The sequence below is a fragment of the Helcobacillus sp. ACRRO genome, assembly GCF_022347125.1.
GTDB lineage: Bacteria > Actinomycetota > Actinomycetes > Actinomycetales > Dermabacteraceae > Helcobacillus > Helcobacillus massiliensis.
Genome location: NZ_JAKRNG010000011.1, coordinates 1 through 56548, shown reverse-complemented (window position 1 = coordinate 56548; position 56548 = coordinate 1). Strand labels below are relative to the sequence as shown.

The window sequence follows — 56548 nt, the reverse complement described above, 5'->3', positions numbered from 1 at the left end:
ACGGTTCAGCGGAGAATCCCGATTCTGCGCGACACGCCGCACAGCGATGAGGCGGCGCTCATGTCACTCATGTAATTTTCATGGTGGACCCACTGCACTCCCGTGCTTCCCCACGGGTCGTCACTTCGCGATGAGGGAGAGTAAAGAATGAGCGCAATGCGCAAGGCCATGGTGTACCTGGGGTTGGCCGACCAGACCGACGACGACCAGTACTACTACGATGACCTGGACTCCGCGGACCAGCAGCGACCGGCACCGGTGGCGGCCCGCGCGGTTGAGAACGACAAGGAACCCCTCGAGCGGGAGGCTCACGTGACCCCGATCCGTCAGCGCCAGCAGAACATCGTCTCCGTGGCGCCCTCCGCCGCGCCGGACGCCATGCAGCGCATCACCACGATCCACCCGCGCTCGTACAACGACGCCAAGAGCATCGGCGAGTCCTTCCGCGACGGCGTCCCGGTGATCCTGAACCTGTCCGACATGGACGAGGCCGATGCCAAGCGCATGGTCGACTTCTCCGCCGGTCTCGTGTTCGGTCTGCGCGGCTCCATCGAGCGCGTCACCAACAAGGTGTTCCTGCTCTCGCCCGAGTTCATCCAGGTCGATGGTGACGCCAAGGGCGAAGAGAACACGTTCTACAACCAGAGCTGAGGGACGTGACCACACTCCTCGGGCTGCTGTTCCTGGCGGTCTTCGTCTTCCGCACGCTGCTGATCGTCCGCATCGTGCTGGAGATCATTCAGTCGTATTCCCGCGGATTCCGGCCGCACGGCATCGTCCTGATCCTGTTCGAAGTGGTGTACACGGTGACCGACCCGCCGGTGAAGGCGCTGCGCAAGGTGATTCCACCGCTGCGGCTGGGGCAGGTGTCGCTGGACCTGAGCGTGCTGGTGCTGTTCATCGCGTGCATGCTCGCCGAAGGCGCGCTGACCGGCCTGATCACCTCCGCCGCCTGATTCATGGGCCGACGGATTCAGGATTGACCAGATACTCTGTTCCCAAACCGATCTACTAGTCGAATGAGAAGGTGACCCCATGGCTCTGATGCCAGAGGATCTTGAGGAGAAGCGCTTCACCCCGGTTCGCTTCACCGAGGGCTACGACATGGACGAGGTGGACAACTACCTCGACCATGACGTCATTCCGCGTCTGAAGGAGCTCATCGAGGAGAACGAGCGCCTGAAGTCCCAGCTGGATGAGGCGCACAACCGCGTCTCCGAGCTCGAGTCCCGCGCCTCCGCCGCGCCGGCCGTGGACACCGCCTCCGAAACCGTCGTCGAGGAGGAGCAGGACACCGTCGCCGCTCCCGTGGCTGAGGAGCCCACCGAGGACACCGCCGCCGCGATGGCCGGCCCGGCCGCCTCCGGCACTTCCGACGCCGCCGGTCTCATCGCCCTCGCGCAGCGCCTGCACGACGAGCACGTCGCCAACGGCGAGTCCGAGCGCGACCGCCTCATCTCCGAGGCCGAGTCCGAGCACAAGCGCATCATCGATGAGGCGAACGAAACCTCCCGCACCACGCTGGAGAGCCTCGAGACCCAGAAGGCCGAGCTGGAGCAGGAGATCGAGGGTCTGCGCACCTTCGAGCGCGACTACCGCAGCCGCCTGCGCCGCTACCTCGAGAACCAGCTCCAGGATCTCGACACCAGCGAGACCCAGGAGTCGTCGGCCAGCCGAGGCCTGTGACCTCCCCCTCTGAGCAGCGCGGAAGCGCCGGGCAGCCCCAGCGGGCACCCGGCGCTTCGCGTCGTTGGCCGTCGGTTCTGCTCGCCCTGACCATCGGCGCAGCCGCGCTCATCGCGGACCTCGCCTCGAAGGCGTGGGCGGAGCGCACCCTGGCGCTGGGGGAGACCCGGCCGCTGGTGGGTGACCTGCTGCAGCTGCGCCTGATCTACAACAGCGGCGCCGCGTTCTCCCTCGGCTCCTCCGTCACCCCCATCATCACGGTCGTGCAGATCCTGATCTGCGTGGCGGTCCTCGGTTGGGTGCTGGTGAAGCTCGCCGACTGGCGCTGGGCGATCGCGCTCGGTCTGCTGGCCGGTGGGGCGCTCGGCAACATCCATGACCGCCTGCTGCGGGCCCCGAAGCCGCTGTACGGCGAGGTGGTGGACTTCCTCGAACTGCCGCATTGGCCGATCTTCAACATCGCGGACACCGCTGTGGTGACCGCGGCGGTCCTCATCGTGCTGCTGACCCTGTTCGGCGTCACCTCCGACGGCAGCGTGCTGGAGAAGGACGCTGACGGCAGCAGCGGCGCAGCGACCGGTGAGGACAGCGCCCCGTCCGGCTGCACCGCTGACGGTGAGGAGGTGCGATGAGCGAGCACCGCATGGTCATCGTCCCTGACGGGCTGCAGGGCGAACGGGTGGACGTCGGCCTCTCCCGCCTGCTCGGGGTGTCCCGCACCCGCGCCGCATCCCTCGTCACCGACGGCAAGGTCCTCGTGGACGGCCAGGTGCCTGTCCGCTCCGAACGCCTCCTGTCCGGTGCCCGCCTCGACGTGGAGATCCCGGGCCAGCGCACCGAGATCGAGGTCGAGCCGGAGGACGTCCACGGCATGACCATCGTGTTCGAGGACGCGGACATCGTGGTGGTGGACAAGCCCGTCGGCGTCGCCGCTCACCCGTCGATCGGCTGGTCCGGCCCCACGGTGCTGGGCGGCCTGCTCGGCGCGGGAGTGCGGATCGCGACCTCGGGCGCGCAGGAGCGGCGCGGCATCGTCTCGCGGCTCGACGTCGGCACCTCCGGTTTGATGGTGGTCGCCAAGAGCGAGATCGCCTACTCGGTGCTGAAGAACGCGTTCCGCAACCGCCAGGTGGGCAAGACCTACCACGCCGTGTGCCAGGGCCACCCGGACCCGATGCGCGGCACGATCGACGCCCCCATCGGGCGCTCGACCCGCCACGACTACAAGTTCGCCGTGATGGACAGCGGGAAGCCGTCGATCACCCACTACGACGTCGAGGAGATGTTCCCCGGCGCCGCCCTGATGCGGATCCAGCTGGAGACCGGGCGCACCCACCAGATCCGCGTGCACTTCTCCGAGTACGGGCACCCGCTCGTCGGCGACCCCCTCTACGGTGCGGACCCGACAATGGCGAAGGAGCTGGGACTGGTGCGGCAGTGGCTGCACGCGTCGGGGCTCACGTTCGACCATCCGACGGCCGCCAAGCCCGTCACATTCACCACCGAGTTCCCCGACGATCTGGAGACTGCGCTGGCGCGTCTGCGCGGAGAGTGACCTATCCTCGAGGCATGGCTTCTGAGGATTTCGTTCACCTGCACTGTCACACCGACTACTCCCTCCTGGACGGTGCAGCGAAGATCGACAAACTGGTCGCCGCCACCGCCGAGCAGGGCCAGAAGGCCATCGCCATCACCGACCACGGGTACGTGTTCGGTGCCTACGAGTTCTACCGCACCGCCGTCGCTGCGGGCGTGAAGCCGATCGTCGGCGTGGAAGCGTACGTCACCCCCGGTACGTCGCGGCATGACCGCACCCGCCAGACCTGGGGCACGAAGGCGCAGCAGGACGCCGGCGACGACGTCTCCGCCCGCGGCGCCTACACCCACATGACCCTGCTGTCCCGCACCACCGAGGGCATGCACAACCTGTTCCGCCTCGCCTCCTACGCCTCCCTCGACGGCCAGATGGGCAAGTGGCCCCGCATGGACCGCGAAATCCTCGCGAAGTACGCCAGCGGTCTGATCGCCACCTCCGGCTGCCCCTCCGGTGAGGTGCAGACCCGCCTGCGGCTCGGCCAGTTCGATGAGGCGGTCCGTGCCGCCGGCGAATTCCAGGACATGTTCGGCAAGGACTTCTACTTCGTCGAGCTCATGGACCACGGCCTGGACATCGAGCGCCGTGTGCGCACCGAACTGCTGGACGTCGCGAAGAAGATCGGGGCGCCGCTGGTCGCCACCAACGACCTCCACTACGTCCACAAGGAGGACGCCGCGATCCAGGACGCCCTGCTGTGCATCAACTCCGGCTCCACCTTCGACACCCCCGGCCGCTTCAAGTTCGACGGCTCCGGCTACTACCTGAAGTCCGCAGCCGAGATGCGCGACATCTTCCGCGACCTGCCCGAAGCGTGCGACAACACGATGCGCATCGCCGAGATGTGCGACGTCTCCTTCACCACCACCGATGAGGGCGCGAACTTCATGCCGCGCTTCCCCGTGCCGGAGGGCGAGGACGAGCACTCCTGGTTCATCAAGGAAGTGCAGCGCGGCCTGGAGTACCGCTACCCGGCCGGCATCCCGGACGAGGTGCAGGAGCGCGCCGACTACGAAACGTCCGTCATCACCAACATGGGATTTCCCGGCTACTTCCTGGTGGTGTCCGACTTCATCAGATGGGCGAAGGAGCAGGGCATCCGCGTGGGCCCCGGCCGTGGCTCCGGTGCCGGCTCGATGGTCGCCTACGCCATGCGCATCACGGACCTGGACCCGATCCCGCACGGCCTGCTGTTCGAGCGGTTCCTCAACCCGGAGCGCGTCTCCATGCCCGACTTCGACGTGGACTTCGATGACCGCCGCCGCGGCGAAGTGCTCGACTACGTCACGAAGAAGTACGGCGATGACCGCGTGGCGCAGGTGATCACCTACGGCGTGATGAAGACGAAGAACTCACTGAAGGACGGCGCCCGCGTGCTCGGCCTGCCGTACGCGGTGGGGGACCGGCTCACGAAGGCGCTGCCGCCCACCGTGATGGGCAAGGACATCTCCATCAAGGGCATCTTCGACCCGTCCGACAAGCGCTACGGGGAGGCGGAGGAGTACCGCCGCCTGCACGCGGAGGACCCGGACACGAAGCGGGTCACGGAGCTCGCCGGCGGACTGGAGGGCCTGACCCGCGGCTGGGGCGTGCACGCCTGCGCGGTCATCATGTCCAGCCACACGCTCACCGACATCATCCCGATGATGCGGCGCCCCGCGGACGGCCAGATCATCACCCAGTTCGACTACCCGACGTGCGAGACCCTCGGCCTGCTGAAGATGGACTTCCTGGGGCTGAGGAACCTGACGGTGATCTCCGATGCGCTGGAGAACATCGAAGCGAACGGCAAGCAGGGCCCCGATTTCGAGACCCTCGGGTTCGAGGACCCGGAGACGTACCGGCTGCTGCAGCGCGGTGACACCCTCGGCGTGTTCCAGCTGGATGGCGCGGGCATGCGGTCCCTGCTGCGGCAGATGAAGCCGGACAAGTTCGGCGATATCTCGGCTGTGTCGGCGCTGTACCGCCCGGGCCCGATGGGCATGAACAGCCACACGAACTATGCCCTGCGCAAGAACGGGATGCAGGAGATCACCCCGATCCACCCGGAGCTGGCGGAGCCGCTGCAGGAGATCCTCGGCGAGACCTACGGCGTCATCGTGTACCAGGAGCAGGTGATGCAGACCGCGCAGAAGGTCGCGGGCTACTCCCTGGGACAGGCGGACATCCTCCGCCGCGCGATGGGCAAGAAGAAGAAGGAAGAGCTGGACAAGCAGATGGTGGGCTTCCGCCAGGGCATGCTCGACCACGGCTATTCCGAGCAGGCGTTCCAGGCGCTGTGGGATGTTCTGCTCCCGTTCGCGGACTACGCGTTCAACAAGTCGCACTCCGCGGCCTATGGTGTGGTGTCGTACTGGACGGCGTACCTGAAGGCGAACTTCCCCACGGAGTACATGGCGGCGCTGCTGACCTCCACGCAGGAGAACCGCGACCGCCTTGGCCTCTACCTGGGCGACTGCCGCCACCGCGGCATCACGGTGCTGCCGCCGGATGTGAACGAGTCCGGTATGTTCTTCCGCGCTGTCGGGGAGGACATCCGCTTCGGACTGTCCGCGGTCCGCAATGTGGGCGCGAACGTGGTGGAGGCGATCATCCAGGCGAGGGAGGAGAAGGGCGCGTTCACCTCCTTCAGCGACTTCCTCGACAAGGTGCCGCTGGTGGTGTGCAACAAGCGCACCATCGAGTCGCTCATCAAGGGCGGCGCGTTCGATTCGATGGGCCATAACCGCCGCTCCCTCGCCCTCATCCACGAGGACGCGGTCGATGGTGTGGTCGATGTGAAGCGCAAGGAGCAGCAGGGACAGTACGACCTGTTCGGCGAAGGCATGTTCGGTGAGGGGGAGGCGTTCGGCTCCGCCGCCACGATGCAGGTGCCGGACCTGCCGGAGTGGGACCGGAAGCAGAAGCTCGGCTTCGAGCGCGTGATGCTGGGCCTGTACGTGTCGGACCATCCGCTGCACGGCCTGGAGCACGTGCTGGCGCAGAACTCCTCGCACACGATCTCGCAGCTGGCGGAGGTGGAGAACACCGAGGCGCTCGGGATCGTGAACCTGTCGGGCCTGGTCACCGGTATTCAGCGCAAGACCACGAAGAAGGGCGACACGTGGGCGATCGTCACGATGGAGGACCTGGAGGGCTCCATCGACTGCCTGCTGTTCCCGAACACGTACCAGCAGGTCGCCACGGAGCTCGCGGAGGACATCGTGGTGTCCATGAAGGGCCGCGTGGACAACTCCAAGGGCAGTGCGGAGATGCGCGTCATGGAGATGACGCTGCTGGACACGTCGTCGGCCTCGGCGGATGGTCCGCTGGTGATCTCGATCCCGGATGCCCGCATGAACGAGCGGACGGCGGAGCAGCTGCGGGAGATCCTGGAGGACAATCCGGGCTCCAGCGAGGTGCGGCTGAAGCTGATGGAGCCGGGCCGCTCCACGCTCATGCGCCTGGATCGGCGGCTGAGCGTGCAGGCGTCACCCGCGCTGTACGCGTCGCTGAAGACTCTGCTGGGCGCGTCCTGCCTCGGCTGAGGACCGGCGGCTGCCGGCAGCCCGACGGGTGCCGGCGCGGCTCAGGCCAGGCGGCTCGCCCCGTCGGCCGCCCCTGACAGGCGGTCGTGCAGATCCAGCACCACGGCCGCGGCGCCGCTGACGGCCGGGCCCGAGGCGTCGAGGCGCTGCACGGCGCAGGTGCCGGCGCGGGCGGCGTCGTAGCCGCTGATCCACTCCTCCCGCGCGGACTGCTCGGCCGCGCTGGTGGTGGGGTAGTCGGCGGTGTCGCTGAGTGCGGTGACCCCGCACCGCCACGGCTTCGCGGTGAGGCGCGCCCGGTAAGTTGCGTGACGTGCGCACAGGCGCGCGTACAGCGGGTCCGCTTCCAGGTCCTGCATCACCTGCTGCATCTGGGCGGAGTCGGCGGCGGCGTCCAGACCGGAGATCGCGACGCGCAGCCCGGCCGCTGTCTCATAGGTGATGACGCTGCAGACCGGGTGGCGCAGCGCCCACGAGGCGATGAGGTCGACGCGCCGCTTCCTCTCCGCTCGGTGCTCCTCCTGCTTCTGCCGCCACGCGCCGCGACCGAACAGGGGCTGCTTCGCAGGCGGGGCGGGCGGCAGGTCGATGTCGACGAACGCGATCGTGTCGGTGGTGAGGATCAGGGACCCGTACCGGTTGCGGGTGATGACCGCGAGGAGCGCGTCGGCGCTGTCCCGCAGCTCCTGCAGGACCTCTTCGCGGGCGGGCTGTGCGTCGTAGTAGGAGCCCTCGTCGGTGCGCAGCGCGGCGCCGCCGGCGCTCAGGGAACCGCCCTGCCCCTCATCCTGGCGCCGCGGAAGGCCGTGGATGCGCACCCGCTCGGCGAGGCGCGCGAGGCGCTCGCGGGCGTGGGCGCGGGCGGCGTCCTCACTGGTGGGGGAGTGGCCCCACTGCGCGAGGTGGACGGGACCGGTGGGGGAGTCCACGCGCTCGGCGGCGCGGGCCCAGAAGCGTGCGGGTTCCTGCATGAGGACAGGGTACCGGCGGGCGGCGGGGAACTGCGGATGGTTCAGCGGCGCGGGCGGGCGCGAGATTACGATGGTCCGCATGGCTCTTCTCCACACCCTCGATCTGCGGGGCACCGATCTGTCCCGCTCCCAGCTGCAGCGCACCCTTCCACGCCCCGAGGTGGATGTGCATCGCGCGCTCGAGAAGGTGCAGAGCATCATTGACGATGTGCAGGAGCGCGGCGCCGAGGCGATCCTCGAGTACGGCGAACAGTTCGACGGGGTCCGCCCGCCCCAGCTGCGGGTCCCCGATTCCGTCCGCCGCGCCGCCCTGGACGGCCTCGACCCGCAGATCCGCGCCGCCCTCGAGGTCGCGATCGAGCGGGTCCGCGCCGTCGATGAGGCGCAGCTGCGCGACACCGACCTCGTGGAGGTCATCCCCGGTGGGCGGGTGGCGCAGCGCTGGGTGCCGGTGGAGCGCGTCGGCCTGTACGTCCCCGGCGGACGTGCCGTCCTGCCCAGCTCCGTGGTGATGAACGCCGTGCCCGCGCAGGTCGCCGGCGTCAGCGAGCTGGTGGTCGCCTCTCCGCCGCAGAAGGAGGCCGACGGGTACCCGCATCCCACGATCCTCGCCGCCTGCGAACTGCTCGGCATCACCGAGGTGTACGCCGCGGGCGGCGCTCAGGCGATCGCGATGTTCGCGTTCGGCGACGGCGTCGGCCTGGAACCCGTGGACCTCGTCACCGGTCCGGGCAACGTGTTCGTGGCGGCGGCGAAGCGCGCCGTGCGCGGCTATGTCGGCATCGACGCCGAGGCCGGCCCCACGGAGATCGGCATCGTCGCTGATGCGTCCGCGAAGGCCCGCTCCGTGGCGGCGGATCTGATCTCGCAGGCGGAGCACGACCCGATGGCCGCGAGCGTCCTCATCACCGACAGCCCTGACCTGATCGACTCCGTCCGCGCCGAACTGGACCGCCAGGTCCCGCAGGCGCGGCACGCGGAGCGGATCACCGAGGCGCTCCGCGGCCCGCAGTCCGCCGCGGTGCTCGTCGATGACATCGATGCTGCAGTCGCAGTGGCGAACGCCTACGGCGCGGAGCACTTGGAGATCCACACGGAGCGGGCGCGGGAGGCGGCGTCCCGCATCACGAACGCGGGCGCTGTGTTCGTCGGCGAATACTCACCGGTGTCCCTCGGCGATTACGCGGCGGGCTCGAACCATGTGCTGCCCACGGGCGGCTCCTCCCGCTTCTCCAGCGGGCTGGGGGTGCACACGTTCCTGCGCGCCATCCACGAGATCACCTACACCCGGGAGGCGCTGGCCGCGTCGCGCGAGGCCGCGGAGACGCTCGCTCAGGCGGAGGATCTGCCGGCGCACGGCCGCGCCATCGCGATCCGCTTCGAGGACTGAGCAGCACCTCGCAGCGGCGCTCAGAGCCGTTCAGCGGCTGAAGCGTTCGATGCCGTCCACGAACGTGGACAGCGGCCGCACCGCCAGCAGGCGCTCCGCCGCTTCCCGCGCCGCTGATTCGACCATGAGGCCGTCGGGACCCGTCGGCACCGGCGCGAACGGGTCGTCCTCCAGCAGCACCAGGTCCGCGAGACCTCCCACTTGGAGGCGCTGAACACCGTCCACGGATGCGGCGAGAGCCTCCAGGGGCTGCAGCTGCTGGGCGGGGAACCAGCCGGGGCGCTCATCGGAGGAGCGGTGCACCGCGGCCGCCATCGCCATCCACGGCGCGATCGGCGCCACCGGAGCATCGGAGCCGAACGCGAGCGGCACCCCTGCCTCGAGCAGGTCGCGCAGCCGGTAGGCGCAGTCCGCCCAGTCGCCCCATGTCTGCATGGTGGCGTCGCGGTCATCCAGCAGATGCACCGGCTGCACGGACGCGGTCACACCGAGGCGGGCCATGCGTGCAACGTCCTGGTCGGTCAGCATCTGTGCGTGTTCGATGCGGGCGGGGATCCCCGCCTGCTGGATCGCGTCGAGGGCGATGTCGGCGGCGGCGTCGCCGATGGCGTGGACGGCGGCGTGCAGGCCGAGGCCGCGGGCACGGCCCAGCAGGTCGTGCAGGTCGTGCAGCGGCACCGCGAGGACACCGCGGCCGTCCCCGTCGGGGGCGCCGTAGGCGTGGCGGCACAGGGCCGATTTGGAGCCGAGGGCGCCGTCCACGATCACCTTCAGCGGACCCATGGTCACCAGCGGGCTGTGGGCGTCGGCGGCGGTGATGGGGGTCCCCGTCGGCCCGGGAACGGATTCCAGGGTGGAGGCGTAGGTGGCGGTGCGGACCCGCAGGCGCGGCGCGCGGCGCGCCCACAGCTCCCAGTTCGCCGCCCACTCCATGTCGACGAGGCCGACGATGCCGCGCTCCAGCGCCTCCGTCTGCATATCCGCGACGCCGCCTTCGAGCCGGTCGGCGATGCCGGGCAGGTCGTCGAGGTGCTCCAGCGCCGTGAACCATTCGTCCTCGCCGACCACACCGCCCTCGGTGGGCAGGCCGAGGCCCGTCAGGGCGGCGGTGTTCATGAGGGCGTGGTGGGCGTCGGACCCGATGAGGACGATCGCGGTAGCGGGGGCCAGGGCGTCCAGTTCGGTGAGGACGCGGCGGGTGAAGGCATCGCCGTGCGGGTCGTCGTCGAAGTCGACGAGGCGGTGGCCGAAGCCGACAAGCGCATCGCCGCTGTGCACCGCGCTGCCGGCGAGCTGAGCGCGGCGGGCAGCGAGCGCCCGGCGGGCGAGGCCGAGCAGATCATCCAGGCTGGTGGCGCCGGAGGTGTCGAGGCGGGAGCGGCCCTGCGCTGTCTGCCCCACATGCACGTGCTGATCCCACAGGCCCGGGATCGCGAACGCCCCCGCCGCATCCACCACCTGTTCACCGCTCGTGCGGCTGAGCCGCTCAGCGATCTCGGTGATCCGGCCGTCGACGATGCGGACGTCCACCGGCGCGGCGGAGCGCGAGTAGGCGGGGGAGGGGCCGACGGGGTCGATCAGTCGGACGGTGCGCAGCAGCATCAGCAGCGGCCGCCGGGACTCAGCGGGTGCGGACCGCGCGGGCGATGGCGCGCCAGCCCAGCAGCAGCGCCGCATTCACCAGGACCGACACGATCACGAAGCTCGTCGCGGTGCCGTCGCCGATGAGGGAGCGGATCACCATTGCGGTCGCGATCTCCACCGCCAGGATCAGCACACCGTGCGGCCACAGGCGGAACGCCGCGGCCTGCACAGCGCTCGCCTCGGCCGCGGCGGGACGGGCCGCGACCGTGCGCCAGCTCTGCGTCACAGCGTGGCCCAGCAGCAGGCCCACCAGGAACGGTGCCCCCACCCGGAACAGGGTGCCGGCGCTGAGCGCCTCACCGTGGGAGAGGATCCCGGCGATGGTGAACGCGATGACGCAGACGATGTCGATCACAACAGCGGTGGCGAAGGTCTTCTTCATGCCCCCACGGTAGCGCCGCGGCTCCCCGGGAGGGAGCGCGCACGCCCGGTGGACGCCGCCCTCGCGCTTCAGCTCACACCCATAGACTTGGCCCATGGCCTTCCACCCCCCTCTGCGCGACGATCTGCGCGGCGACGCCCCCTACGGCGCGCCCCAGATCGATGTCCCTCACCTGATGAACGTGAACGAGAACCCGTTCCCGCCGTCCCCGGAGTTCATCGCGCATCTGCAGGAGGCCGTCGGCCGCGCCGCCACCGGCCTCAACCGCTACCCGGACCGCGAGTTCCTCGACCTGCGCGCCCGCCTCGGCGCCTACCTCGCCGCGGACGCCGATCTGCCCGCCCCGATCCCCGCGGAGCAGATGTGGGTCGCAAACGGCTCCAACGAGATCATGCAGCAGGTCTTCACCGCGTTCGGCGGCCCGGGCCGCCGCGCCCTCGCGTTCGCGCCGCACTATTCGATGTACCCCGAGTACGCCCGCAACACACTCACCGAGTTCGTCACCGAGGAGCGCGGGAGCGCCCCCGGCTTCGAGCTCACCGACCAGATGGTGCTGGCCGGCATCGAGCGGCACGACCCCACGATCGTGCTGCTGACCAGCCCCAACAACCCCACCGGCACCGCGCTCAGCCTCGACCTCGTGCGCACGGCCGCCCGCACCCTGGAGGAGCGCGGAGCGATCCTCGTGGTCGACGAAGCGTACGCGGAGTTCCGCCACGCCGGCGTCCCCTCCGCCCTCAGCGTCCTGGACGAGCACCCGAACCTGATCGTGTCGCGCACAATGGCGAAGGCGTTCGCGCTCGCGGGAGCACGAGTCGGCTACATGGCGGCGCCGCGGCCCCTCGTCGACGCGGTCCGCGTGGTCCGCCTCCCGTACCACCTGTCCGCCATTGCGCAGGCGGTGGCGCACGCCGCCCTCGACTTCACCGATGAGCTCCTCGGCTCCGTCGCGTTCCTCCGGCAGCAGCGCGATGAGCTCGCCGCATTCCTCACCGGCCGCGGCCATGACGTCGCCCAGTCCGATTCCAACTTCATCCTCTTCGGCACCTTCGCGGACCGGCGCGCCGTCTTCGAGGCGCTGCTGCAGCGCGGCGTCCTGATCCGCGAGGTCGGGCCCGACGGGTGGCTGCGCGTCTCCGTCGGCTCCGCAGAGGACAACCAGGCCTTCCGCACCGCACTTGAGGAGATCGATCCCGCATGACCAGCACCGATGACCCCGCGCAGAACCCCAGTCAGCGCGCGCCCCGCACGGCGTCCCTGACGCGCACCACCCGCGAATCCAGCGTTGAGGTGGAGCTCAACCTCGACGGCACCGGCCAGGTCTCCATCGACACCTCCGTGCCGTTCTACGACCACATGCTGACCGCGCTCGGCACCCACAGCTCCTTCGACCTCACCGTCAAGGCGCACGGCGACACCCACATCGACGTCCACCACACCGTGGAGGACACCGCCATCGTGCTCGGGGACGCGTTCCGCGAAGCCCTCGGCGACAAGAAGGGCGTCACCCGCTTCGCCGACGCCTTCGTCCCCCTCGACGAGGCCCTCGCCCACGCCGTGGTGGACCTCTCGGGCCGCCCCTACTGCGTGCACACCGGGGAGCCCGCCGGCCAGGAGTACCACCTGATCGGCGGCCACTTCACCGGCTCCATGACCCGCCATGTGTTCGAATCCTTCGCCCTGCACGCCGGCATCTGCCTGCACATGCGCCTCCTCGCCGGCCGCGACCCTCACCACATCGTGGAAGCGCAGTTCAAGGCGCTGGCGCGGGCGCTGCGCGGCGCCACCGAGTACGATCCGAGGATGACCGATGTCATCCCATCCACCAAGGGAGCACTCTGATGACGCAGTCCCCGCAGGGACCCGATGACAAGGACCGTGTGGACGCGGAGTTCGCCGCGATGATGGAGGGACTGGACTTCGACACGTCCTCCCTCGACGACCCCCTCACCGCCGCCGGCGGACCCGCTGCGGACTCCTCGCAGGCCCAGGACCCGTCGGCCCCCGCCCCCATCGCCATCGTCGCCACCCCGGTCGCGACCGCGAAGGCCCTCGCCGGGGTGATCCGCCTCGCGATGGCCGCGAAGGAGGACCCGTGCGCGCTGCCGACGGGGTCCGCCACCATCGATGCCGACTCCGGTGCCCTCGCCGTCGGCCCCCTCACCGAGGCCGACGCGCACCGCCTCGCCGGCCTCGTCTCCATCGGCCTGCAGCGGCAGGGCGTGGTGCTGTTCTGGCGGCAGGGCGACCGCATGACCGCCACCCGCTACCGCTCCGGTGAGCGGATGGACGACGTCCCTCCCGCGTTCGTGCTCGGCGCCCTCGATTCCCGCGTGGAGGACCTGCTGCTCGGAGCGGAGTCCGTCGCCGAAGCGGAGAACGTGTACGACCCGGCGGAGCTGTCCCGCACCGAGGCCGTGAAGTGGATCGCGACCGGCAGGAAGAGGAAGCGGTGAGCCCCGCCCCCAGCGTCGTGGTCCTCGACCACGGATCCGGCAACGTCCGCTCTGCTGTGCGCGCCCTCGAACACGCCGGCGCCGCCGTGGAGCTGACTGCGGACCCCGTCGCCGCGCTCGAGGCCGACGGGCTCGTGGTCCCCGGCGTCGGCGCATTCGATGCCACGATGCGGCAGCTGCGCGCCGTGGGTGCGCCCCGCATCATCGGGCGCCGCCTCGCCGGTGGCCGCCCCGTCCTCGGCATCTGCGTGGGCCTGCAGGTCATGTTCGATGCCGGCAGCGAGCACGGCATCGAGGCCGACGGGCTCGGCGAATGGCCCGGGCGGGTGGAACGGCTGCAGTCCGCGACCGTCCCCCACATGGGCTGGAACACGATCGACGCCCCCGCCGGAACGCGTCTGTTCGCCGGTGTGGAGGACGAACGGTTCTACTTCGTCCACTCCTACGGTGTGCGCCGCTGGGAGTTCCAGCAGATCAGCGACGCGATGACCCCGCCGCAGGTGACGTGGGCCGAGCACGAGGGCGATCGGTTCATCGCCGCCGTGGAGAACGGCGCACTCTGCGCCACCCAGTTCCACCCGGAGAAGTCCGGGCAGGCCGGCATTCGGGTGCTGCGCAACTGGCTCAGCACTCTGCCGCAGCGAGAAGGCGCCCGCCCCGGTACCGCTGAAGCAGGAGGCGGTGCCGCATGATCCTCGCATTCATCATGCTGTTCGTCGGCGCGATCCTGCTCGGCGGCGCCTGGTCCTTCGCCAAGCAGCGCCACCCGTGGTGGTCCGTCGCCGTGCTCGCCCTCGCCGGTCTGCTGTGCATCGGCGTCTCACTCTTCCGCATCTACCAGTAGCCGCCCCCGCGGCTCCCACGTAAGGAGACCTTCGTGTCCGATTCCCTGATCCTCCTTCCCGCTGTTGACGTCGCCGGAGGGCAGGCCGTCCGCCTCGTCCGCGGTGAAGCCGGCACCGAAACGGTCTACGGCGCCCCCGTCGACGCCGCCCTCTCTTTCCAGCGCCAGGGCGCATCCTGGCTGCACCTCGTGGACCTCGACGCCGCATTCGGCCGCGGCTCCAACGCAGAACTGCTGGAGAAGGTCGTCTCCGAGGTGGACATGAACGTGGAGATGTCCGGCGGCATCCGCGACGACGCCACCCTTGAGCGCGCCCTCGCCACCGGCTGCCGCCGCATCAACCTCGGCACCGCGGCCCTGGAGAACCCCGAGTGGACGGCCGAGGTCATCAAGGAGTACGGCGACCGCGTCGCCGTGGGCCTCGATGTGCGCGGCACCACCCTCGCCGCCCGCGGCTGGACCCGCGAGGGCGGCGAGCTGTTCGAGACCATCGAGCGCCTCAACGAAGCCGGCTGCGCGCGCTATGTGGTCACCGATGTCGCCACCGACGGCATGCTCAGCGGCCCGAACCTCGACCTCATGCGCCGGGTGTGCGAACGGACCGATGCCGCCGTCATCGCCTCCGGCGGCGTCTCCAGTCTCGACGACCTGAAGGCGCTGCGCGACCTCGTGGAGATCGGTGTGGAGGGCGCGATCGTCGGCAAGGCGCTGTACGCGCAGAACTTCACCCTGGAGCAGGCGATCGAGGTGGCCGGCGATCAGCACTGAGCAGCCCCGCCGCGACCAGCCTGACTCATCGGCGCTGCCGGAGCAGGCGGACCAGGTGCGCCGCACGCTGCCCGCCCACTTCACCCAGAAGTCGCATCTGACCGACACCGCTGGCGTGCCGTGGAAGGGGCGCGACTACACCGTCTCCCCGTTCCCCACGGACACGGGCGGCCAGGATCCCCGCATCGCCGCTGCGCTCGCCGCCGTCGACGCGGGGGAGGACCCCCACCATGAGGCGCTCGTGGCGGCGCTGCGCGGGCAGCGGGTGATGGTGCCGATCACCGCGATCGCCACCGACACCGAGGTCACGGCCGACGGGCTCGTCGCCGACAACGCCTCCGACATGGCCGTGGTGAAGATCCAGGCCGGCACTGACATCGCCCTGCCGATCTTCACCGGCACCGAGCAGCTCACCGCGTGGCGCCCGGAGGCGCGGCCCGTGCCGATGGTGATCGAGCAGGCGGCGCAGGCCGCAGTCGCCGAAGGCTGCACCATGCTGATCGTGGACATGGGACGGCCCCGCCCCGTGGTCCTGACCCGCTCTGCACTGTGGGCGCTCGGTCAGGACCGTCCCTGGACCCCGCCGCACGCCGACGACGCTGTGATCAGCGAGATGCGCGGCGCACTGCTGGGAACGGTCCCGCATCTGCGGGATGTGCACCTGCGTCCGCATCCCGAGCGCGAAGTGGACGTGGTGCTGGTGCTGGAGCCGGGGCTGCGCCGCGAGGACCTGCAGGCGATCCTCGGCGGCATCCAGCAGATCCTGGCGTCTTCGCAGCTGATCGCCGAAAGGGTGACCTCGCTGAAGCTGACCGTGACAGGCTGAGGGGTATGAACCTCAGCGCATACAAGGCGGTCCTCGCCCAGCCGAAAGCAGCATCGATCTTCCTGCTGGGGTTCCTGGCGCGCTTCCCGTTCTCCACCACGGGCCTGCTGCTGACCCTGCACTGTGTGCTGACCCTGCACGTGTCGTTCACGCAGGCGGGTCTGCTGGTCACCGCCGCCACCCTCGGTGCCGCGATCTCGGCGCCGTGGCGCGGCCGCCTCCTCGACAAGCAGGGCCTGCGCCGCACTCTGGTGCCGCCGATCATCGTCAACGGCATCGTGTGGATGACCGTGCCGTGGCTGCCGTACGCCGGGGTGCTGCCGCTGGTGTTCCTCGGCGGCCTGTTCTCCATCCCCGTGTTCTCCATCGTCCGCACCTCCCTCGCCGTGATCGTGCCGGCGAGGATGCGGCGCACCGCGTTCGCCCTCGACTCCGTGTTCACCGAGTTCGTGTTCATGACGGGGCCGGCGCTCGCCACCGTCCTGGTGTACTCCGCGGGGTCGCGCCCCACGATGATCCTCGTGGGGGTGCTGATCGTGGCGGCCGGGCTCGGGCTGATGGTGGTGGACCCGCCGCTGCGCACCGACCAGATCATGCTGCCCACGCACCTGTCGGAGCCGCTGGAGACCGCGGAGGCGGCCGCGGCCGCCCACACCGGCGAGTACAACGAACGCCGCGTCTTCGAGGACACGCAGACCGGCGCGATCCCCGTGGTGGGGGACCCGGCGCAGGAGCAGGCGAAGAGCGCGGCCCGCACCGCCCTGCTCAGCTGGGGCGGCATCTCGATCCTGGTGTCCACCGCGGTCGGCTCCATGCTGCTGGTGGCGACCGATGTGGCGTTCGTGGCGCTGCTGCGGGAGATCGGGCAGGAGGGCATGGTGGGCCCGATGGTGTCGATCATGTGCGCCGGCTCCGCGATCGGCGGCATCGTCTACGGCGCGATGAGGACCGACGTGGGCGCCCTGTGGATCCTGCTGCTGATGGGCCTGCTGATCCTGCCGCTGGCGCTCACGCACACCCTGATCCTGCTCATCGTGTTCGCGTTCCTCGCGGGCACCACGATCGCGCCGCTGCTGTCCGCCACGGGTGAGGCGATCGCGCAGAAGGTGCCGGAGGAGGGGCGTTCGGAGGCGATGGGCTGGCACGGCTCATCGCTGACGATCGGCGCCGCGATGGGCGGCCCGATCTTCGGCAGTGTGATCGATGTCTGGGGCGCGAACTGGGGCTTCGGTGCGGCCGGCCTGGTCGCGATCGGCATCGCGGGCGCGGGCCTGATCGCAACGCGCATCCGACGGGTTCGTGTACGGCGCCGGCTCGCCGCGACCGTGCCCGGGCTCAGCTGAACGGGCAGGTCAGCGGACGGGGCCGGTGAACTTCTCGCCCGGCCCCTGGCCCATTTCGTCGGGCACCGGCAGCGCCTCCTGGAACGCCAGCTGCAGGGAGCGCAGACCGTCCCGCAGAGAGCGGGCGTGCTCGTTGCCGAGGTCCGGGGCGCTCGCGGTGATGAGGGCGGCGAGGGCGTTGATGACCTTGCGGGCCTCGTCGAGGTCCTTGTACTGGCCGGTCTCCTCATCCTCCGCCAGGCCCACCTTGATCGCGGCGGCGCTCATCAGGTGGACGGCGGTGGTGGTGATCAGTTCGACTGCGGAGACGTCGGCGATGTCGCGGGTGAAGCCGGAGGCGTCATCGGCGTGCCGGTGGGATGCGCCGTCGGCGCCGGGCTGAGGGGCGCTGCCTGCGCCGGTGTGGTCGGTGCTCATGCGCCCCAGTCTAGGTCGGCGGCACCCGTCGGCCCGCCCGCTGAGCCGGCCGCGCGGCGGTGTGCATCACAGGGTGCTTCAGTTCCTGACGGTTGCTGGTAGAGTTGTCCATCGGAGCACACCTGTTCCCACCAAGTGGAGGCCTACTCCCACCTGGGCGATCGTCACCCGTTTCGGCGGCACAGATCGTCGGGTCAGCGCCCACGGCGCATCGCGAGTCGATGTGCCGTGCGATTCTGAGGCCTCTGCATGAGCAGGGGCCTTTTGCTGTGTGCTCACACCAGAATCGATTGTGAGGAGCAGTCATCAGCGAACAGCGCATCAACGGGCAGATCCGAGTTCCCAAGGTCCTTCTCGTGGGTCCGAACGGCGAGCAGGTCGGTGAAGTCCGCATTGAGGACGCCCTGCGGCTCGCCGCCGAGGCAGACCTCGACCTGGTCGAGGTGGCACCCGGCGCACGCCCGCCGGTCGCCCGCCTCATGGACTACGGCAAGTTCAAGTACGAAGCGAATCTGAAGGCCCGGGAATCCCGGCGGAACCAGGTCAACACCCAGCTGAAGGAAATTCGGATGGGTCTGAAGATCGATACGCATGACTACGAGACCAAGAAGCGCAACGTCGAGAAGTTCCTGTCCGCCGGTGACAAGGTCAAGGTCATGATCCGCTTCCGCGGCCGTGAGCAGTCCCGACCGGAGATGGGCTTCAAGCTGCTGCAGCGGATGGCTGAGGACGTCTCTGAGCTCGGGTTCGTGGAGACGCGCCCCCGCCAGGACGGCCGCACCATGGTGATGGTGATCGGTCCTCACAAGAAGAAGGCTCAGGCACGTGCCGAAGCCCGCAAGCGCAAGAGCGATGCGGAGAAGGCAGCTGCGAAGTCGAACGCCGAGTGACCTCGGCGAGCAACTGAAGGAGAAAAGGCACAATGCCGAAGAACAAGACTCATTCCGGTGCCAAGAAGCGCATCCGCATCACCGGCAAGGGCAAGCTGCAGCGCCAGCGCGCGAACGCCTACCACAAGGCTGAGCACAAGAGCTCGGCCCGCAAGCGCCGCCTCGCCGGCGTGGCCGATGTGGCCAAGGCCGACGTGAAGACCCTCAAGCGCATGCTCGGCCGCTGATCCGGCGCATCGCTCTCAATCTGAACTTCTAAGGAGAACAAAGTGGCACGCGTCAAAAGGTCCGTGAACGCCAAGAAGAAGCGCCGTGAGATCCTCGAAGAGGCCTCCGGCTACCGCGGTCAGCGCTCGCGCCTGTACCGCAAGGCCAAGGAGCAGGTCCTTCACTCGAAGACCTACTCCTTCCAGCACCGTCGCAAGCGCAAGGGCGACTTCCGCCGCCTCTGGATCCAGCGCATCAACGCCGGCGCCCGCGCCAACGGCATGACCTACAACCGCTTCATCCAGGGCCTGAACCTGGCCGGCATCGAGGTCGACCGCCGCATGCTCGCCGAGCTCGCCGTCAACGAGCCCGCTGCCTTCGCCGCCATCGTCGAATCCGCGAAGAACGCCCTGCCCGAGGACGTCAACGCACCCGCAGCCTGATTGCTGCCGCCGATGAGCACCCCAGAACGCCCGGACAGGGCACCAGTGACGTCGACTCGCTCCGATCGAGTCCGCCTGGTCGCCTCACTGTCCGGGCGTTCTGCACGCTCCAAGCACGGACAGTTCCGGGTGGAGGGCCCCCAGGCCGTCCGCTCCCTGCTCGAGGCGCGCGGTGACTGGGCAACCGCCCTGTTCCTCACCGAGGCCGCCCGCACCGACCACCCCGACTTCGTGCGCCTCGCCGCCGAGATCGGCCTGCCCATCACCCCCGTCACCGCCGAAGTGATCACCGCGATGGTCCGCGACCAGGGCCAGCAGTCCGTGGTCAGCCCCCAGGGCGTCATCGCCACCGCCCGCATCGTCGAGACCCCGTGGCTGGAGCTGCTCGAGCGGGCCGCCGGCAGCGGGGGAGAGGCCGACGGATCCCCGGTGACCATCGTCGCCGCCGACCGTCTGCAGGACCCCGGGAATGCCGGTACACTGCTGCGCACAGCCGACGCCTCCGGAGCCGCCGCCGTGTTCTTCGGTGACGGATCCGTGGACCCGTACGCCCCGAAGACCGTCCGCTCCACCGCCGGCAGCCTCTTCCACGTTCCGTTCGCGCGCCGCGTGCCCCTCGCGGACCTGCTCACCGAATGCACCCGTCGGCGCATCACCACCGCCGCCACCAGCGGCTACGCCCACACCAGCCTGTTCAGCACCGACCTGCCCGTCCGCATCGCCTGGCTGATGGGCAACGAAGCGCGCGGCCTCGGCGAGGACCTGCTGCAGCGCGCCGACCTCTCGATCGCGATTCCCCTCTCCGGCCGCGCGGAATCGCTCAACCTCGCCACCGCGGCCGCTCTCTGCCTCTTCGAATCAGCACGCAGACGCTGACTCCGTCGGCCCGTCGGCCACCACCCGGCCGTACCGACACCCACCCCGGTCCCCACAACAGCATTTGGAGGGCTCGATCCCATGCCGGCCATCGGCGCACTGTTCCTTCTCATCGTCATGGTCACCACCGCGGTCGGCCTCGCCGCCACCGGCGCGATCGCCGACACCGCCGCGCTCGGCGTCACCACCGGCCTCATCAAAGGCGGCATGTACCTCGCCATCACCGCCGCGTTCGGCTACGGCTTCACTCTGACGCTGCTGTACCCCGGGGAGGGGCGCACCCGCCGCGCCAAGAAGGGCGACAAGCCGTTCCCGCTCACTGCGGACCAGAACCGCCTGCGCACCGGTGCGCTCCTGGCGAGCCTCGCCACCATCGTCCTCATGGCCGGCACCCTCCTGCTGCGCTACATCGACGCCGCCGGCACCGACTTCTCCCGCCTCGCGTTCTTCGCCTCCAGCACTGACGTCGGCGAGATCAGCGTCAACGGGATCGTCCTGATGGCGATCGCCGCGCTGCTCTTCGCGCTCGGTCGCCGACAGTTCTGGATGGGCTGGGCGATGGCCGCGCTCGTCGCCGCGATCGTCGCGCTCGGCTTCCTCGGCCACGCCGGCGCCTCCATCGACCACAACAACGCCGTCAACGCGATGCTGCTGCACCTGCTCGGCATGGCGCTGTGGCTCGGCCCCCTGCTGGTCCTGGTCCACCTCGCTGCTCGCCGCACTGACGCGGCGGTGATCCGCACCGTGCTGGCGCGGTTCTCCCCGTGGGCCGTGTTCGCCATCGCCTGCCTCGCGTTCTCCGGCCTCGTCAACGGCCTCATCCGCCTGTCCAGCATCAGCGACCTGGTCACCACCGGGTACGGTCTGCTGGTGCTCGCGAAGACGATCGGCCTGGTTGCGATTGCGCTCGCCGGTGCCTCGCAGCGCAGGAAGCTCGTAGCCGATGCCCCGTTCCGCCGCCTCGCGATCGTTGAGATCGCCGTGGCCGCCGCCATCATCGGTCTGTCGATCGCGCTGGGCCGCTCCCAGCCGCCGGTGCCGCAGTTCATCTCCCGCGACAGCGCCGAACTGAAGGTCCTCTCGCTGGTCGGCTTCGAACCGCCCACCGCCCCGTTCGACGTCCCCACCCTGTTCACCCAGTGGCACATCGACTGGCTCGCCCTCGGCTTCTCCCTCACCATCGCCGCGCTGTACATCGCCGGTGTGGTGCGGCTGAAGCGGCGCGGCGATGCCTGGGTGTGGCACCGCACGGCGTTCTTCCTCGCCGGCAGCGCCCTCTTCATCTGGGTGATGAGCGGCGGTCCCGGCACCTACGGCCGCGTCCAGTTCGACGGCCACATGGTGCAGCACATGGCGCTGATGATCATCGTGCCGCCGCTGTGGGTGCTCGGCGCCCCCGTCACGCTGATGTCCCGCGCCGTCACCCCGAGGAGGGACGGGTCCCGCGGCATGCGCGAATGGGTGCTGGCGATCCTCCACTCCAAGTACGGGGACGTGGTGTCCTCCGCGCCCGTGGCCGGGTTCATCTTCGCCGGGTCCCTCGTCGCGTTCTACTTCACGCCCCTGTTCACCTGGGCGATGTTCACGCACGCCGGGCACGCGTTCATGACGATCCACTTCCTGCTGTCCGGGTACCTGTTCGCCTGGGTGATCATCGGTGTGGACCCCTCGCGCCGCCCCATCAACCCGATCCTCAAGCTGGTCACCCTGCTGGTGACGCTGAGCTTCCACGCGTTCTTCGGCCTTGCCGTCATCTCCGCCTCCTGGATCATCGGGGGCGACTGGTACCACGCGCTCGGCATGGCCGATGCCGAGCAGCTGATGTTCTGGCAGAAGCGCGGCGGCTCCATCATGTGGGGCGTGTCCGAAGTGCCGACCCTGCTGTACGCGATCGTGATGACGTGGCAGTGGACCCGCGCGGAGGACCGCACCGCCCGCCAGTACGACCGCAAGGCCGAGCGCGACCAGGGCGCAGAGCTGGAGGCGTACAACGAGTACCTGCGGACGCTGCGGGAGCAGAGCCGCAGCTGATGGCCCGCCCTGGTGCGGCGGTGCTCAGCGGCCGCTGCGGTCAGCGGTGCGGCGGTGCTCAGCAGCCGCTGCGGTCGGCGCTGCGGCGGTAGATCATCGCGAGGATCGCGCCAGAGATGTTGTGCCAGATCGAGAACACCGCGGCTGGAAGTGCGGCGGCCGGGTTCATGTACTGCGCAGCGAGCGTGGCCGCGAGACCCGAGTTCTGCATGCCGACCTCAACGGAGGTGGTGCGGGACGCAGCCTCGCTCTGCTGGGCGAGCTTGGCGGTGCCGTAGCCGAGGAGGTACCCGGCGGCGTTGTGCAGCACCACGGCGGCGAACACGATGAGGCCGGCGCTGACTACGGTGTCGGCGCTGCCCGCCACGACCGCGACCACCACGAGGGAGATTCCGGCGACGGAGATCCACGGCAGGGCCGGCAGAATGCGGTCCACCAGGCGCGGCGCCAACAGGCGGATGAGCAGGCCGCCCACCACCGGAACGAGCACCATCTTCACGATGCTCATGGCCATGGCTGCGGCGTCGACAGGCATGTACGTGCCGGCGAGCCACACGGTGAGCAGCGGGGTGAACAGGGGCGCGAGCAGGGTGGAGATCGAGGTCATCGTCACCGACAGCGCCGTGTCCGCCTTCGCGAGGTAGGAGATGACGTTGGAGCTGGTGCCGCCGGGGGCGCAGCCCACGAGGATGACACCGGCGGCGAGCTCCGGCGGCAGCTGCAGCAACAGGGCCACACCAAGGCCCACCAGCGGCATGATCACGAACTGTGCGAGCACACCGATGAGCACCGGCAAGGGGCGACGCGCCACCAGGGCGAAGTCGGGCAGGGTGAGGGTGAGGCCCATGCCGAACATGATGACGCCGAGGAAGACGGACACCCATGGCGCGAGCGCGAGTCCCACGGGCGGGGCGACGAAGCCGAGGAGGGCGGCGGCGATGATGATCGCGGGGAACACGGTGACGGCGATGCGGGCGGAGCGGTCCTCGCGGGCGCGGGCGGCCGCCGTGGCGCTCCGGGACGCGGGGGAGCCGGGGTCGGTGGGGCCGACGGGGTCGGGATGCGCCGTGGTGCCGCCGGTGGGGCCGACGGAGCGGTCATTGTTCGGGATGGGGTTCGTGGACATGGAGGGAGACTACGTCCCGTGCCCACCATGTGAACGGCGTGTCCGAAGCATGGAAAGCGCGGGCTCCGTCGGCCGACACGGCACGCAGGATGGCCGAACGGACAGGCCATCCGAGTCTTCAGCGGCGACGACCAAATCCGTAGCGTGAATGGTGCGGCCGCAGCCACAACACTTTTCACAAGAAGGATTCTGACGCCATGAATGCAGTCATCCCCGCACCCCTGACCGCCTCACTGTCCGCGCTGTCCGCATCGGTGGACCGTGCGCTCGTCCGCTACGACGCCTGGTACCTCGTGTTCGTCGCCGTGATCCTCGCGCTCGGCGCCACCCTCCTGGCCGGCATGGCCGTGTGGTGCGTCGTCAACCAGAAGGGCACCTTCACCGGCTCATGGCAGTGGGAGAGCGGTGTCAAAGTCAAGATGGAGTGCGCGTGAGCCGGGAATCGGCCCGCTCCCTCTGAGCACCTGACGCTGACGGGTCCTGTCCGAGCACGAGTGACGTCAGGACCCGTCGGCCCCCCTCCTCCCGACCACCGTTCCCGAACCCGCAGGGCGCATCATGACTCTTCGCATCACTGACCTCACCTTCGGCTACACCCCCGTCACCGAAGCGCTTCACGTTCCCTCCCTGCGCGTGGACGCCGGTGAGATCTGCGGACTGATCGGCCCCAACGGCTCAGGGAAGTCCACCCTGGTGAACCTCATCGGCGATGCCCTCGCGCCCCGCACAGGCGCCATCACCGTCAACGGCGCCGACCACGCCTCCAGCGCAGGCCGCGACGACCTCATCGTCCTGTCCAGCAACGAGATCCTCCCGGAGTTCCTCCGCGGCCTCGAGTACATCGAACTGCTCCACCGCATGCACCGCATTCCACTCGACGAGAAGCGTATGGACGCCCTGTTCGAGCGCTACGCCATGGCGGGGCGCCAGCGTGACCTCGTGGAGGACTACTCCCACGGGATGCGCAAGAAGCTGCAGCTCATCGGTGCCCTCATGCTGCAGCGCCCTCTCACCCTCATCGACGAGACCCTCAATGGCGTGGACCTCGACTCCCTGTTCCATGCACGCGAGGACCTCCGCGCCCTCGCCGACGCCGGCAGCGCGATCCTTCTGGTCAGTCATGACTTCCCCCTGCTGGAATCGAGCGCTGAGCGGCTCGTGCTGCTGCGCTCCGGCTTCCTGGAACTGGACCGGCCCATGCCGGATGTGCGCCGCGAGTTTGGCAGCGTGGAAGCACTCGCCCGCACCGCCGTGCTCGCAGCTGATCAGGACGAGCAGCGGGAAGGGGCAGCAGATGCACCCCTCAGCCGCTGAACGCCCCGCCGGACCGGCACTGCGGATCCGCCTGGTGCTGCTGCTCGCCCAGTTCTACGCCCGCTTCATGGTGCGCCGCGTCGTCGCGACTGGGCTGATGGCGAACCCGTCGGCCCGTTGGGGGACGATCCTCACGGGCCTTGCCCTCGTCGCTGTCATGACGGTGGGCGCGTCCCTGTTCCTTCGGCAGATGGCGGGGGCCGACGGGTTCCTGCCCCTCCTGATGGACCTCACCAGCATTTCCATCATCCTGTGGGTCATCATCGCCTTCGCCGTGGTGAAGCTCCTGTTCTCCCGCAGTGCCGGTGTGCTCCGGACGTCTGCGCAGTTGCCGGTGACGGCGAAGGAGCGCGCTGCCGCGCTCATGGTGGTCGAAGCAGGCTTCGTCGCCGCGATCGTCACTGCGGTAACGTTCTCCGGCACCGCCCCCGCCCTCGTCCTGTTCGGGCTCGACGCGGTGGGGCGCGTCCTCACCGGCGTGGTCCTGCCCGCCGCGCTCACCTACCTACTGCTCAACAGTCTGTTCTGCGCGGGCGAGCGGGCTCTGACGGCTCTGGGCTTCGGCCGGCTGAGGGTCCTCATCCTGCTGGTTGTGGTGCTCGGCATGTCGGCCCTGTACTACACCACGGTTCTGCGTCAGACAGTTGCCGTGGCGAACGCGTACACAACTGGGGAGCGCGTGATCGTGGCTCCCGCTGCACTGTCGGCGCTGGCTGATGCGGCGGGATACCCGCTCGCTATCCTCGCCGGCGCGGCGGGGTGCGCGCTGCTGGCCGCACTGTGCCTGGTGCTGTCACCGCGCACCAGGGTGCCGTCCGGCCGGTTCGTTCCGGTGCCCCTCGGCTCGTTCGAGAACGCGTCCGCGGCGCGCATCTTCGCCGCCGCCACGGTCCGCTCGGTGGAGGGACAGCTCGCGATCCTGCTCGGCCTCGCCGCTGGCGCCGCCCTTGCGGTCTCCGGTGCCCCGCCTCTGCTCGGCATGGGCGCGGTGGTCCTGCAGGGCGTCTACGCCTACGAGGGCACTCGGCGCGCCGCGCCGCTCGTGCTGCGCACCCGTTCCCCGCTGAGGCACGCCGCCGTGCTCCTCGGCAGCCAGGTTCTGGTACTGGCGGTGGCGGCGCTGCCGCTGCTGGTGCTCAGCATCGTCATCGGGCAGAGCCTGCAGACCACGGCCCTCGCAGCGGCCGGCCTGGTCAGCGGCACTGTCGTCACCGTTCTCGTCGGGGTGATGGTTCCCCCGGAGAAGGAGAACCCGTTCTCCGTCCTCGTCGGCTTCTCGGTGGTGCTCGTTGTCGGCGTCGGCTCCGTCCTCATGCTCGGCATTGTCCAGGCACCACCGGCTCTCACAGCTTCCCTGATCGTCATCGCCCTGCCGATCCTCTTCTTCACCACCGCTGCGGGTATCCGCATTATCACGGAAAGGACACGTCATGAAGAAGGCACTCCACATCACCAGCCTGCTGTTCGCCGCGGGAATCCTCACCGCGATCATCACGACCGGGGCGCTCCTGTTCGCCATGTTCTCCACCACGGGTGACCAGCAGAGAACCGAAGCCCTCTTCGGCGGGGTCGTATTCGAAACCCATCCCGGTGCAGCCGGCGGCGTGGAAGCCACGATGGGGATCGAGAACCCGTTCGTGATCCTCGGTGTGTTCGCGGTGTGCCTGCTGTTCTGCGTTCTCTTCGATCGGATCGTGCGGGCCCTCGACCGACGCCGGCGATACCTCCTGCAGCAGCAGAGCAGTGACGCACACGGCCGCGCGGACGGCACCGATGCGACGGCACCGCACCCGGATTCGGTGCATGCGCCCCGCTCCACGGCCCCGGGCCGTCCCGTGGATGCCGGTCGCGCACCATCCACCGGCAGCGCCCGGGCATGACCGCCGCCGTGCGCGCCGCGGCGCGCACCGCCGGGGCTGTTCTGCGGCATGCCCTTGCAGCGGGGGCGCCGCTGGCGCTTCTCCTGGTCGCGGCCGGACTCTGGTGGGCTGCGACGGGCGATGTGGGGGTCCTGCGCGCGGTCGGTTCTGTGGCGCAGCTGTTCGCTTTCGCGGTGGCGGCACCGTTCGCTCTGCACGAGGCGGCGCATGCGGCCGCGCTGGCGTGGGGGCGTTCGCCGGACGCACTCCAAGTTGAGGCTCGCCTGCTGCGAGTGTCGGTGCGGCCGACGGGACCGCTCACTGCGGGCAGGGCCCTGGTGACGGCCTGTGCCGGTCCGTGCGCGACGGCCGCTGGGGGAGTGGTGCTGATCGTCGCCGGGGCACCCGGGGTTATTGGGGTCCTGTGGCTGGCGCACCTGCTGATGCTGGTGCCGCCGTTCGGTGATGGTGCCTCAGCTGTGACGGCGGTGCGGGTGGCCAGTCGTGCGCGTCGGGCGGTTCAGGCGCCGTAGCGCGATGAGTCGGGGTTCGCGAGCGAGGGCGTCACCAGGCCCAGTTCAACCGCGCGCACGAGCAGCTGGAGGCGGTCCCGCACCCCGAGCCGGTCATAGGCGCGCGCCAGGTACTGCTTCACCGCACCTTCGGACAAAAACAGGTCAGCGGCGATCTCCCTATTGTTGAGCCCCCGCGCCAGCAGGCGGATCACATCCATCTCGCGGTCGGTGAGCCGCGGTGCCGTGCCAGGCTGCGGCGCGGGCGGGGCCGACGGGAACTGGACGGCGTGATGAGCCAGCAGCTCCACCACGCTGGGTGCCAGCACCATCGTGTCGTCCATGACAGAGGTGACGGCGTCCACGATGAACTCGGGTGAGGAGTCCTTCGCCAGGTAGCCGGAGGCGCCGGCCCGCAGCGCCGGCAGCACCCAGTCCATGTCCACGAACGTGGTGATGGCGACGCAACGAATACCGAGCTCCCTGGAGATGACGCTGATCGCGTCGATCCCATTCATCACCGGCATGTCCAGGTCGATCAGCGCCACATCGGGAGTGTGCTCGCGGCACAGGTCGATCGCCTCGGCCCCGTCGGCTCCCGAGGCGACAGTGCGCACCTCCTCGGAGGCGTCCAGAAGGTCCCCCAGGGCGCGGCGCATCAGCGGCTGATCGTCCGCAACAACAGCTCGGATCATGGCTCCAACCCTACCGGCGGGCCGGACATCGGCGGAGGGGGCCGACGGGGCCCGCCGCAAATATAGCCGAACGGCCATCCGCCTCGCTGGCCGAACGGGCATTCCTCACCGGGTCCGCTCTGACTACCGTGATCGCATGACCCATATGATCACTTCTCTCGCCCTTGCTGTCAGTGCTGTCGCATCCCCCACCCTGCCGGCAGCTCCGTCGACCAGCATTCCTGCCGCTGCAGCCGTCGGCGCGGCCGCCCGTCATGTGCCCACGGGACCCGTGACCGACGCCTTCTGCACGCTCCTGCCGGAGAAGTACCGCCGCTACTGCTGACGCGTGCTAGCGTCGAGCGCATGACCGAGGGGGCAGGGTTCACGGGGAGACGCGCCGGAGCGCTGATGCGCGTTGGGGTCCTCATCTTCTCCGTGTTCCTGGTCATCGACCACCTTGTGGGGCTCGGCCCGATCGGCCGCGCCGACATCATCGGCGTGCTCGGCCTCATCCTCATTGCAGCGGGCTTCTGCCTCGCTGCGTGGGGCCGCAGCACCGTTGGTCTGGCGTCCCTCCTGGTCGGCGCTGCGATCCTGCTGCTGACCACCAACCGGCTTCTGCTGGTGGTGTATCTGCTGGGCGTCGGCATCGTGATCCTCGCGGTCCGAGCGCCGTGGCGCGTCCTCGCTGTCGGCATGGGATGCATCGCCGCCGGAGTCGCTGCGGTCGCGATGGGGAACCCTGCTGACGTCCGCTCAGCGGTCCTCGCCGCGTCCCTGCTCGTCCTTGCGCCCGCCGCCCTGATCGCCGTGCTGATCTCCATGGTGCGCGCGCGGGTCATGGCAGCGGAGAGGACTCAGCGCGACCACCAGCAGCGTGTACAGGATGCTCGGGATGCGGAGCGTCGCGCGATCGCTCGCGACATGCACGACACCGTTGCTCATCAGATGACCGCGGCGTCCCTTGTATCGGGCTCTCGCCTCAAGTCCCAGGATCCGGAGCAGCTGCGCGAGGCGCTGCGAGAGGTGAACGAGCGGTCCCGTGCGGCGCTCGCGGAACTGCGAGTCATGCTGGCCGCGCTGCGCGACCCTCTGGATGATCCGGTGAGGTTCAACCCGCCGCAGCGGGCTGCGCGCACCGCCAGCACGGCGGATGCTCTCGAATCCCACACCTCCTGGCTCGGCACCCTCGGTCACCGAGTCGAGGTGCACGGCCGTCCGGTCGCCTTCGGGCCGCTCTTGGACTCTGCGGAGACAGCCTGCTCCCTATTCCTGCAGGAGGCGCTGACGAATGCCGGCAAGTACGCCGCCACCTCGGAGCCGATCGTCGTGGAGTTCATCGACGGCGGCGGCTTCATCAGAATCGTCGTCACGTCGGCGATGCCTGTGCGGAGCCGACGGGTCGATGAGTCCCTCAGCTCCGGGTACGGTCTGGTGGCGATCCGGCAGCGCGTCCACACGCTCGGTGGCCGTGCGGCGGCCGGTGCGCAGAACGATCACTGGGTGATGAGCATGAGCCTGCCGACCCACCTGTCCCGGATCGACGCCTCCTGATCAGCCTCGATCGAGGCACTGGCGGCGCTGCTCCTCAGACGCCGGCGGCGCGGGCGACGGCATCCGCGATCAGCAGGTCTCCCATCGCGGAACCGAGGTTCTGCACCACCACGAGCCCATCCGGTCGGCCCTTCTGCAGCCACTCGCCCGTGTATGCGGTTGCCTGCGGGTAGTCCGTTCCGAGCTTCATTGCGCGCAGCGTCTCGAACTGCTCGGGGTCGTCGGCGGCGAGGCTCGCCCGCTGTGCGACGGCACGGCCCGCCACCGATGCGTAGTCGAGCGGCAGCAGGGTGGCGTCAGCCTGGATCTCTGCGGGGTCGAGCTCGGAGCCTCGCAGCCCGATCGGGAGGCCGGAGACGATCACGCCGGCGTCGCGCACCGCGGCGGCACGGTCGGTGGTGGTGCGGATCTCGAGGTCGGGGACGTGCTCGGTCGCCCACTGTTCGAATTCGGTGAGGGCTTCGGTCCGACGGGCCCACAGTGTGAGCGGGCCCCGGGCCGTGCGGCCCTGTTCGCGGTCGCGGGCAGCGAGTGCGTCGATGACGCGGGCGTGGGAGCGTGCCTGCACACCGGCGCCGATGAACGTGATGGGGCGGTCGTCGAGCGCGAGGGTGGCGCCGGTGACGGCTGCGGTGCGCAGTGCGGTCAGCTCACCCGCGTCCATGGTGCAGCGGTTCGCGCCGGTGGCGCCGTCGGAGAGCACCATGATGCCGCCGGTCATCGGCCGTCCCTGGGGCGGGTTGGAGGGGGTGATCGTCACCCATTTGATGCCGAGCAGGCCGCGCTCGGGCCAGGACGCCGGCATGGCGTTGGCGAACCCGTCGGCGGTGTCGCCGCCGACATCGTGCGTGACCTGGGTCTTCGGCACAACGGAGCCCTCACCGTTCGCCAGCGCGATCAGCGCCTCGCGCATCAGATCGATCGATTCGGCGGGGGAGGGGAGGAGCTCACGGACCTGGGCGTCAGAGAAATGCTGCATGCCTCCACCGTAACGACGACTCCGGTGTCTGAACCGAACTGCCCAGATCTGGTCGGTTCGCCTGCGTTGGACTCTGGAAGCCCGTAATGTGCCAAGTGCCCCCTGACAAGCGAGCGAAAGCTGAGCCCAGTGATCGAGCAGGCAGAAGACACCCGATCCGGTCGAATCCTGAACTACGACCACGCATCGATCACTCGAGACGCGGTCAGAGAAGAAATCCGAGACTGGCGACTTGCAACGTTCTCGGTAGCATTGCCGATTCCCGACGGGTGGTGCCAACGCGACGAGGAAGGGGGAGACCTCTTCGTTGATCTGTCATACGGAGACAGTGGGTGGATCTCCGAACGCTACCGCGGCTTGGGAAAGGTCGACCTCTACGACCTGGAGCATGAAGTCTCCGAGGCCGAAGCAACCAGCATGGCGCCAGCCGGAACCAAGGGAGCACTCAGTGCGTACATGCAGGCCTTCCCCTCTAGTCCGGAAAACCGTTTCGGCGCGCTGATGGGTGGGGCTGTGCACCAGCCGCCAACCATTCCTTACGAAACTCCGGCCGTTGAACGAGAAGCCCAGTCCTCCTGCTTCACCCTCTACCCGGACCCAGCCGTTTCGGGCTATGCGTTTGATCTGAAGGACGGCGGGAGAATCCAGCTGCGCGCTGCGGAACTTCTCCAATATCGGGAAGCCGAAGCAATTCCGGATCGTCGCATCGTGCACCGGGTCCTCGTGCTCCACGTAGTTGTGGAGCACTGCTCGTCCGCGAGTCTGCAGTCGATTTCGCAGGGCTTGCGCCGTCCCCGGGCCTACGTCGACGTCAACAGGCCCGACGGAATGAAGCCGTTGACCCCGTCGTACCCGAACTCCCTCCACCCCTTGGAGCACTTCTTCGCACTCGTCCAGAACGACCTCGTTGACCATGCCGTCAACCACCAGTCGTTGCGCACCCTGAAGATGAGCCGTGGTGGCTATCTCGAATTGACAAGGTCTGAGTCCCCAGGCCGCGTTGAGGGCGGGACGAGCGCCGAGGCCGTGCCACGCCGAACGAAGCTGGCGACACCTGAGCGGAGCTGCCTGGCCATTCCGGGTTCTGATGTCCCGCCGCCACCGTTCGATCTGCACTTCGATGACGAACGATGCGAATGGTCCGACGCCGAGAAATGGGGGTGGGTGCTGGCGGGCGGACTTGATGAGTTCGCCGAAGTTCTCCCCGCCGGCGCCGACTCCACAGGCGAAGCCGGAACGATCGGGGACTTTCACAGCTGGACGGTGTGGGTCGAAGAAGGCGGAACAGCGTTTGTTCGCCACGACACGAGGGGCACTGTGAAGAAGCTCCACAAGGGGATCGACAAAGCGTACCGAACCGTCGGCGAGACCGTGTTCCTTGTCCTGGCTCAGACCCGGATGGTGGATCTGCTCGTGCTCAATATGCGGGCGTACAGCGCGCTCCAACGGTTTGCGGAAGACCTCGCCGAGATCGACTCGACCGTGTCCGCTGAGGTGGACCCCGGTCCCAGTGGTGCCGAGCATGGCAAAGACGATGAGTCGCGATGGGAGCGGGCGCAGGCGGACCGTCTGCAGAAGCAGATGGACCGGCTGGAGCGCATCGAAGCGGACTTCGTTCTCTTCCGAGACAGGCTGTGGTTCAACTCGATTCCCCGACGCCGAGTCGATACCCAGATCTTCCTCAAGCTGCGAGACCTGATGGGGGTTGATCGCGCCTATGACGACTTCACCGATGAGCTCGAGCTTCGCCACCAGGTGTATTCCACCCAGCACGCTTCCCAACAGATGAAAGATGCGCGCAGGAGAGAGGAAGCACGCCGCCGGTCTGAGGAGAACCGCCAGGCCGAGGCGGAAATCCGTGCAGGGCGCAGTGAACTGTTGAACATCATCATCGGTGTCGTCGGTACAGCCCTTGCGGCTCCAGCTTTTGTGGAGGCGTTCGCTGGTGAACGGTGGGGAGAAGACGAGACCATGGGGTGGTGGGCCGTCGGTGTCACCATCGGGTTGGCTGCCATTGTGGGGCTTGCAGTGTTCTGTCTGGCGCGTTGGCGGCGTCGTCGTCGTGAAGAGAAGGGGCGGCAACAACTCTGCGGCGATGCCAGCGTCAGCAGTACGACACGGAGAAGTGACCCGTTGCCGTGATCTGGCTCTGTCGCCCAATCGCCCCACCCCACCCTTCACCTCAGGTGTTCAGCCCGGTGCGGCCCTTCAGCTTCGCGATGATCGCGCCCACGAGCACGATCGCCATCAGGCCCCACGTGACCAGCACGATCGGTCCGGGCACGAGGGAGGCGAAGGACCCGTAGGCGGCGGTGCCGATCGTGCCTGCGGCGACCAGCCCGCCGACTCCGCGCAGCAGTGTGCGGCGGGTGGGGGTGCGGGAGCCGACGGGTGCTGCCGCGCGTCGATGCGAGGCGGGGGAGCCCGGCCGAGTCCCGGCGGAAGGGAATGACGAGCATCGTATATCGATGCGCAACGGCGTTGCGAACTGGGTCACAGGATGAGTGTCGGGCCGAGCGCCGCGGCCCAGGGCCTTCGTTCCCTGGTGCAGGCCAGTGCCGAGGAATACAGTGGCGGTATGCCCGCCGGCCCCGTCGGCGGGAAGGCTGCGGCGGTGCCGGGCACGGCCTCGTCGCTGCGGCGCAGAGCCGCGCCGCGATGGAGAGGAGACAGCTGTGACCGCCCTGACCCGCGAGAACCTTCAGACCCGCACTCGCCGCGTGGGGGTGTCCTCCACAGCCGGCACGGCCCGTCCGATCCGCATCGTCCACTTGGGCGCCGGTGCGTTCTTCCGCGCCCATGTCGCCTGGGCCACCGACCACGCCGACCCGGAGGGCGAATGGGGCATCGCCGCGTTCACGGGCCGCTCCGCGAAGCAGGCGAACATCCTCACCGACCAGGACGGCCTGTTCACCCTGCTGATCCGCGGCGACCAGGGGGACGACGCGGAGATCATCTCGTCGGTCTCCGCCGCGCATGACGGCGCCGACATCGACGCCCTCACCCGCCTGCTCGCCGACCCGCAGGTGGCGGTGGTGACGGTGACGATCACCCGCGACGGCTACCCCCTCACTGCCGACGACGCTCTGGACACCGAGGACGCCCGGGTGGTGGCGGACCTGACGGCGCTGGCCGACGGATCCGCAGCGCCCGCCGGGCCGCTGGCGCGCCTCGTGCTGGGCCTGCAGGCCCGCATGGACGCCGTTGCGGGCCCGATCGCGGTGGTGCCGTGCGATTCGATCACGAACAGCGGCCCCGTCACGCGCGAGGCGGTCCTCACCTATGCGCGCGCCCGCTCCGGCGAGCTCGCCGACTGGATCAGCCAGAACGTGTCTTTCTGCTCCACCTCGGTGGATCGCACCACCCCGCCGGCCACCGATGAGGACGCACAGGAGGTGCAGGCGGTGACGGGTCTGCGCGACGCCGTGCCGGCGGTGTGCGAACCGTTCTTCTCCTGGATCATCGAAGGGGACTTCCCGGCGGGCCGGCCCGCGTGGGAGAAGGCCGGGGCGGTGTTCACCGATGACCTCGAGCCGTTCGAGCGCAGGCGCGAATGGCTGCACGACGGCGCCGGCATCCTGATGGCGAACCTCGGTCAGCAGCTCGGCTGCGAGTCCCCGGCGGACGCGATGGCCGATGACTTCGTGCACCGCGCGATTAAGCAGTGGTGGAACGAGGCGGAGCGGCACCTGCCGGCGAGTGTGGATGCGCAGGCGTACCGGCATGCGCTCGCGGACAGGTTCGAGAACAGCCGCATCGACCCGGCGCTCGCGGACATGGCGGTGGACTCCCTGCAGAAGCTGAAGGACCGGATCGTGCCGGTGGCGCTGCTGGAGCTGCGCGCCGGCCGGCTCCCGGAGGGGGCACTGACGGCGATCGCCGCGTGGGTGGAGCGCTGGCTGACGGGCTCGGCGGACCCGGATGCCCAGTCCGACCGCATTGAGCGGGCCCTCGCCGGGGTGGATGGGCAGTTCACCTCGGATGTGGACTGGGAGACCGATGCGGAATCAGCGGCGGAGAAGGTGCGGGTGCTTCTGCAGCTGCTGTCGCCGGAGCTGGCGGCGAACCGTCGCGTGGTCGATCATGTGCGCGCTGAGGTGGCGTCCGAACTGAACGGGTGAGCGGGACCCGTCGGCCGCCCGTCAGGACGCGACGGGCAGTTCGATGGTGTCGACGTCCACGTCGAGCATCCACGCGAGCGTGGTGGGCGGCAGCATGCCCTGCAGCACCTGCTGCAGGTGGGCGTTGATCAGCCACCGGGGGAACGTGCGGGCGGAGGAGGCGATGAGCAGGTCCGTCAGCGGGAGGCCCTTCTTCTCCGCGCGTGCGGAGCGTTTGCCGCGGTCGGCTTCGGTGCGGTCCGCTTCGGACTGCAGGCGGAACAGGTCACTGGTGCTCATGGCGAGGTTGCGGCGCACCCGCTTCGGGGTGCGGATCCGCAGCTGCTCGAGGCGGGCGCCGAGCGCCCGCGTGGGCACGCCCCAACGGCGGAGGATGCGGCAGAGAGCGGCGCGGGAGATGCTGTTCCAATCGATGGAGCGCAGTTCGTTCTCCGGCATCAGCAGCTCATCCGCCACGGAGATGACGTCCTGGTCGGTGGGGTTGTCGCGGCCCACGGCGGCCATGGCGAGGTGCATGGCGATGTCCACGTTGGACTGGGTCCAGTCGGCGCTGGTGGGGATGGCGATGATGATGCGGCCCTCCACATCGAGGTGGTGGGGGCGCATGAGTTCGCGGGCGCGGATCACGTCCACGCCGATCTGACCGAGGCGGTTGTCGAGCGCTTCGAGGAACTGAGGGCCCAGGCCCACGCGCAGTTCGTGCGGAGTGCGCGGCAGCGGCGGCGTGGGGTGGATGGTGCCGGACTGGGTGTAGGCATGGCGCAGCTGGTCGAGGAAGACCTCGTCGTCCTCGAACCGGGGCAGCTTCGTGTTCTGCGGGTTCGGCTGGCCGCGCCATTCGCGGCGGTCGGACCTGTCACCGGTGACGAGGTGGCGGAGGTCCGCGCCGAGGAAGTCGGCGATGCGCACCAGCTCCGAGGAGGTGAAGGCGCGCTTGTCGTTCACCGAGCGGGACAGAGCATCCGGTGTCATGTCCACGGAGGCGGCGGTGACCTTCTGCGTCACCTGGGCGGCGCGAATGGCGTCACGGACCCTGCTGCCGATCGTTCCGCCGTGTTCTGTGGTGCGCCCAGAGCTGCTCATGGTCCCAGCATACGAAGCGCAGGTGACGGGCAGGTGAACTCCGATGCTGGTCAGGGCACGGATGTGACCAACCGGATGTGGGATCGTTCACGCACTGACACACGGGCGTGCATCAGAGTTCGCCGCACTCGCCGCCGGCACAGACCCGGCCGCGTGACGCCTCCCGGTCAGGACCCGGCAGTGAGCTCCCGCAGCTGGTTCGCGAACCGGTCCTGGAACTCGCCGGCCCGCGCGTAGGACGTCTGCGTTCCGGCGCGCGTCACCGAATCCGCGGCGTACAGGGTCGCGGTGCGGATCGAGGTTTCGATGTCCCCGGTCTGCACCCACGTGTGGCTGAAGCAGCCGATGAACGCATCGCCCGCACCGGTGGTGTCATGCGCCGCGACCTGCACGCCCTCGATGTGCTCTTCGTGCTCCCCGGTCACCCACAGGGCGCCCTTCGCGCTGAGGGTGACGATGACATGGGTGATGCCCTGCCGCACCAGCACCCGCGCCGCCTTGCGGATGTCGGTCATGTCCTCCACCGGCATGCCCGTCAGCAGCTCCAGCTCCGTCTCGTTCGGGACGAAGAACTGCACCGCCCGGATCCGATCCAGCTCCAGACCGGGGGACGCCGGCGCGGGGTTCAGCAGCACGGGGATGCCGAGCTCCTCACCGAGCGCGATCGCGGCGTACACGGTCTCCAGGGGGATCTCCAGCTGCAGCACGATCAGGTCGCAGCGGGCGATGTCCGCCCGTGCCCGTTCCACATCCGCTGGGGTCAGGTGCGCGTTCGCACCCTTGACGATGATGATCGAGTTGTTCGAATCGGGGTCCACGAAGATCGGTGCCACGCCGCTGGTGGCGTCGGTGCGCAGAACGTGCGTGGTGTCGATGCCGTGGTCGGCGAAGTTCTGCACCGTCGTGTCGGCGAACACGTCGTTGCCTACTCGGGTCACCATGACCACGTCGGATCCGAGGCGGGACGCAGCGATCGCCTGGTTGGCTCCCTTGCCGCCGCATCCGAGGGCGAAGTCGGGCGCCTCCACGGTCTCGCCCTGAGCGGGCATGCGGGAGATGTACGAGATGAGGTCCACCATGTTGGACCCGATGACGGCGATGGCCATGTCAGGACTCCTTGCTGAGGCAGTCGGCGGGGGAGGATTCGAGGCCGGTGCGCACCCGAAACGTGCGGGTCTCACCGGCGCGCAGGCGGATGAGGGTGCCGGCCCGGTCAGCGGCGAGGAACCCTTCGGGGCGGGAGGTTCCCGGCAGTACGAACGCGGCCACCTTCTGGTCCGGGTTGTGGAGGATCCACCGGGTGGCGGTGGGGAACTCGGAGGAGGCGAAGGCGGTGACGAACTGGCCGCCGTTCGGTGCGTCCATCCGGAAGATGAGGTCCTCCCCGTAATGGGGGAGGTCATCGGCGAAGAACACGATCTCCGGGTCGTAGTCCTCCGCGCCCTGCAGGCTCTGCGGGTCCCGTCGGCCGCCCCGCAGCTCCTCGTTGACCTGCTCCCACGCGGGCGTGGGGGTGACGTGCGCGGGCACCGTGTCGCGCAGGCGGAATGCATCGTCCGGAATGGACTGCGTGAAGCGGGCGCCGGGGGAGAACGCGTAGTTCATGTGGCACATGTACTGCAGCGGCATATCGGCGTAGGCGGACAGGTTCGTCACCGTCATCGCGATGTCGAACGTGCTCGCGTCCGCGGTGAGGGTGACCGACGGGGCCGCGAGGTAGTGGTGACCAAAGCCCTTCACGTACTCGCCGTATGAGCGGACGGTCAGCTGGTCCCCGTCGGCCACCAGTTCGGCGGTGTCCAGCGCCATGCAGGCGAACTCGCCGTGCAGCGGGTGGGTGTCCTCCGGGGCGGGGCAGCCCGCGGCGAGCAGTCCCGCATGGAACGCGAAGCAGCCGTAGGTGTCCTCGATGCTGGCGGCGGGGCGCGGCTGGTCGAACATGTTGTCCATGCGGAGGCTGACGCCGTCGAACTCGGCGTCCCAGATGATCTGCCCCATGAACGGCAGCACTTCCACGTGGCCGCGGGAGCTGCGGATCGTGAGGGACTGGATGCCGGTGGGGTAGGTGCGGGCGGTGACCTCGAAGCCGTCGGAGGTGCAGACCACCTGCGGGTCGCTGCGGAACAGGTGGCGCGGCAGGGGGATGGTGAGCGCCATGTCAGAACGCCTCCTCGGTGAGGGATGCGTCCTTCGCGTGGCGGGAGGTGCGGTACTGGGCGATGAAGTAGGTGAGCATCACGGCGAAGCAGACCGCGTTGATGATGAAGCTGAACTGCATGGAGCCGCTCAGGTCCGAGATCAGCCCCTGGACGGCGGGGATGACGGCGCCGCCGATGATCGACATGACGATGATGGCGCCGCCGGTCTCGGTGTAGCGCTTGTCGGTGATCGTGTCGAGGTTGCGGGCGTAGATGGTGGCCCAGCCGGGGCCGAGCAGCGCGGAGGCGACAACGGCGGCGTACACCGCGGTGAAGTTCGGGACCAGCACCACGTACATGACCACGAGGACGCCGAGGGCGCTGTAGATCATCACCACGAGGTCCTCGTTCATGCGGGAGATGAGGAGGTTCGCGATGATCTTGCCGATGAAGAACGCGATGAATGCGGCGATGAGGTAGTTCGCGGCGGTCTTCTCGTTCAGTGTGGTGTCCATGTTGAGGGCGAGGCGGATGGTGAAGGACCACAGGGCGGTCTGCACACCGACGTAGAAGAACTGGGCGATCACGCCGAACACGAACATGCGGTTCTTCAGCAGGTAGGTGAGGGTTTCGCCGACGGGTGCGTGCGCCTTCGCCGCATCCTCATGCTGTGGCTTGCACTTCGGGTACTGGGTGATGGCGATGAGCGCCACGAGGATCACCAGCGCCACGATGATGAGGCGGTACGGGTCGAGGGTGCGGCCGAGCGCGGTCTCGATGATCTGCTGCTTGGTGGCCTCGTCGGGTGCGGCTTCGATGCGGCGGTGGAGGGCGTCGCCGTCGTCGAACACGAGGAACTTGCCGAGGAGTGCGCCGCCGAGGAAGCCGACGGCGGTGAAGGTCTGCGACACGTTCAGCCGCAGGGTGGCGCGGCGCCTCGATCCGATGAGGGAGGAGTAGGTGTTCGCAGAGGTCTCCAGGAAGGACAGGCCGATGGCGATCGCGAACAGGGACGCCAGGAACACGGTGTACGTGCCGACCGTGGAGGCGGGGAAGAACAGCAGGCAGCCGGCGATGTACACGCTCAGGCCGATGAGCAGACCTGCCTTGTAGGAGAAGCGTCGGATGATGCGGGAGGCGGGGATGGCAATGACGAAGTAGCCGCCGTAGAACGCGGACTGCACGAACGCCGAGGCGAAGTCCGAGAGGGTGAAGACCGCTTTGAACTGGGTGATGAGGATGTCGTTCATGGACGCGGCCATGCCCCACATGGGGAAGCAGATGGACAGCAGGATGAACTGGAACATCGGGGTGCGGTCCAGGTAGCCGTTCTTCAGCTGCAGGCTGCGGTCTTTGATCAGCCCCCACGTGGTGTTGGGGGTGCCGCGGTCCTGGTCGGCGGCGGGTGCTGTGGTGGACATCGTCGTCTGCCTTCACTGTTGGGGAGTGCGGCTGCGGCGGGGGTCCGTCGTGCTCGTGCCACTCCGTCGTGGGTGAGGGCCACCACGGTAGAGACACGGGCGGCGGTTCCCAACCGCTGGGCGGCACATTTGTGCCGATCGGTCTCGGCGCGGGCTGTCGGTGATGCCCACCGGTGTCAGGTGTCGAGGAGGGTGCGCGCGGTCTCCACGTCGGTCACGAGGTGGGTGGCGTAGCGGCCGAGCAGCGCCGCCCGGGTGATGGCGGCCTGGCTCTGCCCGCCGGCCACGAGGATCCGAGTTTCGATCTGCCGCAGGGCGGGCAGGGTGAGGCCGGAGGTGAGCTGGCTGCGCATGGGGTCGTGGATGGACCCGTCGGCGGTGAGGTCGCGGCCGAGGAGTGAGCCGACGGGTCCCTCTCCACCGGCGGCGCCGTCGCCGTCTCCGGTCTCGCCGGGGCCGTCGACGCCGAGGACGGCGATCCGCACGGCCCGCTGCTCAGCGAGCACGCCCCGAAGCTCCGGCTCCTGCTCGGCGGCGACCTTCGCCTCAAAGCTGGGGTAGATGAGCGGGCCGGGCGGGCAGGTGACCGGGTAGCCGAGCTGCCGTTGCACGTGGGTGAGGACCGATTCGGGCGGGCAGCAGTGCTCGCGTCCCTGCAGGCTGACCGTGGTGACGCCGGTGAGGCCGTGATGCCGGACGGCGCGGGCCGCTGCTTCGGTTTCGGGTGACCACCAGATGCCGAGGCTGTCCCCGGGGCGGACCTCACCGGTGAGGAGGTGTGCGGCGCCGCGGCCGAGGGAGAGGGCGAGGTCGGTGGGGCCGCGGCCGACGGGGACCACGAGCCGAACATCGCTCAGGCCATAGGTCTGGGTCAGGGCGTGGATCAGGGCTGTGTCGGTTTCGCGGGGGTCTGTGATGACCGTGCGGACGAAGCCCTTGTGCCGCGCGGTACTGAGCAGTTTGGACACGGTGGCGCGATTGACGAACAGGCGCTTGGCCACCTGTTCCTGGGTGGCGCCGGCGTAGTACAGCTTCGCGGCATCCAGGGCGAGCAGGTCGCGGCGCGACAGGCCGTGCGGACGCGCGGGGCTGCTGCTCACGGCTGCTCCTTCCTGCTCGGGGTGCCGGGCCCCACAACTCTACGGCGGGGTGTTCAGCGGGCGGCGGCCGCGCTCGCGGTTGCCCCGCGCGGGTGACCTGTGTCTCAATGGAGGATCCCGTGTCGTCTCCGTGAGGATCCCGCCGTGCAGCTGCTCGACATCGCCGTCATCGTTCTGTACCTCCTTGCCACCGCCTGGCTCGGCCTGAAGCTGTCCGGCAAGCAGACGGGTGTGCGCGACTACTTCCTCGGCAGCCGTGACCTGCCGTGGTGGGCTGTGTGCCTGTCTGTGGTGGCGACGGAGACGAGCGCCCTGACGGTCATCGGCATCCCGGTGATGAGCTACCTCGGGAACATCTCCTACCTGCAGCTGGGGCTCGGCTACATCCTCGGGCGCGTCATTGTGGCGTTCCTGCTGCTGCCGCGCTACTACGACGGTGAGATGGTCACCGCCTACGCCTACCTCGGCAAACGGTTCGGTGAGTCCACGCAGGCCACCGCGGGGATCACGTTCATGGTGACCCGTCTGCTGGCCGACGGGGTCCGCGTCCTCGCCGCGGCGATCCCGCTGAAGGTGATCCTCGACGGGCTGGGAGTGCACGCCAGCTATTTCGTGATCATCGTGGTGCTGGCTCTGGTCACGATCCTGTACACGTTCATCGGCGGCATCCGGGCCGTGGTCTGGGTGGATGTGGCGCAGATGCTGCTGTACGTGGTGGGCGGCATCATCGCACTGGTGGTGGTGACGTCGGCGATCGGCGGCTCGTGGCTGACGGACGCGATCGCCGAGGGCAAGACCCAGCTGCTGGTGCTGGAGGGGAGCCCGATCTCCGGTGCGGATTCGCTGATCCCGTCGCTGATCGGCGGCACCGTGTTCGCGATGGCGTCCCACGGCTCGGACCAGCTGGTGGTGCAGCGGCTGCTGGCGTGCCGGACGAAGGCGGAGGCACAGAAGGCGCTGATCGCATCGGGCGTGGTCGTGGTGGTGCAGTTCGCGGTGTTCCTCGCCGTGGGCCTCGCCCTGTGGGGCTACTACCAGCAGAAGTCGCCGGCCGAGCTGGGGCTGACCCGGGATGACGAGATCTTCCCGCACTTCATCATCGAGGGACTGCCGGCGGGGCTGTCGGGTCTGCTGCTGGCAGGAATCCTGGCGGCGGCGATGTCGACTCTGTCGTCGTCCCTGTCGGCGCTGTCGTCCTCGACGGTGACGGATGTGGTGGCCCGGTTCCGGCGGGATCCGCTGACGGAGGAGCAGGGCCTGCGTGTGGGCCGGTGGGCCACGATCGCGTGGGGTGTCGCGTTCATCCTCCCGGCCACGGTGTTCACCTCGGACGAGGGCAGCATCGTGATCCTCGCGCTCGGCATCGCAGGGATTACGTACGGAGGCCTGCTGGGCGCGTTCATCTTCGGGATCGTGAACAAGCGTGCCCGCGCGGCCGACGCGAACATCGCGTTCGCCGTCGCGGTCGCAGTGAACGCGTTCTTCTTCGTGATGGAGAAGTACGTTGTGGGCGACGTGTGGGTAGCGTGGCAGTGGTACCCGCTGCTGGGCGTGCTCGTCACCTTCGCCGTGGGCGGGCTGCTGTCGCTACGGCGTTCGGCGCCAAGGGCGGCGCGGGGGTGACGACGGGTTCGATGATGCTCTGTCATACACCTTGTCGGCGAGAAGAAAATTGTGGGCGGTTCGCTGCATGGCCCGCTGGTGCGCCATGGTGCCGAGAGCGAAGCGGCGAGCAGCGGAGAGGATCTTCTGATCCTTCAGCAGTCGCTCGAGGTGGTGCGCTGAGTTCACGGTGATCGGGATCGCTGAGTAGGACGCATATTCTGCTGTGCGCGCCCGGCGCAGCCGACGGGGCAGCTCACCGCCGGTGGCGGCGATGTTGAGTGTTGTTTCCAGCCGCCCGGGGGAGCTCCGCCACTCGGTGATGAAGATTCCCTCCACTTTTCCGGTTGTGATGGTCGCGATTCGGCGATAGTCGGGTCGAGACCATGCCATGCAGGTCATCAGCCACCGGTCCGCTTCGAGCAGGCGAGGCTCGGGGACAACGTTTCGGAGATAGATGCTGAGCAACTTGATGACAGTTTCAGCGAATTCCGTTCGTTCCAGTGCAGCGAGCTTCTTCTGGTTGCGGGCGAGCAGAGCATCCGTGCGAAGTGCTGCTCCTGGGCCGAGTGGTGCGTCTGGTGCCCAGGTGGAGTAGGTGCCTTTGATCCATCCGGGCAGGGGGATGGAGAGCGTGTCTTCTCCGATCGATTCGATGATGGAGGGCATGGACATCAGCGCAACGTTGCGCAGAGTATTCCCGGAGGCTTCGTAGTGGGAGATGAGCAGCCGTTCCACCTCGTCGAGGTGGGCTCGGTCAATCGGAGTGAAACGGATCGATTGGATCTGCTGAGGCCATCGCCGTGCATGGTGGGTGTATCGGGTGGCGGCATTGAACGACTGCCCTACGTACATGTCTCCGTTGGTGAAGGTGAGCACGTAGATGCCGCAGGTCGGCAGGTCAGCGGGCCAGCGCGATGCCAACGAGAAGGGGATGCTCGTATCGAATTCGGTCCACTGCAGTCCGGTGACGAGCTCCCTCAGATTCTTCGGGGGGTGCGACATGGGGTGCGCCCTGAGCTCATACTGCTTCGGAGTCGAAGAAGTCTTCGTCGATCCTGAACAGGGTGTATTCGTGCGCTTTCTGGACGGCGACCTCGTAGTCCAGCATGAGGCGGGTGAGCTTGAGCCCGTCGATCAGGATGATGGTGCTGTGGCGGGCCTGCTCGGCGGTTTTCACCGCCTTGGGGAGGAACGTGGAGGTGGTGATGAACACACCTTGGTTAGCGCCTTGTGCCATGAGCGATCCGATGAAGTTGCGCATTTCGACGTCGCCGACCCGGTTGGTGTCGGCGTAGCGCTTCGCTTGGATGTAGATCGATGACAGGCCGAGGGCGTCCTGGCGGATGATGCCGTCGATCCCGCCGTCACCAGACTGACCCATGTGCTGTTTCTCCCCGTGGGCACCGCCGTAACCCATGGCCCAGAGCAGTTCGATGACGGCTTTTTCGAAGAACTCCGGCGATGACTCCTGCAGGCGTTGGCGCAGGATGGTTTCGGTCTGTGCGTTGTACGACCGCTGTGAGGCCGCCATGTGTTCCTCGATACTGGCCTCCGTGGTGGTCTCGGACGAGGGAACAGCAGCGGAGTGCATGCCAGAGGGCTCAGGAGAAGTCGTTTGACGTCGTTCCGCGATCTCCGCCTGGTAGTTCGCCCACTTCGGCCATTCGAGCATGTCCTCTTCGCTGTAGATGGAGAGGTTCCGGCGGTTGACGGACTGTCCGTCTTCGGTGATGCGGTAGTAGCCCCGCTGTGGGCGTTCGAGCAGACCGGCGTATCGGAGACCCGAGCATGCCCAGCCGATGCGGTTGACGTACCGGGGCTGTCCCGATGCGATCGTTTCGGCCCGCGTCTCGGCGTCTAGCCCTCGGAGGTCGGCGACCAGGCGGTGCACGTCGCGGAAAGGGCGAACTTGTCCATCCGCGAGCACTCGAAGAACATCGGGACGGAACTCATCGGTCGTCGGTGTCTTCTCGCTGGTCATCCTTGTCCCCTGATTGAACTGCTGCAGCTGCCGCGTGAACGCGCGGCGGCTCTTGAAGTATAGGTTCAGGCAAGCCCTGTCCTGCCCGGTCCCCGGCGCCAACTTGTTCTGATTGTGGTGCCGGGCCAATAGCCAGCGCAGCGATATGGCTCTTTTCTCTCGGCGAGCCTGCGAGTATGGGCTTTATGACGCAGCAGCCCCGACTAACTCGTTATCCGACTTGTCGGGACGAGTGTGAACCGACGCTCCGTAGCACCCGTCGGCCGCCCACCCGCGGACACAACCCCCGCCCGCACACAGTAGAGCGCCCGGCCCCACCGTGCGGGAGGAACCGGGCGCCCAAACAGCCGTCAGAGCCGGAACATCACTTCTTCTCGATCTTCGGCTTCACATCCTTGTCGTAGATGCCCTGCAGGTTCTTCTGCAGGCCCTCCAGCGACTGCTTCACATCCGCCTTGTCGTTCAGGATCGACGCCACAGCCTTCGCGATCTCCTGATCCGCACCGGGCAGGTACACGCGCGCATAGTCCTGCTTGCGGGTGTGCTCCAGCTGCTTGATCGCCGTCTCGATCTGCGGGGTCTCCTTGATGATCGCGGACATGTCCGAGCTCTTCCGGTTCGGCATGTACCCGGTCGCCGCCGAGAACTGCGCCGTGTTCTCCGGCTCACCCATGAACTTGATGAACTCCGCCGCAGCGAGCTGCTCCTCCGGCTTGATCGCCGCAGGAATGCCCAGGCCGGCGCCGCCCGTCGGGCACACCGGGCCATCAACCGGGCCCGCGGGCAGGAAGCCCACGCCCACATCGAACTTCGCGGCCTCCAGGATGCCCACCAGGGACCCGGTGGAGGCGATCGTCGCCGAACACACCCCACCGGCGAACGAATCCGCCGAATCCGAGGACGCCACCTGCGCCCACTTCTCCTTGTGCACCGAATCCTGCACCCACTGGAACGCCTCCACCGACTTCTCCTCGGTCAGCTTCAGATCCCACTCGTGGGAGTACTCCGCGCCGCGGCCCCACAGCACGTTCTGCAGGGTCCAGCCGGCGTAGCCCGCCAGGTCCGGGTACATGAACGCCGTATCCGCCTCAGTGAGCTTCTTCGACCATTCAGCGAACTCGTCCCACGTCTTCGGGGCGCGGTCCTCCAGGCCGGCGGCCTTGAAGTGGTCACGGTTGTAGTAGAACAGCGGGGTGGAGCGGCCGTACGGCATCGCCCACTGCTTGCCGTCGTACTGGTAGTCCTCCACGAGGGTCTCGCGGTAGTCATCCAGCTGGAAGTCCAGCTGCTTGAGCAGGTTGTCCAGCGGGATGATGTTGCCGTTCATGAAGTAGCGGAACCACCACACGTCGGAGAGCACCACCACGGCGGGCAGACCCGAGTTCGCCGCCTGCGCCGTCTGGAAGCGCTGCGCGATCTCCTCATAGTTCTGGCCGCCGGTCACCAGGTTGACCTCGATGCCGGTCTTGTCCGTGAAGTCCTTGATCAGCTTCGTCTCGATCTCCTTCGCACCGCCCGGGTGGGTGGACCAGAAGTCGATCTTCTTCGCCGGCTTCACGCCCTCGAAGTCCACCTCCTTCGCCTTGTCGTTGGAGGAGTCGCCGCCCACGGTGGGGCCGCCGCAGGCAGCCAGGGCGAACGCGCCGGCGCCGAGGCCGGACAGGGACAGCAGGGTGCGGCGGGACAGGCCCGTGCGCAGAGGTGAGGTCATCGTCAATCTCTTTCGTTTCAGGGTGATGGGTGAGTGATGGATGGAAGGAAGAGTGAAGGTCAGCCGGTGACACTGCCCTGGGTGAGGCCGGAGACGATGTAGCGCTGCAGCATCGCGAAAACCACCAGGATCGGAATGATGATCAGCACCGCGCCGGCCATGAGGATGCCCCAGCCGGACCCGGTGTTGCCCTCGGAGTTGGCCAGCGCAGTCAGGCCGACGGGCAGGGTCATCATGTGCGAATCCGTGACGATGATCAGCGGCCAGATGTAGTCGTTCCATTCGGTCACGATCGTCACCAGCGCCACCGTCGCGATCGAGGGCACCGAGATCGGCACCACCACCCGCCACAGGGACTTCCAGTGGCCTGCGCCGTCCAGGGTCGCGGCCTCCAGGATCGACGGCGGGATCGACAGGAACTGCTGGCGCAGCAAGAACGTTCCGAACGCCGTGCCCAGGCCTGGCACGATGATCCCCCAGTAGGTGTTCACCCCGCCCAGCTGCGCGATCAGCACATAGTTCGGCAGGATCGCCACCTGCGGCGGCACCATCAGCGCCACCAGGATCAGCACGAAGATCACCCGCTTGAACGGGAAGCGCACGAACACCAGGGCGTACGCCGTGAAGATCGCCAGCACGATCTTGATGACGGACCCGATCACCGTCACGATCACGGAGTTCAGGAAGAACCGCGGGATCGGCACCGTGTTCATCGCCGTCCGGTAGTTCGCCAGCGACGGATCCTCCGGCCACACCACCAGGTCCTGCGTGACCAGCTCATGCGGCGACTTGAACGAGGAGATGACCATCCACAGCAGCGGCAGCGCCACCACCAGGGTCGCCATCACCAGAGGGAGGTACCCGCCCACCAGGGTGCCCACGAGGTTCTGCTTCGAGAACGGTCCGGTGTTGCGGTGCCGGTAGCGCTGCGGGGAGCGCCCGCCGACGGGGCCCTGCGAGGCACGGTTCCCCGTGGCGCTGCTGGGGGAGTGGGATGCGGTGGCTGTGCTCATGCGTAGTGCACCTTCTTCTCCACGTAGCGGATCTGGATCACGGTGATCAGCAGCAGGAACACGAACAGGATCACGGCGATAGCGGCGGAGTAGCCGGCGCGGGAGTAGCCGCCGAACGCCTGCAGGTACACCTCGAAGATCATCACGTTCGTGCCGCGGCCCGCCGGGGTCATGATGCGGATGATGTCGAACGCCTGCAGCGAGTTCAGGATCGTGGTGATCAGCAGGAAGAACGTGGTGGGGGACAGCAGCGGAAGCGCGACCGACCAGAAGCGCCGCACCGGGCCCGCACCGTCCAGCTCCGCCGCCTGAAGCACCTCCGTGGGCAGGGACTGCAGGCCGCCCAGGTACACGATCGCGCAGTAGCCGAGGTTCTTCCACACGTACACGATGATCACCATCACGAGCGCCCAGTTCGGGTCGTTCACCCACTGCGGACTCGTCAGCGCCACCTGGCGCAGAACCCAGGCCAGGGCACCGAAGTTCGGGTCGAAGATGAACAGCCACACCAGGCCCACACCCACGCCGGACAGCACGTATGGGGCGAAGATCGCCGTGCGCGCCACGGTGCGTCCCGGCAGCCTCCGGTTCATCGCCACGGCGAACAGCAGACCCAGCACCATCGACCCGCCCACCGTGGCAACGGTGAAGATCAGAGTGATGAGCATGGTGCGGCGCCCGCCCTCACTGGTGAAGAACTCCACGTAGTTGCCGAGCCCGATGAACTCCGCGGTGGTGGAGCCGAGCGTCCAGTCCAGCAGCGAATAGTTCAGGTTCGTCAGCAGCGGCCGGTACGTGAACAGTGCGATGAGGATGAGGTTCGGCGCAGCGAATGCGAGGAACACCCAGAAGTCGCGGCGGGACCGGGCGGAGAAGCGCCGGCGGCGGGCAGGGGCGCCCTCAGCGGCCCCGCGCGCGGCGGGCGTCGAAGCCGGGGCGGCCTGATCGGAGACAGACATGGTCGAGAACCTCGGGGACGAAGAGGAGGGGCTTCCGCGCCGCCCGGGTAGGGCGGTCACGGTCGCATGGGATTCACCGGTTCGCGGTGACTGGCATCATATATAACGCTATCGGCTCAGGTCTGCGCGGGGGTTGTTTCGGGCGTTGACCAGGCTTCATATAACGTTCATTTCAGGAGTGACGCAGATGACTCACATCTCGCCCAGCGGACGCCCGTTGCCACCTGTCACTGCTCATGGTGCCAGCATCCCCGGCACCGACCACATCCTCCAGGACACGTGGGGCAGCACCGGCGGCTGCGCCTGGGTGATCGACGGCGCCACCCGGCGCACCGACTCCGACAACAACGCCGTCGCCGCATGGGTCGCCGACCTCAGCACCCGCATCCGCGACGAGCTCGAGGCGGCGCCCTTCGCCCCGCTCACCACCGTCCTCGAACGCGCCATCGCCTCCGCGGATCGACCCGGCCCGCCCGACGCCCCGCACCCGTCGGGCACCGCCGCCCTCGCCCGGCTCACCGATACGGGCGCGGACGTCCTCGTGCTGTGCGACTCGGGCGTGCTCGTGGGGGAGGAGCTGCTGCGCGATGACCGCCTCGCGAACCTCCGCCGCGACCTCGGCGGCTTCGCCACGATCGACGCTGCGCGCAACGCCGACGGCGGGTTCTGGGTCGCCGGCGGGGAGCCATCGGCCGCGCACCGCGCCGTCACCCGGCACCTGCCCGGGGTGGACCGGGTGATGCTGATGACCGATGGAGTCGCTGACGAGATCGGCCGCCTCATCCCCACCGCCGCTGACGCCTGGGCGCTGCTCGGCCCCGACTCCTCGTCTGACCCCGACCCCACGCCCGATTCCGACCCCGCGTCCGACTCCGGCCTCGGGCCCCGCTCCGGCCTGGTCTCGATCGCGGCGGCGCTGCGCGAGCTCGCCCCGCGCATCATCGACCGCGACGGCCGCTGTGACGACCTCACCGCCGTCATCCTCGCCCGCCCCTCCCAGACTTCAGCAGCATCCCGCACCTGAACGGCGCTCCATACGTGCGGCATTCTGCTGAAGTATGGAAAGAAGAGGGAGGGGCGGGCTATTTCGATTGCGGCGCCCGTCGGCCCAGTGCGACACTGAACCCCATGAACTCCGACCGCACAGCCGACGCCTTCGCCGCAGCCGCCGCCGTCACCTTCCCGCTGTGCCCCGAGGGACCCGTCATCACCCTGCGCCCCGCAGATCTGAAGAGCGATGCCGACGTGGAGCAGATCCTCGACATCGAGATCGCCGACTCCCTCGCCTTCACCGGCGCCGCCGAGAAGCACACCATTGCGCAGCGGCGCGCCCTGCTCCAGTCCAGCCCGATGGCGCACATGCTGCCGGTGGTCGCCGAAATGGAGATGCTCGAGGGCGGCACACAGATCGTGGGCTTCGATACCGTGTTCGCGCCGCGCCTGGACAACACCGACACGATCTTCAGCCACCAGGTCGTGCACCCCGCGATGCGCCGCCAAGGAATCGGCCGCGCCCTCGCCCAGTACGCGCTGGACATCGCCCACGCCACCGGCCGCACGAAGACATCCGTGTTCGCCACCGTTCGCGAAGGCGAGGACATGGACTCGGAAGCGGGTGTGATCCTCGCGCGCCGAGCCGGCCTCAAGCACGTCTCCACCGCCGGAGTGCGCGTCTGCGACCTCCCCATCAGTGAGGACGCCCTCGCCCGCATGCAGGACGCGATCGGGGAGCAGGCCGACGGGTACTCGATCGAGATCGTGCAGGACCCCATCCCCGAGGACCTGCTGGAGGACTGGGGCGCGATGCTCGCCCAGCTCGACATCGACGACCCGGATGAGGACTACGAAGCTGAGGTGCCGACCTACACGCCGGAGCGGATCCGGGCGGCGGAGAAGCGCCGCGCCGATGGCGGCGTCCGTCGGGTCACCGCGATCGCACGGCACATCGAGACGGGCCGCGCCGTCGCCCACACCTATATCGAGTTCTCCGACCACCCGGAGACCACGCTGGCGTGGCAGGAGAACACCCTGGTGATGCCGGAGCATCGCCGGCGGGGGCTTGCTCGCGCGGTGAAGCTCGCCCTGCATCGTGAGCTCGCCAGGATCGCTCCGCACCTGACGCGCATCATCACGTGGAATTCCCACATCAACGACTCGATGATCCACATCAACGAGCAGCTCGGCTACCGGCGCATCGGCAGCGAATACATTTTCCAGGGACCTGTGCCGGAGCGCCTGGACGGCCCGGCGGGGGACAGCCGCGCAGCCTGACGACCGCGCAGTCTGACAGCCGCGGCAGCACCCTGAGGGTCAGCGGACCCTGACGTCCCGGTTCCCGATGGGGTCCTTCAGATCGATCGGGACCACCCCGGTTCTGACCTCGGAGGAAGGGCACGGGTCCCCGGATTCGGCCTGCGGCTCGCCGATGGTCACCACGACCTCGTCGGCGCTCTCCGACACGTGCACCGGCACCCCGACACAGGCGCTCTTAACCGTGTACGGGATGGCGGGGGCCGCCACCGCGAGATCAGTCGAGGCCGGCGGCCCCTCGGTGATGGCCGTCCGCGGGAACCGAAACGTGGTCACCGGAAGGTCCCACAGGTAGGCGGGGTGCTGGGCGTCCGGGTCCACCCTCACCCAGGGGTAGGTCCGGGATGACTCAGCCGGGACTTCGTCCACCGGGATGATGAGCGACGGATCAGCGATCTGCGCCTCATCCGCGTCCAGCTGGAGGTCGTTCTCGATCGTCCCCACTTTCGGGGCGCCCTGTGCCCGCGTGCGTTTCCTCTCTTCCAGGTCGGCGAGCTCCTCCTGTACCTGGCGATCGTGTGCCGCCTTCTCCGCCTCCCGGGCCTGCTCCTTCTGCATGTGTTCGACCGACCATACCCCGCCGGCAATGCTGGCGAGCAGGATGACCACGCCGGTCATGCGATAGAGCTCCACAGCGGCGGGGTTCAGCTTCATCTTCCTGCCCTCGGCGAAGTGCCACGCCTCTTGGTAGTAGAGCGCCGTGCGCGGCGCAATGACCAGGAAGAGACCCACGGCTACGCCGAAGATGCACGCGATCAGCGGGAAGGCGTCAACCGAACTGGAACTGGTGGCTGTGTTCATGCCGTCACAGTATCTACGGGACAGATCGGGCGAAAGGGGCCGAATTCCCCGCACTGCCCATGTCGCTGCCGGCGGCCGGACCCTTGTGATACGGGCACTGGACCTCGAGAACGAACTGGAGCTCGCCGAAGCAGGCCAGCTTATCGCCGCGCCGCCTGACGAAGAGGGCCCGCACTGCATCAGCAGCGCGGGCCCTCATCTCTTCCAGCAGGCAGAGCATCACCGCGGGGCCAAGGGGCCCCGCGCCTCAGTCGTCCTTCAGCCAGCCGTCCTTCCTCGCAGCGTCGACCTCGGCACCGATCGTGGTGGACGGGCCGTGGCCCGTGTTCACCGTCGTCTCGCGCGGCAGCGTGAACAGGCGGCGCTGGATCGTCTCCTCGATCTGCTCCCGGGACGAGAACGACCGGCCGGTCGCCCCGGGACCGCCCTCGAACAGGGTGTCGCCGGAGAACAGCACGTTCTGCGACGGAATGTAGAAGCACACGGAACCGGGGGAGTGGCCCGGGGTGTGGAGGGTGAAGATCTCCGTGTCGTCCAGGGTGAACGTGGAGCCCTCCTGCAGATCCTCATCCCATTCGAGGTCGCCGTGGGTGAGCTTCCAGACCTCTTCGTCGTCCGGGTGCAGCAGCATCGCCGCCTCCAGCTCCTGGGCGAGCTCAGGCGCGAAGCGGACATGGTCATCGTGGGCGTGGGTGAGCAGCAGCGCGAGCACCTCGCGGCCGTCCACGACCTTCTTCACGGCGTCGATGTCGTGCGGGGCGTCGATCACCACGCACTGATCGTCGGTGCCGATCACCCAGATGTTGTTCTCCACCTCATGGGTCTCGCCGTCCAGCGAGAACGTGCCGGCGGCAGTGGAATGGTCGATGCGCAGGGTCATGGCGTGTCTCCTCCTCAGTCCGGGCCTCAGGCCCCATCTCCGTACAGGGCAACAGAGCGCAGCACTTCGCCGCGGCCCATCTTCTCGAACGCCGCTTCGATCGCATCACCGGCGATCGTCTCGGTCACGAACTCATCCAGCGGCAGACGCCCCTGCAGGAACAGGTCCGTCAGGTACGGGAAGTCCCGCTCCGGCAGGCAGTCGCCGTACCAGGAGGACTTCGTGGCGCCGCCGCGGCCGAAGATCTCGATCATGGGCACTTCGAAGGTGTCCGTCGGGTTCGGCACGCCCACCAGGACCACGCGGCCGGCGAGGTCGCGGCCGAAGAACGCCGACTCCAGGGTCTCCGGGCGGGCCACGGCGTCCACCACCACGTCGGCGCCGAAGCCGCCGGTGAGCTCGCGGATCTTCTCAGCCACCTCCTGCGGCTCGAGACCCTTGGTGTTGACGGTGTGGGTGGCGCCGAAGGTCTTCGCCCAGTCGAACTTCCGCTCATCGATGTCGAGCGCGATGATGGTGGTGGCGCCGGCGAGCTTCGCGCCCGCCACGGCAGCGCAGCCCACCCCGCCGAGGCCGATCACGGCAACGGTCTCGCCGCGCTTCACCTCGCCGGTGTTGATGGACGCGCCGATGCCGGCCATCACACCGCAGCCCAGCAGGCCGACGGCTTCCGGGGCGGCATCGGGGTTCACCTTCGTGCACTGCTTCTCATGCACGATGGTCTTCTCCTGGAATGCGCCGATGCCGAGCGCGGCCTCCAGCTTCGTGCCGTCCTCCAGCTCCATCTGCTTTGAGGCGTTGTGGGTGTCGAAGCAGTACTTCGGCTCGCCCTTGCGGCAGGCGCGGCACTGGCCGCAGACGGCGCGCCAGTTCAGCACCACGAAGTCGCCCTTCTCCACATGGGTGACGTCCTCACCGATCTCGGCGACCACGCCCGCGGCCTCATGGCCGAGGAGGAAGGGGAACCCGTCGTGGATGTCGCCCTGACGGTAGGCGAAGTCGGTGTGACAGACCCCGCAGGCCTGCACATCCACGATGACATCGTTCGGGCCGGGGTCCGGCACCACGATGGTGGTCAGTTCGGTGGGCTCCTTCGCAGCTCGGGCGACAACACCGGTCACATTCCAGCTCATGGTGATTCTCCTGTTCTCACGGTGTGCATGGCTCGGTCCTGACCCTATCCGGCCCGTAGGATAAGTGCAGTCACTTCCCACGATGGAGAAAGCGTGTGATTCCGTGAGCCCCACCCAGGAGTTCCCCTCCGAGCAGGAGATCCGAGCGGCTGTGGACGCCGCCCTCGCCGCGATCGGGCAGGCGAGCAGCAGTGCGGAGCTGAAGCAGGTGCGCATCGACCATGTCGGCGACAATGCGCCGCTGTCGATCGCCAACCGCGGCATCCGCGACCTGCCGAAGGAGCAGAAGGCCGCCGCCGGCAAACTGATCGGCGGGTCGAAGGGCCAGGTGCAGAAGGCCCTCGCTGAGCGCCAGCAGCAGATCGCCGCGGAAGAGCTCGAGCAGGCTCTGCGCAGCGAAACGGTGGACGTCACCACCTGGCAGGACCGCCTGCCGCGCGGTGCCCGCCACCCGCTGTCCACCCTGGGGGACCGCATCAGCGATTTCTTCGTCGGGATGGGCTGGGAGATCGCGGAGGGCCCCGAGCTCGAAGCGGAATGGTTCAACTTCGATGCCCTGAACTTCGATGAGGACCACCCGGCGCGCCAGATGCAGGACACGTTCTACGTGGCGCCCGAGGGGTCCGGTCAGGTGCTGCGCACCCACACCTCCCCGGTGCAGGCCCGCACCCTGCTGGAGCGCGGCGTGCCGCTGTACATCGCGTGCCCGGGCCGCGTGTTCCGCACCGACGAGCTGGACGCCACCCACGCGCCCGTGTTCACCCAGGTGGAGGGGCTGGCGATCGACAAGGGCCTGACCATGGCTCACCTGGAGGGGACCCTGAACGAGTTCTCCCGCGCCGTGTTCGGGGGGGAGCCGATCACACGCCTGCGCCCCTCCTACTTCCCGTTCACGGAGCCGAGCGCGGAGATCGACTTCCGCTGCTTCTCCTGCGACGCCCGCGCCGGCATCGACCATGACGCCGACCCGGCCTGCCGGGTGTGCGGCGGCACCGGCTGGATCGAGATGGGCGGCTGCGGCATGGTCAACCCGGCCGTGCTGCGCGCCTGCGGGGTGGACCCGGAGGAGTACCAGGGCTTCGCGTTCGGTCTCGGCATCGAACGCATCCTCATGCTGCGCAGCGCAGTGCCCGACATGCACGACATCGTGGAGGGCGATATCCGCTTCTCCCAGCACTTCGGAACGGAGATCTGAGAATGCCCCGCATCCCCCTGACCTGGCTCGCCGACCATGTGGAGCTGGAGCCCGGTGCCACGGCGGAGAGCGTCGCTGCACGCCTGGTCTCCGTCGGCCTCGAAGAAGAGGAGATCATCCCCGCGCAGGTCACCGGCCCCCTCGTGGTGGGCCGCGTTCTCGACCTCGTGAAGGAGGAGCAGAAGAACGGCAAGACCATCAACTGGGTCCGTGTGGACGTGGGCGATGAGCACAACGAGGAGAAGGACAACCCGAAGGACCCGCAGCCCGGCGAGGAAGTGCCCAGCCGCGGCATCATCTGCGGGGCGCACAACTTCGTGCCCGGGGACCTCGTTGTGGTCTCCCTGCCGGGCACGGTGCTGCCCGGACCGTTCCCGATCGCGGCCCGCAAGACCTACGGCCACATGTCCGACGGCATGATCTGCTCCACCGCGGAGCTCGGCCTCGGCGACGGCATCGGCGACGAGACCAAAGGCATCATCGTGCTCGGCAAGGGCTCCGCCGAAGGCATCGACGCGAAGCCCGGCGATGACGCGATCGCCCTCTTCGGCCTCGGCGAAGAGGTCGTGGACATCAACGTCACGCCCGACCGCGGCTACTGCTTCTCCATGCGCGGTGTCGCCCGCGAATACGGCCACGCCACCGGCGGTGCGTTCACCGACCCGGCGCTCAGCGGCGCCGCAGGGAAGGACTCCCGGCCGACGGATGCCGCCGCCACCAGCGGCCCTGACGGCGAGCCGGTGCCCGTTCAGCTGAAGGACGACTCCCCGATCCGCGGCCAGATCGGCTGCACCGCCTACGTGGCGCAGAAGGTGACGGGGATCGACCCGTCGGCCCCGAGCCCGCGCTGGTTGCAGCAGCGGCTCATCCTCGCCGGCATGCGCCCCATCTCGCTGAGCGTCGACGTCGCGAACTACGTGATGTTGGACCTCGGCCAGCCGCTGCACACCTTCGATGCGGACAAGCTCACCGGTGGGATCACGGTGCGCCGCGCCCGCACGGGCGAAACGCTCACCACCCTCGATGACCAGGAGCGCACCCTGTTCGAGGAGGACCTTGTCATCGCCGATGACTCCGGCGTGATCGCACTCGCCGGCGTCATGGGCGGCGCCTCCACCGAGGCGGGGGAGTCCACGACCAGCGTGCTGCTGGAGGGCGCGTCGTTCTCTCCGATCAGCGTGGCCCGCACGGCCCGCCGCCACCGCCTGCCCTCCGAGGCGTCCAAGCGGTTCGAGCGCGGCGTGGACCCGGCGCTGCCGCAGATCGCGGTGCAGAAGGCCGCCGAGATGCTCGTGGAGTTCGGCGGCGGCACCATCGAACCCCAGCGCACCCATGCCCGCACCGAGGAGCAGCCCGCCCTCGCCCCGATCGAGCTTCCGCTCGGGTTCGCCGAGCGGCTCGTGGGCGTCCAGTACTCCCGTGAGGATGTTGTGGGCCGCCTGGAGCAGATCGGCTGCACAGTGGTCACCTCCTCCACCCCAGCCGAGGGCGGTGAGGAGGTGCTGACGGTGCAGCCGCCCAGCTGGCGACCCGACCTCACGATCCGCGAAGCGCTCGTGGAGGAGATCGCCCGCCTCGTCGGCTACGACCAGATCCCGTCGGTGCTGCCGAAGGCTCCCGGTGGCCGAGGCCTCACCCGCCTGCAGCGCGGACGCCGCGCCGTCCTCACGGCGCTCGCGGAGTCGGGCCTCACCGAGGTGCTGACAGTGCCGTTCACGAGTGAGCAGGTGCTGGATGACCTCCAGGTGCCCGCTGATGATGAGCGCCGCTCAACGGTGCGCCTTCTCAACCCGCTGCAGGACGATCAGCCGCTGATGCGCTCCAGCATCCTCGCGACCCTGCTGCCCGCGGCGCAGCTGAACATCGCGCGCGGTGAGGACGCGGTCGCGCTCACAGAAGCGGGCACCGTGTTCTTCCGCGGCTCCGGTCAGGTGCCGGTTCCGTCGGCCGAGACGCGGCCGACGGATGCTGAACTGGCAGCGATCGATGCTGCCCTTGCGCCGCAGACACGCCGCCTTGCCGGTGTCCTCGCCGGTGCTGTGGCGCCGGAGGGCGTGGCGGGGAAGGCCCGCTCCTGGGACTGGGCGGATGCGATCAGTGCGGTGAAGCGCGCCGCGGACGCCGCCGGTGCACAGGTCGAGGTGGTCCAGGGCGAGATCGCCCCGTTCCACCCGGGCCGCACCGCCGAGATCCGCACCGCAGAGGGCGACCTGCTCGGCCACGCCGGTGAGCTGCACCCGAGCGTCATCAAGGCGTTCAAGCTGCCGGCGGGGGCGTCGGCGTTCGAGATCGACCTGGATGCGCTGATCGAATCGGCCCCCTCGGTTGTGGATGCGGTGCCGGTGTCCACGCTGCCGATCGCGAAGGAGGACTTCGCGTTCGTCGTGGACCAGAACGTGCCGGCATCCGCGGTCCGCGCCGCCATGCTGGTGGGCCTCGGCGATGCCGCGGAGTCCGTGCGGCTGTTCGATGAGTACCGCGGAGACCAGGTCGCCGAGGGGAAGAAGTCGCTGGCGTTCGCGGTGCGTCTGCGTCCGCTGGAGTCCACGCTGAACACGAAGCAGATCGCTCAGCTGCGCCAGCAGGCGATCGATGCTGTGGCTACGGCCATGGGAGGCGAGCTGCGCGCCTGATGCGCTGACGACTCCGCGAGGACCGGGTGGGGGGTGTCCCTATGTTTCGAGTCAAGCCGCGAGAGCGGTCGGCTCGGGGGTAGGGGCGGTTGTCGGTGGCTGGTAGTAGGTGCCGTCGCGGAGCATGGCGTAGATGACGTTGCAGCGG

Annotated in this window: 56 protein-coding genes (1 of these 56 cut by a window edge); 35 read left to right on the top strand and 21 right to left on the bottom strand. The window is 68.6% G+C overall.

Translation table 11 applies throughout. From position 1 onward, the window contains the following. From pgeF to dnaE, 7 genes are all read left to right on the top strand, one after another. On the top strand, window positions 1-50 hold the 3' portion of the coding sequence (pgeF, locus tag MHY20_RS05765; protein ID WP_183373519.1) for a peptidoglycan editing factor PgeF. It extends 724 nt beyond the left edge of the window; the window shows 50 of its 774 coding nt (coding positions 725-774); its start codon lies off the left edge, out of view; the stop codon is at window positions 48-50. 97 nt (window positions 51-147) lie between these two features. Next, the gene (locus tag MHY20_RS05760) at window positions 148-651 is read left to right on the top strand and encodes a cell division protein SepF (protein ID WP_183373520.1); all 504 of its coding nucleotides are present in this window, start codon (window positions 148-150) and stop codon (window positions 649-651) included. Window positions 652-656: 5 nt separating this feature from the next. Further along, complete coding sequence (locus tag MHY20_RS05755; RefSeq protein ID WP_239375562.1) at window positions 657-956, top strand: YggT family protein; 300 nt, start codon at window positions 657-659, stop codon at window positions 954-956. Between the two features lie 79 nt (window positions 957-1035). After that, complete coding sequence (locus tag MHY20_RS05750; RefSeq protein ID WP_183373522.1) at window positions 1036-1686, top strand: DivIVA domain-containing protein; 651 nt, start codon at window positions 1036-1038, stop codon at window positions 1684-1686. Further along, window positions 1683-2318 (top strand): signal peptidase II, encoded by a 636-nt coding sequence (lspA, locus tag MHY20_RS05745; protein ID WP_239375560.1) that lies wholly within the window; start codon window positions 1683-1685, stop codon window positions 2316-2318. The genes MHY20_RS05750 and lspA overlap by 4 nt, the downstream gene beginning before the upstream one ends. Beyond that, on the top strand, window positions 2315-3241 hold the full coding sequence (locus MHY20_RS05740) for an RluA family pseudouridine synthase (protein WP_239375559.1): 927 nt from the start codon (window positions 2315-2317) through the stop codon (window positions 3239-3241). The genes lspA and MHY20_RS05740 overlap by 4 nt, the downstream gene beginning before the upstream one ends. 14 nt (window positions 3242-3255) lie before the next feature. Beyond that, window positions 3256-6807, top strand: a complete 3552-nt coding sequence (gene dnaE, locus MHY20_RS05735) for a DNA polymerase III subunit alpha (RefSeq protein WP_239375558.1) — start codon at window positions 3256-3258, stop codon at window positions 6805-6807. 41 nt (window positions 6808-6848) lie between these two features. Here dnaE and MHY20_RS05730 read toward each other — a convergent pair whose 3' ends face one another. Beyond that, window positions 6849-7778 (bottom strand): hypothetical protein, encoded by a 930-nt coding sequence (locus tag MHY20_RS05730; RefSeq protein WP_239375557.1) that lies wholly within the window; start codon window positions 7776-7778, stop codon window positions 6849-6851. A gap of 79 nt (window positions 7779-7857) precedes the next feature. On the opposite strand from MHY20_RS05730, the gene hisD reads away from it, so the two are divergent. Continuing rightward, a complete protein-coding gene (gene hisD / locus MHY20_RS05725) occupies window positions 7858-9168 on the top strand; it encodes a histidinol dehydrogenase (protein WP_239375556.1) in 1311 nt (436 codons plus the stop codon). A gap of 30 nt (window positions 9169-9198) precedes the next feature. On the opposite strand, the gene MHY20_RS05720 is transcribed toward hisD, so the two are convergent. Both MHY20_RS05720 and MHY20_RS05715 read right to left on the bottom strand, forming a co-directional pair. Then, window positions 9199-10770, bottom strand: a complete 1572-nt coding sequence (locus MHY20_RS05720) for an amidohydrolase family protein (RefSeq protein WP_239375555.1) — start codon at window positions 10768-10770, stop codon at window positions 9199-9201. 19 nt (window positions 10771-10789) lie between these two features. After that, window positions 10790-11194, bottom strand: a complete 405-nt coding sequence (locus MHY20_RS05715; RefSeq protein WP_183373529.1) for a DUF3054 domain-containing protein — start codon at window positions 11192-11194, stop codon at window positions 10790-10792. Between the two features lie 94 nt (window positions 11195-11288). On the opposite strand from MHY20_RS05715, the gene MHY20_RS05710 reads away from it, so the two are divergent. The 8 genes from MHY20_RS05710 to MHY20_RS05675 are packed head-to-tail and all read left to right on the top strand — an operon-like array spanning window position 11289 to window position 17431. Beyond that, the gene (locus MHY20_RS05710) at window positions 11289-12395 is read left to right on the top strand and encodes a histidinol-phosphate transaminase (protein WP_183373530.1); all 1107 of its coding nucleotides are present in this window, start codon (window positions 11289-11291) and stop codon (window positions 12393-12395) included. Beyond that, a complete protein-coding gene (gene hisB, locus MHY20_RS05705) occupies window positions 12392-13036 on the top strand; it encodes an imidazoleglycerol-phosphate dehydratase HisB (protein ID WP_239375554.1) in 645 nt (214 codons plus the stop codon). The genes MHY20_RS05710 and hisB overlap by 4 nt, the downstream gene beginning before the upstream one ends. After that, entirely contained in the window at window positions 13036-13650 is a 615-nt protein-coding gene (locus tag MHY20_RS05700) for a hypothetical protein (RefSeq protein ID WP_239375553.1), read from the top strand. The genes hisB and MHY20_RS05700 overlap by 1 nt, the downstream gene beginning before the upstream one ends. Then, window positions 13647-14342 (top strand): imidazole glycerol phosphate synthase subunit HisH, encoded by a 696-nt coding sequence (hisH, locus tag MHY20_RS05695; RefSeq protein ID WP_239375551.1) that lies wholly within the window; start codon window positions 13647-13649, stop codon window positions 14340-14342. The genes MHY20_RS05700 and hisH overlap by 4 nt, the downstream gene beginning before the upstream one ends. Further along, window positions 14339-14494 carry a hypothetical protein gene (locus MHY20_RS05690; protein WP_183373534.1) on the top strand — a complete coding sequence of 52 codons (156 nt, stop codon included), beginning with the start codon at window positions 14339-14341 and terminating at the stop codon, window positions 14492-14494. Before hisH ends, MHY20_RS05690 begins: the two co-directional genes overlap by 4 nt. Window positions 14495-14527: 33 nt before the next feature. Then, window positions 14528-15262 (top strand): bifunctional 1-(5-phosphoribosyl)-5-((5-phosphoribosylamino)methylideneamino)imidazole-4-carboxamide isomerase/phosphoribosylanthranilate isomerase PriA, encoded by a 735-nt coding sequence (gene priA / locus MHY20_RS05685; protein ID WP_239375549.1) that lies wholly within the window; start codon window positions 14528-14530, stop codon window positions 15260-15262. Between the two features lie 55 nt (window positions 15263-15317). Beyond that, complete coding sequence (locus MHY20_RS05680; protein ID WP_239375547.1) at window positions 15318-16088, top strand: SseB family protein; 771 nt, start codon at window positions 15318-15320, stop codon at window positions 16086-16088. Window positions 16089-16093: 5 nt separating this feature from the next. Beyond that, window positions 16094-17431 (top strand): MFS transporter, encoded by a 1338-nt coding sequence (locus tag MHY20_RS05675; RefSeq protein WP_239375545.1) that lies wholly within the window; start codon window positions 16094-16096, stop codon window positions 17429-17431. Window positions 17432-17440: 9 nt separating this feature from the next. Here the strand turns inward: MHY20_RS05675 and MHY20_RS05670 are convergent, their stop codons facing one another. Then, window positions 17441-17848 (bottom strand): DUF1844 domain-containing protein, encoded by a 408-nt coding sequence (locus tag MHY20_RS05670; RefSeq protein ID WP_183373537.1) that lies wholly within the window; start codon window positions 17846-17848, stop codon window positions 17441-17443. A 305-nt stretch (window positions 17849-18153) separates the two neighbouring features. On the opposite strand from MHY20_RS05670, the gene infC reads away from it, so the two are divergent. The 5 genes from infC to MHY20_RS05645 all read left to right on the top strand — a co-directional run bounded on the left by infC (window position 18154) and on the right by MHY20_RS05645 (window position 22295). Next, a complete protein-coding gene (gene infC / locus MHY20_RS05665) occupies window positions 18154-18738 on the top strand; it encodes a translation initiation factor IF-3 (protein ID WP_183375214.1) in 585 nt (194 codons plus the stop codon). A gap of 32 nt (window positions 18739-18770) precedes the next feature. After that, window positions 18771-18965, top strand: a complete 195-nt coding sequence (gene rpmI / locus MHY20_RS05660; RefSeq protein WP_183373538.1) for a 50S ribosomal protein L35 — start codon at window positions 18771-18773, stop codon at window positions 18963-18965. Window positions 18966-19007: 42 nt separating this feature from the next. Then, complete coding sequence (rplT, locus tag MHY20_RS05655; RefSeq protein ID WP_183373539.1) at window positions 19008-19388, top strand: 50S ribosomal protein L20; 381 nt, start codon at window positions 19008-19010, stop codon at window positions 19386-19388. A 45-nt stretch (window positions 19389-19433) separates the two neighbouring features. Next, window positions 19434-20264: an RNA methyltransferase gene (locus MHY20_RS05650; RefSeq protein WP_239375541.1), complete on the top strand. Its 831-nt coding sequence runs from the start codon at window positions 19434-19436 to the stop codon at window positions 20262-20264. 81 nt (window positions 20265-20345) lie between these two features. Beyond that, on the top strand, window positions 20346-22295 hold the full coding sequence (locus MHY20_RS05645; RefSeq protein WP_239375540.1) for a cytochrome c oxidase assembly protein: 1950 nt from the start codon (window positions 20346-20348) through the stop codon (window positions 22293-22295). 58 nt (window positions 22296-22353) lie between these two features. Here the strand turns inward: MHY20_RS05645 and MHY20_RS05640 are convergent, their stop codons facing one another. After that, window positions 22354-23421, bottom strand: coding sequence for a bile acid:sodium symporter family protein (locus MHY20_RS05640; RefSeq protein WP_239375538.1), 1068 nt, complete (start codon window positions 23419-23421; stop codon window positions 22354-22356). Window positions 23422-23618: 197 nt separating this feature from the next. Here MHY20_RS05640 and MHY20_RS05635 point away from each other — a divergent pair, with 197 nt between their 5' ends. From MHY20_RS05635 to MHY20_RS05615, 5 genes are all read left to right on the top strand, one after another. Next, window positions 23619-23855, top strand: coding sequence for a hypothetical protein (locus tag MHY20_RS05635; protein ID WP_239375536.1), 237 nt, complete (start codon window positions 23619-23621; stop codon window positions 23853-23855). A gap of 124 nt (window positions 23856-23979) precedes the next feature. Continuing rightward, window positions 23980-24735: an ABC transporter ATP-binding protein gene (locus MHY20_RS05630; RefSeq protein WP_239375534.1), complete on the top strand. Its 756-nt coding sequence runs from the start codon at window positions 23980-23982 to the stop codon at window positions 24733-24735. Then, complete coding sequence (locus MHY20_RS05625) at window positions 24716-26272, top strand: hypothetical protein (RefSeq protein ID WP_239375532.1); 1557 nt, start codon at window positions 24716-24718, stop codon at window positions 26270-26272. The genes MHY20_RS05630 and MHY20_RS05625 overlap by 20 nt, the downstream gene beginning before the upstream one ends. Next, window positions 26166-26615 (top strand): hypothetical protein, encoded by a 450-nt coding sequence (locus MHY20_RS05620; protein WP_239375530.1) that lies wholly within the window; start codon window positions 26166-26168, stop codon window positions 26613-26615. Before MHY20_RS05625 ends, MHY20_RS05620 begins: the two co-directional genes overlap by 107 nt. Further along, window positions 26612-27127, top strand: a complete 516-nt coding sequence (locus MHY20_RS05615) for a hypothetical protein (RefSeq protein ID WP_239375528.1) — start codon at window positions 26612-26614, stop codon at window positions 27125-27127. Before MHY20_RS05620 ends, MHY20_RS05615 begins: the two co-directional genes overlap by 4 nt. Here MHY20_RS05615 and MHY20_RS05610 read toward each other — a convergent pair. Then, the gene (locus MHY20_RS05610) at window positions 27115-27801 is read right to left on the bottom strand and encodes a response regulator transcription factor (RefSeq protein WP_239375527.1); all 687 of its coding nucleotides are present in this window, start codon (window positions 27799-27801) and stop codon (window positions 27115-27117) included. The two genes, MHY20_RS05615 and MHY20_RS05610, sit on opposite strands and share 13 nt — an antisense overlap. Window positions 27802-27937: 136 nt before the next feature. Between MHY20_RS05610 and MHY20_RS05605 the strand changes: the two genes are divergently transcribed. Then, on the top strand, window positions 27938-28126 hold the full coding sequence (locus MHY20_RS05605; RefSeq protein WP_239375525.1) for a hypothetical protein: 189 nt from the start codon (window positions 27938-27940) through the stop codon (window positions 28124-28126). Window positions 28127-28146: 20 nt separating this feature from the next. Beyond that, window positions 28147-29337, top strand: coding sequence for a histidine kinase (locus MHY20_RS05600; protein WP_239375523.1), 1191 nt, complete (start codon window positions 28147-28149; stop codon window positions 29335-29337). A 34-nt stretch (window positions 29338-29371) separates the two neighbouring features. Here the strand turns inward: MHY20_RS05600 and MHY20_RS05595 are convergent, their stop codons facing one another. Then, the gene (locus MHY20_RS05595) at window positions 29372-30316 is read right to left on the bottom strand and encodes an ornithine cyclodeaminase (RefSeq protein ID WP_239375521.1); all 945 of its coding nucleotides are present in this window, start codon (window positions 30314-30316) and stop codon (window positions 29372-29374) included. 129 nt (window positions 30317-30445) lie between these two features. Between MHY20_RS05595 and MHY20_RS05590 the strand changes: the two genes are divergently transcribed. Next, window positions 30446-32458: a hypothetical protein gene (locus MHY20_RS05590; RefSeq protein ID WP_239375519.1), complete on the top strand. Its 2013-nt coding sequence runs from the start codon at window positions 30446-30448 to the stop codon at window positions 32456-32458. Between the two features lie 40 nt (window positions 32459-32498). On the opposite strand, the gene MHY20_RS05585 is transcribed toward MHY20_RS05590, so the two are convergent. Next, a complete protein-coding gene (locus MHY20_RS05585; RefSeq protein WP_239375517.1) occupies window positions 32499-32813 on the bottom strand; it encodes a hypothetical protein in 315 nt (104 codons plus the stop codon). A gap of 178 nt (window positions 32814-32991) precedes the next feature. On the opposite strand from MHY20_RS05585, the gene MHY20_RS05580 reads away from it, so the two are divergent. After that, entirely contained in the window at window positions 32992-34437 is a 1446-nt protein-coding gene (locus tag MHY20_RS05580; RefSeq protein WP_239375515.1) for a mannitol dehydrogenase family protein, read from the top strand. Between the two features lie 21 nt (window positions 34438-34458). Here the strand turns inward: MHY20_RS05580 and MHY20_RS05575 are convergent, their stop codons facing one another. From MHY20_RS05575 to MHY20_RS05555, 5 genes are all read right to left on the bottom strand, one after another. Next, on the bottom strand, window positions 34459-35520 hold the full coding sequence (locus MHY20_RS05575) for a helix-turn-helix domain-containing protein (protein ID WP_239375513.1): 1062 nt from the start codon (window positions 35518-35520) through the stop codon (window positions 34459-34461). A 167-nt stretch (window positions 35521-35687) separates the two neighbouring features. Then, a complete protein-coding gene (rbsK, locus tag MHY20_RS05570) occupies window positions 35688-36626 on the bottom strand; it encodes a ribokinase (protein ID WP_239375511.1) in 939 nt (312 codons plus the stop codon). Window position 36627: 1 nt separating this feature from the next. After that, on the bottom strand, window positions 36628-37677 hold the full coding sequence (locus MHY20_RS05565) for an aldose 1-epimerase family protein (protein ID WP_239375509.1): 1050 nt from the start codon (window positions 37675-37677) through the stop codon (window positions 36628-36630). Window position 37678: 1 nt separating this feature from the next. Then, window positions 37679-39079, bottom strand: coding sequence for an L-fucose:H+ symporter permease (gene fucP / locus MHY20_RS05560; protein WP_239375507.1), 1401 nt, complete (start codon window positions 39077-39079; stop codon window positions 37679-37681). A gap of 176 nt (window positions 39080-39255) precedes the next feature. Next, entirely contained in the window at window positions 39256-40179 is a 924-nt protein-coding gene (locus MHY20_RS05555; protein WP_239375505.1) for a sugar-binding domain-containing protein, read from the bottom strand. 144 nt (window positions 40180-40323) lie between these two features. Between MHY20_RS05555 and MHY20_RS05550 the strand changes: the two genes are divergently transcribed. Beyond that, window positions 40324-41802 (top strand): sodium:solute symporter, encoded by a 1479-nt coding sequence (locus tag MHY20_RS05550; protein WP_239375503.1) that lies wholly within the window; start codon window positions 40324-40326, stop codon window positions 41800-41802. Here the strand turns inward: MHY20_RS05550 and MHY20_RS05545 are convergent. The 5 genes from MHY20_RS05545 to MHY20_RS05525 form a co-directional block, all read right to left on the bottom strand. Further along, a complete protein-coding gene (locus tag MHY20_RS05545) occupies window positions 41767-42660 on the bottom strand; it encodes a hypothetical protein (protein WP_239375502.1) in 894 nt (297 codons plus the stop codon). The two genes, MHY20_RS05550 and MHY20_RS05545, sit on opposite strands and share 36 nt — an antisense overlap. Before the next feature lie 142 nt (window positions 42661-42802). Further along, complete coding sequence (locus MHY20_RS05540) at window positions 42803-43765, bottom strand: restriction endonuclease (RefSeq protein ID WP_239375500.1); 963 nt, start codon at window positions 43763-43765, stop codon at window positions 42803-42805. A 364-nt stretch (window positions 43766-44129) separates the two neighbouring features. Further along, complete coding sequence (locus tag MHY20_RS05535; protein WP_239375578.1) at window positions 44130-45464, bottom strand: ABC transporter substrate-binding protein; 1335 nt, start codon at window positions 45462-45464, stop codon at window positions 44130-44132. A gap of 71 nt (window positions 45465-45535) precedes the next feature. Next, the gene (locus tag MHY20_RS05530) at window positions 45536-46489 is read right to left on the bottom strand and encodes a carbohydrate ABC transporter permease (protein ID WP_239375498.1); all 954 of its coding nucleotides are present in this window, start codon (window positions 46487-46489) and stop codon (window positions 45536-45538) included. Beyond that, entirely contained in the window at window positions 46486-47448 is a 963-nt protein-coding gene (locus MHY20_RS05525) for a sugar ABC transporter permease (protein WP_239375497.1), read from the bottom strand. The genes MHY20_RS05530 and MHY20_RS05525 overlap by 4 nt, the downstream gene beginning before the upstream one ends. A gap of 187 nt (window positions 47449-47635) precedes the next feature. On the opposite strand from MHY20_RS05525, the gene MHY20_RS05520 reads away from it, so the two are divergent. Both MHY20_RS05520 and MHY20_RS05515 read left to right on the top strand, forming a co-directional pair. Beyond that, window positions 47636-48472 carry a protein phosphatase 2C domain-containing protein gene (locus MHY20_RS05520; RefSeq protein ID WP_239375496.1) on the top strand — a complete coding sequence of 279 codons (837 nt, stop codon included), beginning with the start codon at window positions 47636-47638 and terminating at the stop codon, window positions 48470-48472. A gap of 104 nt (window positions 48473-48576) precedes the next feature. Then, window positions 48577-49719 carry a GNAT family N-acetyltransferase gene (locus MHY20_RS05515; RefSeq protein WP_239375495.1) on the top strand — a complete coding sequence of 381 codons (1143 nt, stop codon included), beginning with the start codon at window positions 48577-48579 and terminating at the stop codon, window positions 49717-49719. Between the two features lie 39 nt (window positions 49720-49758). Here MHY20_RS05515 and MHY20_RS05510 read toward each other — a convergent pair whose 3' ends face one another. From MHY20_RS05510 to MHY20_RS05500, 3 genes are all read right to left on the bottom strand, one after another. Beyond that, a complete protein-coding gene (locus MHY20_RS05510; RefSeq protein WP_239375494.1) occupies window positions 49759-50559 on the bottom strand; it encodes a hypothetical protein in 801 nt (266 codons plus the stop codon). A gap of 247 nt (window positions 50560-50806) precedes the next feature. Further along, on the bottom strand, window positions 50807-51439 hold the full coding sequence (locus MHY20_RS05505) for an MBL fold metallo-hydrolase (RefSeq protein WP_239375493.1): 633 nt from the start codon (window positions 51437-51439) through the stop codon (window positions 50807-50809). A gap of 26 nt (window positions 51440-51465) precedes the next feature. Further along, window positions 51466-52572 carry an S-(hydroxymethyl)mycothiol dehydrogenase gene (locus tag MHY20_RS05500; RefSeq protein ID WP_183373567.1) on the bottom strand — a complete coding sequence of 369 codons (1107 nt, stop codon included), beginning with the start codon at window positions 52570-52572 and terminating at the stop codon, window positions 51466-51468. Window positions 52573-52675: 103 nt separating this feature from the next. On the opposite strand from MHY20_RS05500, the gene pheS reads away from it, so the two are divergent. Both pheS and pheT read left to right on the top strand, forming a co-directional pair. After that, a complete protein-coding gene (gene pheS / locus MHY20_RS05495) occupies window positions 52676-53767 on the top strand; it encodes a phenylalanine--tRNA ligase subunit alpha (RefSeq protein ID WP_239375492.1) in 1092 nt (363 codons plus the stop codon). Window positions 53768-53769: 2 nt separating this feature from the next. Continuing rightward, window positions 53770-56400, top strand: a complete 2631-nt coding sequence (gene pheT / locus MHY20_RS05490; RefSeq protein ID WP_239375491.1) for a phenylalanine--tRNA ligase subunit beta — start codon at window positions 53770-53772, stop codon at window positions 56398-56400. The last annotated feature ends 148 nt before the right edge of the window (window positions 56401-56548 follow it).

Excerpts from the sequence above, each read along its gene's own strand:
- MHY20_RS05760 (WP_183373520.1), top strand. The coding sequence starts at position 148 with ATGAGCGCAATGCGCAAGGCCATGGTGTACCTGGGGTTGGCCGACCAG.
- MHY20_RS05750 (WP_183373522.1), top strand. The coding sequence starts at position 1,036 with ATGGCTCTGATGCCAGAGGATCTTGAGGAGAAGCGCTTCACCCCGGTT.
- MHY20_RS05740 (WP_239375559.1), top strand. The coding sequence starts at position 2,315 with ATGAGCGAGCACCGCATGGTCATCGTCCCTGACGGGCTGCAGGGCGAA.
- dnaE (WP_239375558.1), top strand. The coding sequence starts at position 3,256 with ATGGCTTCTGAGGATTTCGTTCACCTGCACTGTCACACCGACTACTCC.
- MHY20_RS05730 (WP_239375557.1), bottom strand. The coding sequence starts at position 7,778 with ATGCAGGAACCCGCACGCTTCTGGGCCCGCGCCGCCGAGCGCGTGGAC.
- hisD (WP_239375556.1), top strand. The coding sequence starts at position 7,858 with ATGGCTCTTCTCCACACCCTCGATCTGCGGGGCACCGATCTGTCCCGC.
- MHY20_RS05720 (WP_239375555.1), bottom strand. The coding sequence starts at position 10,770 with ATGCTGCTGCGCACCGTCCGACTGATCGACCCCGTCGGCCCCTCCCCC.
- MHY20_RS05715 (WP_183373529.1), bottom strand. The coding sequence starts at position 11,194 with ATGAAGAAGACCTTCGCCACCGCTGTTGTGATCGACATCGTCTGCGTC.
- MHY20_RS05710 (WP_183373530.1), top strand. The coding sequence starts at position 11,289 with ATGGCCTTCCACCCCCCTCTGCGCGACGATCTGCGCGGCGACGCCCCC.
- hisB (WP_239375554.1), top strand. The coding sequence starts at position 12,392 with ATGACCAGCACCGATGACCCCGCGCAGAACCCCAGTCAGCGCGCGCCC.
- MHY20_RS05700 (WP_239375553.1), top strand. The coding sequence starts at position 13,036 with ATGACGCAGTCCCCGCAGGGACCCGATGACAAGGACCGTGTGGACGCG.
- MHY20_RS05690 (WP_183373534.1), top strand. The coding sequence starts at position 14,339 with ATGATCCTCGCATTCATCATGCTGTTCGTCGGCGCGATCCTGCTCGGC.
- MHY20_RS05675 (WP_239375545.1), top strand. The coding sequence starts at position 16,094 with ATGAACCTCAGCGCATACAAGGCGGTCCTCGCCCAGCCGAAAGCAGCA.
- MHY20_RS05670 (WP_183373537.1), bottom strand. The coding sequence starts at position 17,848 with ATGAGCACCGACCACACCGGCGCAGGCAGCGCCCCTCAGCCCGGCGCC.
- rpmI (WP_183373538.1), top strand. The coding sequence starts at position 18,771 with ATGCCGAAGAACAAGACTCATTCCGGTGCCAAGAAGCGCATCCGCATC.
- MHY20_RS05645 (WP_239375540.1), top strand. The coding sequence starts at position 20,346 with ATGCCGGCCATCGGCGCACTGTTCCTTCTCATCGTCATGGTCACCACC.
- MHY20_RS05640 (WP_239375538.1), bottom strand. The coding sequence starts at position 23,421 with ATGTCCACGAACCCCATCCCGAACAATGACCGCTCCGTCGGCCCCACC.
- MHY20_RS05635 (WP_239375536.1), top strand. The coding sequence starts at position 23,619 with ATGAATGCAGTCATCCCCGCACCCCTGACCGCCTCACTGTCCGCGCTG.
- MHY20_RS05630 (WP_239375534.1), top strand. The coding sequence starts at position 23,980 with ATGACTCTTCGCATCACTGACCTCACCTTCGGCTACACCCCCGTCACC.
- MHY20_RS05625 (WP_239375532.1), top strand. The coding sequence starts at position 24,716 with ATGCACCCCTCAGCCGCTGAACGCCCCGCCGGACCGGCACTGCGGATC.
- MHY20_RS05620 (WP_239375530.1), top strand. The coding sequence starts at position 26,166 with ATGAAGAAGGCACTCCACATCACCAGCCTGCTGTTCGCCGCGGGAATC.
- MHY20_RS05615 (WP_239375528.1), top strand. The coding sequence starts at position 26,612 with ATGACCGCCGCCGTGCGCGCCGCGGCGCGCACCGCCGGGGCTGTTCTG.
- MHY20_RS05610 (WP_239375527.1), bottom strand. The coding sequence starts at position 27,801 with ATGATCCGAGCTGTTGTTGCGGACGATCAGCCGCTGATGCGCCGCGCC.
- MHY20_RS05605 (WP_239375525.1), top strand. The coding sequence starts at position 27,938 with ATGACCCATATGATCACTTCTCTCGCCCTTGCTGTCAGTGCTGTCGCA.
- MHY20_RS05600 (WP_239375523.1), top strand. The coding sequence starts at position 28,147 with ATGACCGAGGGGGCAGGGTTCACGGGGAGACGCGCCGGAGCGCTGATG.
- MHY20_RS05595 (WP_239375521.1), bottom strand. The coding sequence starts at position 30,316 with ATGCAGCATTTCTCTGACGCCCAGGTCCGTGAGCTCCTCCCCTCCCCC.
- MHY20_RS05575 (WP_239375513.1), bottom strand. The coding sequence starts at position 35,520 with ATGAGCAGCTCTGGGCGCACCACAGAACACGGCGGAACGATCGGCAGC.
- rbsK (WP_239375511.1), bottom strand. The coding sequence starts at position 36,626 with ATGGCCATCGCCGTCATCGGGTCCAACATGGTGGACCTCATCTCGTAC.
- MHY20_RS05565 (WP_239375509.1), bottom strand. The coding sequence starts at position 37,677 with ATGGCGCTCACCATCCCCCTGCCGCGCCACCTGTTCCGCAGCGACCCG.
- fucP (WP_239375507.1), bottom strand. The coding sequence starts at position 39,079 with ATGTCCACCACAGCACCCGCCGCCGACCAGGACCGCGGCACCCCCAAC.
- MHY20_RS05540 (WP_239375500.1), bottom strand. The coding sequence starts at position 43,765 with ATGACCAGCGAGAAGACACCGACGACCGATGAGTTCCGTCCCGATGTT.
- MHY20_RS05530 (WP_239375498.1), bottom strand. The coding sequence starts at position 46,489 with ATGAGCACAGCCACCGCATCCCACTCCCCCAGCAGCGCCACGGGGAAC.
- MHY20_RS05525 (WP_239375497.1), bottom strand. The coding sequence starts at position 47,448 with ATGTCTGTCTCCGATCAGGCCGCCCCGGCTTCGACGCCCGCCGCGCGC.
- MHY20_RS05520 (WP_239375496.1), top strand. The coding sequence starts at position 47,636 with ATGACTCACATCTCGCCCAGCGGACGCCCGTTGCCACCTGTCACTGCT.
- MHY20_RS05515 (WP_239375495.1), top strand. The coding sequence starts at position 48,577 with ATGAACTCCGACCGCACAGCCGACGCCTTCGCCGCAGCCGCCGCCGTC.
- MHY20_RS05510 (WP_239375494.1), bottom strand. The coding sequence starts at position 50,559 with ATGAACACAGCCACCAGTTCCAGTTCGGTTGACGCCTTCCCGCTGATC.
- MHY20_RS05505 (WP_239375493.1), bottom strand. The coding sequence starts at position 51,439 with ATGACCCTGCGCATCGACCATTCCACTGCCGCCGGCACGTTCTCGCTG.
- MHY20_RS05500 (WP_183373567.1), bottom strand. The coding sequence starts at position 52,572 with ATGAGCTGGAATGTGACCGGTGTTGTCGCCCGAGCTGCGAAGGAGCCC.
- pheT (WP_239375491.1), top strand. The coding sequence starts at position 53,770 with ATGCCCCGCATCCCCCTGACCTGGCTCGCCGACCATGTGGAGCTGGAG.